Raw genomic sequence first — 56853 nt, 5'->3', positions numbered from 1 at the left:
GTAGTGCACGGGGGCGGATAGAGTTTCTTCTCTATGCACAGCCCTCATGATCCGTACGACCCCTACGTCCATGTACGCGGTGCCCGCGAGCACAACCTCAAGGGCGTCGACGTGGACATCCCGCGGGACGTACTGACCGTCTTCACCGGCGTGTCCGGCTCGGGGAAGTCGTCCCTGGCGTTCGGCACCGTGTACGCCGAGGCGCAGCGACGCTACTTCGAGTCGGTCGCGCCGTACGCGCGCAGGCTGATCCACCAGGTCGGGGCGCCCAAGGTCGGCGAGATCACCGGGCTGCCGCCGGCGGTCTCCCTCCAGCAGCGGCGTGCGGCGCCCACCTCGCGCTCCTCCGTCGGCACAGTCACCAACCTCTCGAACTCCCTGCGCATGCTGTTCTCGCGGGCCGGCGACTACCCGCCCGGCGCCGAGCGGCTCGATTCGGACGCGTTCTCCCCCAATACGGCGGCCGGTGCCTGCCCTGAGTGCCACGGCCTCGGCCAAGTGCACCGAACGACCGAGGAGTTGCTGGTCCCCGACCCCTCCCTGTCGATCCGCGAGGGCGCGATCGCCGCGTGGCCCGGCGCCTGGCAGGGCAAGAACCTGCGCGACATCCTCGACGCGCTCGGCCACGACGTGGACCGGCCCTGGCGCGAACTGCCCGCCGAGCAGCGGGAGTGGATCCTCTTCACGGACGAGCAGCCGGTCGTCACCGTCCACCCGGTCCGGGACGCCGACCGGATCCAACGGCCGTACCAGGGTACGTACATGAGTGCCCGCCGGTATGTGCTGAAGACGTTCTCCGACACCAAGTCCCCGTCCCTGCGGGCGAAGGCGGAGCGCTTTCTGACCAGTGCACCCTGCCCGGGGTGCGGGGGCAGCAGGCTGCGGCCCGAGGCGCTGGCGGTGACCTTCGGCGGCCGGACCATCGCCGAGCTGGCCGCGCTGCCGCTGACCGACCTGGCCGCCCTGCTGCACGGCACCGAGGAGACCGTCCGGGTCCTCACCGAGGACCTGAAGTCCCGGATCGCGCCGGTGGTCGAGCTGGGTCTCGGCTATCTCAGCCTGGACCGGGCGGCCCCCACCCTGTCGGCGGGCGAGCTGCAGCGGCTGCGGCTCGCCACCCAGTTGCGCTCCGGGCTGTTCGGCGTGGTGTACGTGCTGGACGAGCCGTCGGCCGGACTGCATCCCGCGGACACCGAGGCCCTGCTCGCCGTGCTGGAGCGGCTCAAGGCGGCCGGGAACACGGTGTTCGTGGTCGAGCACCACCTGGAGGTGGTGCGCGGCGCCGACTGGCTGGTGGACGTCGGCCCCGGCGCGGGCGAGCACGGCGGGCGGGTGCTGTACAGCGGCCCGGTGGCCGAGCTGGCCTCGGTCGAGGACTCGGCCACCGCCCGCTATCTCTTCGACGAGGCCCCGGGCCCGGCGCGTGAAGTCCGCACGCCGCGCGGCTGGTTGAAGGCGGGTCCGGTGACCCGGCACAACCTGCGCGGGGTGACGGCCGAGTTCCCGCTCGGCGCGTTCACCGCCGTCACGGGTGTCTCCGGCTCCGGGAAGTCCACGCTCATCGGCGAGTTGACCGAGGACCTGGCCGGGGTCGGCCGTCTGGTCCGGGTGGACCAGAGGCCGATCGGGCGCACCCCGCGCTCCAACCTGGCCACCTACACCGGCCTGTTCGACGTCGTACGCAAGGTGTTCGCCGCCACCGACGCGGCACGGGAACGCGGGTACGGCGTCGGGCGGTTCTCCTTCAACGTGGCGGGAGGGCGCTGCGAGACCTGTCAGGGCGAGGGGTTCGTCAGCGTCGAGCTGCTGTTCCTGCCCAGCACGTACGCGCCCTGCCCCGACTGCGCCGGCGCCCGCTACAACCCCGAGACGCTCCAGGTGGCGTACCGGGGGCGGACCATCGCGGAGGTCCTGGACCTCACCGTCGAAGAGGCGGCCGCCTTCTTCGCGGACACCCCGGCGGCAGCCCGCAGCCTGGGCACGCTTCTCGACGTGGGCCTCGGCTATCTGCGCCTGGGCCAGCCCGCCACCGAGCTGTCCGGCGGGGAGGCCCAGCGGATCAAGCTGGCGAGCGAGCTGCAGCGCGGCCGCCGCGCCCACACCCTCTACCTGCTGGACGAGCCGACGACCGGCCTGCACCCGGCCGACGTCGAGGTGCTGATGGACCGGCTGCAGGGCCTCGTCGACGCGGGGCACACGGTCGTCGTGGTCGAGCACGACATGACCGTGGTCGCGGAGGCCGACTGGGTGATCGACCTGGGGCCCGGCGGCGGCGACCGGGGCGGCCGCATCGTGGCGGCCGGGCCGCCGCAGCGGGTGGCACGGGCGGAAGGCAGCGTGACGGCGCCCTATCTGGCGCGGGTCATGCCCTGACGCGATCTGGCCCGGATCATGCCGTGACGCCGTCGGGCGCGGGTCATGCCGTGACGCGGTCGGGCTGCGGCTCCAGCAGGACCGCGTGGGTCCAGCCGGGCTCGGAGGGGACCGGCTGGGCGGCGCGGGCGAGGGCTCGGCGGTCGGGATGGGCACCGGGCGGTATCACCGGGCGGATGTCCACCTCGGCCACCAGCTTGCGCGCGCGGGCGACCCGCCACAGGGAGGCCAGCAGGGTGTCCTCGCCGACGAACGCGGCCGCGGTGCTCGCAGCGCCTCCCCCGTCCTGCAGATAGCGCAGCCGGACCGGCTGCACCGGTACGCCCGCGTCCAGCGCGGCCTGGAAGACGGCCCGGTGGAAGCGGCCGTGCGCCCGCCCGCACCACGTGCTGCCCTCGGGAAAGGCGACCACGGCCGCGCCCTGCGCCATGGCGTCGGCGATCCGGGCGACCGTGTCGGGCAGGGCGCGCAGCCGGTCGCGCTCGATGAACAGCGCCCCGCCGCGTGCGACGAGCGCCCCCGCCACGGGCCACTGACGGATCTCGGTCTTGGCGAGCATCCGGGCGGGGCGTACGGCGGCCAGCAGCGGGATGTCCAGCCACGAGACGTGGTTGGCGACCAGCAGCAGCCCGCCGGCCGGTGCGGCGGTGCCGGTGAAGCGGACCTGGACCCCCATGGCCCGCACGATCATCCGGCTCCACCGCCTGACCCACTCGGCGGGTATCCGCCCGCCGAGCGGGGCCAGCACGATCCCGGCCAGCATCAGCACCACGACCGCGGTGATCCGCAGCACGGCACGGGGTACGGCCGCGGCGGGCGCGGCCGGCTCCACACAGGCGCCCGGGGTGCAGGGCGCGGTGGGCAGCCAGACGCTCATCAGGCCGGCACGAGGGAGAGGAAGTGCTTCAGATAGCGCGGGTTGACCCGGCGCATCGAGAGCAGCACGTACAGGTCGGCGACCCCGAAGTCCGGGTCGTGGGCGGGCTCGCCGCACACCCAGGCGCCGAGCCGGAGGTAGCCGCGCAGCAGGGCCGGCAGGTCGGTGTGACCGGTCGGGACCTCGGCGTTCGGGATCCACGGCAGCAGGGGCCGTACCCGGTACTCCTCGGGCGCCAGGTGCTTGGCGCGCACCCGCTCCCAGGTGCCGGTGGCCAGCGTGCCGCCGTCGGCCAGCGGCACGGAGCAGCAGCCGGCCAGCCATTCGTGGCCCCGGTCGACCATGTAGCGGGCTATGCCGGCCCAGATCAGGCCGATGACCGCGCCGTCCCGGTGGTCGGGGTGCACGCAGGAGCGGCCGACCTCGACCAGCCCGGGCCGGATCCCGTCGAGCCGGGCCAGGTCGAACTCGCCCTCCGAGTAGAGCCGGCCGGCGACCGCGGCGCGCTCCGGCGGCAGCAGCCGGTAGGTGCCGACGACCTGCCCGGTCACGGTGTCGTTCACCAGCAGGTGGTCGCAGTACGCGTCGAACGGGTCGACGTCGAGTCCCGGCTGCGAGGTGGTCAGCAGGGCGCCCATCTCCCCCGCGAAGACGTCGTGCCGCAGCCGCTGCGCGGCACGGACGTCGGCCTCGTCGCGGGCGAGGGTGACGGTGTAGCGGGTGGGTGCCTCTGGCTGCGGAGGACGGTCTAGCGTGGTGACGCCGGTCATGGCTCTCTCCATGGTCACGGGCCGGGGTCGGCGGGGACGGCAGACCGTCGGTCCGGGCTGCCTGTCCTGTTCTTCCGACGCCGGTTGGCCTACGCGTGACGGAGGACCGGAGAGTGGGTGTGGGCTTGTTGAACGGCGTGGGTGAGATCGCCGCCGGAAAGGCCGCCGGAAAGCCAGACGGGGCCGGAAGGAGCACCTCTCCCGGCCCCGCCCGTCCGCCCCTTTTACGGCGAACGTCTCTCCCTGCGGCTAACGCTTGGCCGCCTTCCGGGTGGCCCGCAGCCACTCCTTGTTCATGCTCGTGATCGACACCAGCGGAATCCCCTTCGGGCAGGCGGTGGCGCACTCACCGGTCAGCGTGCACCCGCCGAACCCCTCCGCGTCCATCTGCGCCACCATGTCCAGCACCCGCGTCTCCCGCTCGGGCGCACCCTGGGGCAGCACGTTCAGGTGGTTGACCTTGGCGGAGGTGAAGAGCATCGCGGCACCGTTCGGGCAGGCGGCCACGCACGCCCCGCAGCCGATGCACTCGGCGTGCTCGAAGGCGAAGTCCGCGTCCGGCTTCGGTACGGGCGTGGCGTGGGCTTCGGGCGCGGATCCCGTCGGCGCGGTGATGTATCCGCCGGCCTGGATGATCCGGTCGAACGCCGACCGGTCCACCACCAGGTCCTTGATCACCGGGAAGGCGGACGCCCGCCAGGGCTCGATGTCGATCGTGTCGCCGTCCGTGAAGGACCGCATGTGCAGCTGGCAGGTGGTGGTGCGCTCCGGCCCGTGCGCATCGCCGTTGATCACGAGAGAACACGCGCCGCAGATGCCCTCGCGGCAGTCGTGGTCGAAGGCGACCGGGTCCTCGCCCTTGAGGATCAGCTCTTCGTTGAGCGTGTCGAGCATCTCCAGGAAGGACATGTCGGAGGAGATGCCGTCCACCTCGTACGTGGACATGGCGCCCTCGGTGCCGGCGTTCTTCTGGCGCCAGACGCGCAGGGTGAGCTTCATGCGTAGCTCCGCTGGGTGGGGTGGACGTACTCGAAGACCAGGTCTTCCTTGTGCAGGACGGGCGCCTCGCCGGTGCCGGTGAACTCCCAGGCGGCGGCGTACGAGAACGCGTCGTCCTTGCGGGCCGCCTCGCCGTCCGGCGTCTGGGACTCCTCGCGGAAGTGGCCGCCGCACGACTCGCTGCGGTGCAGCGCGTCGAGGCACATGAGCTCGGCGAGCTCCAGGTAGTCGACGATGCGGTTGGCCTTCTCCAGCGACTGGTTGAACTCCTCGCCGGTGCCGGGCACCTTGATCCGTCGCCAGAACTCCTCGCGGATCTGCGGGATCCGCTCCAGCGCCTTGCGCAGCCCGGAGTCCGTGCGGGCCATGCCGCAGAACTCCCACATCAGTTCCCCGAGTTCGCGGTGGAAGGAGTCGGGGGTGCGGTCACCGTCGACGGCGAGGAGCAGGTTGAGGCGGTCCTCGGTCTCGGCCACCACCTCCTGGACCACCGGGTGTTCGGCGGTCACCGCGTCCTGGTGCGGGTTGCGCGCCAGGTAGTCGTTGATGGTGGCCGGCAGCACGAAGTAGCCGTCGGCCAGGCCCTGCATGAGCGCGGACGCGCCGAGCCGGTTGGCTCCGTGGTCGGAGAAGTTGGCCTCGCCGATGGCGAACAGGCCCGGGACGGTGGTCTGGAGGTCGTAGTCGACCCACAGGCCGCCCATCGTGTAGTGCACGGCCGGGTAGATCCGCATCGGCACCTCGTACGGATCCTCGTCGGTGATCCGCTGGTACATGTCGAAGAGGTTGCCGTACTTCGCCTCGACGGCCCCCCGGCCCATCCGCCGGATCGCGTCGGCGAAGTCCAGGTAGACGCCCTGCCCTGCGGGACCGACTCCCCTGCCCTCGTCGCAGACGTTCTTCGCGGCGCGGGAGGCGATGTCGCGCGGGACCAGGTTGCCGAAGGACGGGTAGATGCGCTCCAGGTAGTAGTCGCGCTCGTCCTCGGGGATCCTGTTCGGCGGGCGGTCGTCGCCCTTGGCCTTCGGCACCCAGATCCGGCCGTCGTTGCGCAGCGACTCGCTCATCAGGGTGAGCTTGGACTGGTGGTCGCCGGTGCGCGGGATGCAGGTCGGGTGGATCTGGGTGAAGCAGGGGTTGGCGAAGTGGGCGCCGCGCCGGTGCGCCCGCCACACGGCGGTCGCGTTGGAGTTCATGGCGTTCGTGGACAGGTAGAAGACGTTGCCGTAGCCGCCGCTCGCCAGGACGACCGCGTCCGCGAAGTACGCGGAGATCTTCCCGGTGATCAGGTCGCGGGCCACGATCCCGCGGGCCCGGCCGTCGACGACGATCAGGTCGAGCATCTCCGTGCGCGGGTGCATCTCCACGTTCCCCGCGGCGATCTGCCGGGACAGCGCCTGGTAGGCGCCGAGGAGGAGCTGCTGGCCCGTCTGGCCGCGGGCGTAGAACGTGCGGGAGACCTGGACGCCGCCGAAGGAGCGGGTGTCGAGCAGGCCGCCGTACTCGCGGGCGAAGGGCACGCCCTGCGCCACGCACTGGTCGATGATCTCGACGGAGATCTGCGCGAGCCGGTGCACGTTGGACTCGCGGGCGCGGAAGTCGCCGCCCTTGACGGTGTCGTAGAACAGCCGGTGGATCGAGTCGCCGTCGTTGCGGTAGTTCTTCGCCGCGTTGATGCCGCCCTGCGCGGCGATCGAGTGGGCGCGGCGCGGGGAGTCCTGATAGCAGAACTGGACGACGTGGTAGCCCTGTTCGGCGAGGGTGGCGCCCGCGGAGCCGCCCGCGAGGCCGGTGCCGACGACGATGATCGTGTGCTTGCGCCGGTTGGCGGGGTTGACCAGTTTGGCCTCGAAGCGGCGCTTGTCCCAGCGCTCGTGGACCGGGCCGGACGGGGCCTTGGTGTCGACGACCGGATCCCCGGTCGTGTAGTCGGTGTACTCCGAAGAAGCAGTCATGGTCAGCTCACCACTCCGGTCATGACGCCCACGGGTACGGCGATGAAGCCGGCCGTGAGCAGCAGCGCGAGGACGTTGGCGATGGTCTTCAGGGCGCGGTCGCGGGTGCGGCTGCCGACGCCGAAGGTCTGGGCGGCGCTCCAGAAGCCGTGCCGGATGTGCAGGCCGAGCGCGAGCATCGCGACGATGTAGATGACGTTGCCGTACCAGGTGGAGAAGGTGTCCACCACGTTCTGGTACGGGTGGCCCTCCTGGAAGCCGCCGCTGTGCACGGTGCCGGTGGTCAGGTCCAGGACGTGCCAGACGATGAACAGGCCGAGGATGATCCCGCCCCAGCGCATGGTGCGCGTGGCGTAGCTCGCCCGCGGCTTCTTGTGCACGTACGTGCTGGGGCGCGCCCTGATGTCGCGGCGGCTGAGCTGGTACGCGGAGGTGGCGTGGGCGACCACGGCGGCGACGAGGACGATCCGGATCAGCCAGAGTGTCCACTCGTAGTGCATGAAGGGTTCGCCGACGGTGCGCAGCCAGTGCCCGTAGTGGTTGAACTCCCCGGCACCGAAGAAGATCTTCAGGTTGCCGATCACATGGGCGACCAGGTACAGCAGCATGATCACACCGCTGACGGCCATCACCGTCTTCTTGCCGACGGAGCTGTCCCACACGGTGCGCGCCATGGACGGCCGTCGGTCCGTCCGCGTTGCCAGAGCCATGTCACAGCACGCTAGGGCCGAAGAGGCCGATCGGTCCAAGACATGGTCCGGCTTGTTTCCATAGGCCAGGACTATGGTGGCGCCATGCAGTTCCAGCAGCTTCAGTACTTCGTCGCCGTCGCCGAGACCCGGCACTTCACCCGGGCCGCCGAGCTGGTCCATGTCGCACAGCCGTCCCTGTCGCAGCAGATCAAGGCGCTGGAGCGGGAGCTGGGCGCGGATCTGTTCCTGCGCGCCCGGGGCAACATCACGCTCACCGACGCGGGCGAGGCGCTGCTGCCTCTGGCCCGGCGGATCCTCGCGGACGCGGACACCGCCCGGCACGAGGTGCAGGAGCTGGTGCAGCTGCGGCGGGGCCGGGTGCGGCTGGGCGCCACGCCGAGCCTGTGCACCGGCCTGCTGCCGGACGTCCTGCGCGCCTTCCACGACCGCTATCCGGGCGTCCAGCTGCTCATCGAGGAGGGCGGCTCGCACGACCTGGTGCGGGGGCTGGCCCGGGGCGCCCTGGACCTCGCCCTGGTCGTACTGCCGCTGCCGACGCCCGCGCCCGCGCTGACCACGGTGGAGCTGCTGCGGGAGGATCTCGTGGTGGTGTCCTCACCGGAGGCGCCGGCACCCGGCCGGGGCAGCCGGGTCGTGCGCATCGCGGATCTGGAGGGCGAGCGTCTGGTGATGTTCCGGCACGGCTACGACCTGAGGGAGCTGACCGTCGCGGCGTGTCGCTCCGCCGGGTTCGAGCCGGACTTCGCGGTGGAGGGGGGTGAGATGGACGCGGTCCTCGGATTTGTCCGCGCCGGGCTGGGTGTCGCGGTCGTCCCGCGCATGGTCGCTGCGCGGACCGGGCGTGGTCTGCGGGTGACTCCGTTGGCTCGGCCGGGGTTGCATCGGACCATTGCGTTGGCTCACCGGAGTGATGTGGCTCCGCCTCGGGCTGCGCGGGAGTTGCAGCGGATGTTGCTTGAGCGGTGAGCGGTGGTTTTCGCCCGGATGCGTCTGCCTCGTAAGCGCCGTTCGGGAGTGCGGGTGCGCGGGGGCCGGTCGCGCAGTTCCCCGCGCCCCTTGTGGGGGGCTGCCCCCCCCACACACCCCCAGCGTCAACCCGTCGCGTCCACCAACGCCAAGTCGTGCAGCCTCTCCGGTGGGCCCGGCCTCGCGTAGTACCAGCCCTGGGCCGTGTCGCAGCCCAGTATGCGGAGTTGTTCGGCTTGGGCGCCGGTTTCCACCCCCTCGACGGTGACCGCGAGGTCGAGGCTGTGGGCCAGGGTGACGATGCCCTCGACGATCTTCAGGTCGACGGGGTCGGCCGGGAACTGCTGCATGCCCTGGGTGAAGGAGCGGTCCAGTTTGAGGATGCTCACCGGGAGGCGGCGCAGGTTGGCGAGGTTGGAGTAGCCGGTGCCGAAGTCGTCCAGGGCGATGTCGACGCCCATCTCGGCGAGCCGGTGCAGGGGTTTGAGGAGGTCGTCGTCGGCGCCGATCAGTGCCGACTCGGTGACTTCCAGGCACAGGGCGCTCGGGGCGACGCCCGTACGTTCGAGGATGTCCACGGTGTCCTGGACCAGGCCGGGATGGCTGAGCTGGCAGGGTGACAGGTTGACGTTGATGCGCAGGGGTCCGGCGGTCGTCTCTTCGCCGTAGCGTTCTCGCCATTCGCGCGCCTGCCGGATGGACTCCTCCAGGACCCAGCGGCCGAGCGGGACGATCAGGCCTGTGTGCTCGGCGAGCGGGATGAAGCGGTCGGGGCCGAGGACGCCGTGCTGCGGGTGCAGCCAGCGGACGAGTGCCTCGGCACCGCGCACGCTGCCGTCGCCGAGGTGGACCAGGGGCTGGTACTCGATGAAGAACTCGCCGCGTTCCAGTGCCGTGGGGAGGGCCGTGGTGAGGCCGTGGCGGGTGATGGCGCGGGCGTCGGCCTCCGGGTCGGCGAGTTCGGAGCGGTTGCCGCCCGCCGACTTGGCCCGGTACATGGTGATGTCCGCGCTGCGCAGGACCTCCGCGGCGGTGCGCTCGCCGGCCGGGCCCTCGACGATGCCGAGGCTGCCGCGCACCAGCAGGTCGCGGCCGTCGATGCTGATGGGCGTGACGAGCGCGTTCATGATGCGCTCGGCGAGTTCGTCGACCTCGCGCTCGGTGCCGGGGCCGGTGGTCAGCGCCACGAACTCGTCGCCGCCGAGCCGGGCGACCATCTCGCCGGGCGCGGTCGCGCAGGACTGCAGCCGGTCGGCGACCTCCACCAGCAGCCGGTCGCCGGCCGCATGGCCGAGGCTGTCGTTGACGGTCTTGAAGCCGTCCAGGTCGAGGTAGCACAGGCCGAAGCGCTGGCCCTCGCCGGCGCCCAGGGCCTTCTCCAGGCGCTCGAAGAACAGGGTGCGGTTGGGCAGGCCGGTGAGTGCGTCGTGCGTGGCCTCGTAGCGCAGCCGGAGGTTGAGCAGGCGGCGCTCGGTGGTGTCCTCCATGAGGGCCAGCTGGTACTGGGGGTTGCCGTCGGCGTCGCGCAGCAGGGAGACGGTCAGGTTGGTCCACAGGACCGTGCCGTCGGGGCGGTTGAAGGCCTTCTCCACGTGGTAGTGCTCGCGCTCGCCGCGCACCAGCTCGTCGTAGAGCCGCCAGGTCTGGGGCGCGTCCTCGGGGTGGGTCCACTCCATGACGTTGCGGCCGCGCACGGTCTGCTCGGAGCCGCCGAACATGCGCAGCAGCGCCTCGTTGACCTGGAGCACGTGCCCGTCCAGGTCGGCGATGCCGATACCTATGGCTGCGCCCTCGAAGACCGCCCGGAAGCGGGCCTCACTGGCGTGCAGGGCCTGCGCCACCACGCCCTGGGCCTGCAACGCGGCCTGGGCGATGGCCTCCTGCTCCGCGAGGGTGCGCTGGCGCAGGGCCTGCGCGTACCCGGCGGCCATCGCGTGCTGCAACCGCGAGGAGCGCATGCGCAGTTCGTCCTGCGGGCCGTCCCCGCCGCAGTAGAGGACGAGGTAGGCGTCGATGCAGTCCAGGGTGCGGGTGAGCGCTTCGGGGTCGGTGCAGTGCGCCTCGACCAGCGCCGCGCCGATCGCCTTGGCCTCCTCGGCCTCGAAGCTGCGGGCCCGCAGGAGGTTGCTCAACCGGCGTGCGAGCGGACGGAGTTGTTCCTCGAACTCCACCCGGGTCAACGACGTGGAGGTGACCGGGAAGACCGCCCGGCCCCAGATCGTCGTCAGCCGGCGCAGTCTGTCCTCCGGCCCGTCCGGCTCGGCGCTCACGCCGTACGCCCCACGCCGGCGAACCCGGAGAAGGCATAGGGATCCTCGTCCTCCGGCGCTGACTCGGGGCGCCAGTGCGGCATCTGCACCAGTCCGGGTTCCACCATGTCGTACCCCTCGAAGAACCGCGCGATCTCCTCGCGCGAGCGCATGATCAGCGGGTTGCGAATGTCCTTGTATACGTCCACCGCACCCTCGGCCCGCTCCGCGGGCAACGGGATTCCCTCGTACGAGGCATGGGTGAGGATCAGCAGGCTGCCGGGCGCGAGTGCCTCGCGCAGCTCGGCCACCGCACCGTAGGGGTCGTCCGCGTCTTCCACGAAGTGCAGTATGGCAACGAGGAGCAGGGCCACTGGCCGATTCGGGTCGATGAGGCGCTCCAGTTGGGGGCTGGAGAGGATCTCCTGGGGCTTGCGCAGGTCGGCCGCGACCACATCCGCGTCCTCGTTCCCCTCCAGCACCGCCTGGCTGTGCGCGACCGCCACCGGATCGTGGTCGACGTAGACGACGCGGGCGCCCGGTACGGCGGCCTGGGCGACCTCGTGGACGTTGCCGAAGGTCGGGATGCCGGAGCCGATGTCGAGGAACTGGGTGATGCCCTCCTCGGCCGCGAAGCGCACGGCGCGGCGCATGAACGCCCGGTTGGCCTGCATGATCTTCGGCAGGCCCGGCATGAACTCCATCGCCTTGCGGGCCGCCTCTCGGTCGACCTCGAAATTGTGCGAACCGCCCAGGTAGAAGTCGTAGATACGCGAAACGCTCGGCACCGAGATGTCGATGCTTCGGGGGGCCCAGGCGGGACGCTCCATGTATCTCTCCAAGGCGTAGACGGCAGGCACAAGCGATCCGGTGTTCGAGCAGAGGCTACTGATCGCCCGCCAAAGGAGCGACCCGAACCGGAAATTGACGGTCCGTTCCCGGTCACTGCCTGCGGCAAGTGCCCAACCGACCCCGCTGCGTGACGGCTCCTGGGCAGAACAGCGGCCCGCGGAACACAACGATCCGCCCCCTCCGTGCGGTGCGGAGGGGGCGGATCTTCGGTCACGCGCCGGTGGGCGGGGCGATCGACCCTGGGGAGGTGATCTCTTACTTGCCCGGCGCGCCGACCGGCTTGCCGTCGGGCGAGACGGCGTACCAGGTGCCGCCCACGCCCTGACCGTTGGTGTCCCCGGGCGCCTTGTCCCCGGAGAAGGTGTAGATGGGCCAGCAGTTGACGGTCATCTGCTTCGCCCCGTCGGGCCGGGTGAAGCCCATCAGGCCCTTCTTCTTCACGCCCTCGGTGTTCTCGGCCTTGACCGGGGCGACCGCGGGCCACTTCTCCAGGCAGGCACCGGTGCAGTTCGAGACGGGCTTCGGCCAGGCCTCGTCCTTCATGAAGCGGTAGACCGTCATGCCGTTCTTGTCGACGACGATGTCGCCCAGCTTCGGGTCCTTGCGCACGGACAGCCCGGGCAGGGAGGACAGCGAAGCCTTCTTGCCGTTGGGGGCGAGCGCGAACCACTTGCCGCCCACGCCCTGGCCGTTGACGTCACCGGAGTTGACGTCCTTGGCGTAGCGGTAGGCGGGCCAGCCGCCGATGGTCAGCTGCTTGGTGCCGTCGGGCCGGGTGACCTCGCCGAGGAGCGCCTTGTCGATGCCGGCGCCGGCGGTGGCGTCGTCGGCGGGCACCGGCGGCCAGGTGGTGGCGCAGTCGCCCTCGCAGTTCGACTTGGGCGGATTGGCCGTGTCCTTGTCGAACCGGTACAGGGTGAGGCCGGAGCCGTCCGTCAGCACATTGCCCAGGTCGGGGTTGCCGGCCACGGTCAGCTTGCCCGCGGGGGCGGCCGGGGTCGGGGAGCCGGAGGCCTGGTTGCCGTCGGCGCCGTATCCGTTGCCCGCGCCGGTGCCGGTTCCGGCGCCCGGGTTGCCGTAGTCACCCGCCGCGGCGGTGGCTCCCACGTTCTGGGCCGCCGAGGCCGGGGTGGTGCTGTTGTCCTGACCGCACGCCGTCGTCAGCGCCAGCACCGAGGCTGCCGTAGCCACCAGTGAGGCGGTCCGCCAGGAGGTCTTCATCCTCAACTCCCAAAAATCGCCTGGATATTGCAGCGCCTGCTGCGCCGCCGCACGGCCATGGGTACGCAGCGAAGGGGCGGGAGCGTTCAACCGGGGCGAGAAATTCTTTCCGGAACCTGTGACGGGTCCCGTGTCCGGGGAGTCGCACGGACGCACATATCGGCCAGTCATGCATTTTCCCCCTGTCAAACAATTGATCGCCTTTTATCACCCCTTCGGACCAATCCCGGCGCACACCGGAGTGAGACCGCGCTGCGGGCCTCATGATCTCCGTCGTGCATGGACCCGAAGTGACCCGATGTGCGCCTGCCACACGGGTGTTGGCCCTGTTTGCCCTGACCTGGACCCTGGTGGGCTGCCCGGCCGGGAGCGCGTCGGCCGATGCCTGCGCGTCCGCCTCGACGGGCCCGGACGGCACGGTGGCGGTGGCCGTGGCGGGAGGCGGCGACCGCTGGCCGACTCCCCCGCCGTGCCCGAAGCCCACCCCGCCACCGTGCCCGCCCACACCGACCCCGACGCCCACGCCGACACCCACCCCCACCCCCACGCCGAAGCCGACGCCGACACCCGAGCCGACGCCCAAGCCGCGGCCGGCACACACGCCGAAGGCCCCGCCGAGACCGACACCGCGGCCGCCCGCCCGGCCCGCCCCGGCACCGCCCGCGCCTCCGCCGGCCCCGGCACCGAAGCCCACCCCGTCGCCCAGGTCCCACCCGCGGGCCTCCGTGACCCCGGTGAGCTACCCGGCGTACCACCCCAGGCCCACCGGCCGCCCCGCTCCCGAGCACACCTCGCCGGTCGTCTACGTCCTGCTCATCACCGTTCCCGCGATCGTCGCGGTCGCGGCGCTGCGCCCGCGCTGACCCGTCGCCGCTCACTTCTGGAGGTACCTGTTGTCGGATTGGCTTGTTCTCGTCCTCGCGATGCTGGGGGCCTGTGCCGTGGTGGTGGTCATCACCGTCGTACGGCACAAGCGGGCTCCCGACGACGAGGATCCCAGCGAGACCCCGGACGTCATCGAGTACATGACGATGTGGATCGGCGTCGTGTACGCCATCGTCCTGGGCCTGGCCATCGCGGGCGTGTGGGAGGCGCGCAGTGCCGCCCAGGATCATGTGCAGGCCGAGGCCCAGGCGCTGCACGAGATCTCCGAGCGGGTGCGGGTCTATCCGCCGGACGTCCGTGACCGCATTCGGGACGATGTCAACGCCTATGTCGGACACGTCGTGACCATCGAGTGGAAGACGATGAAGGACCATGAGAAGGTCACCGACCGCGGCACCGAACTGCTGGCCAAGCTCCGCCGCGATGTGACGGACTATCAGCCGAAGAACGACTTCGAGGCGCAGGCCTACCAGCCGCTGCTGGACCAGATGGCCGCCGCCGACCAGGCACGCAACGCGCGCGCCGACTCCACCGGGGCGACGATGCCGCCCGTGGTGTGGTGGGGGCTGCTCGCCGGGGCGGTCGTCACCGTCTGCATGGTCTTCGCGCTGCAGATCCGGCGCACCCGGCGCGAGCTGGTCCTCGCGGGCCTGTTCTCCGCGACCATCGCCTTCATGCTCTTCCTCATCTGGGACTTCGACGCCCCCTACAGCCGGGGCATCACGGCGACCGCCGGACCGTTCCTCAATCTGTTCCCGAACATCAAGGGATAGCCGCACGCGGGCCGCAGAACTTCGCCCCGGCTCCCGCAAGGGGGCCGGGGCGAAGGCCTGTCCAGGTGCGAGGCGGTCCGGCGGGGATCCGGGGCCCCGGTCAGACCCGCTTCTCGTACCGGCGGCGCAGCCAGGCCACACCACCCCCGACCACCGCCGAGGCCACCAGACCGCTGCCGATGGCCATGTCGGCCCGGGTGGCACCGCTGGCGATGCTGCCGCCGAATCCACCCTGGACGGCGCCGAGCACGGTGAAGGCCGCCGGGCGGGTCAGGGTGCGGCCGTTGCAGTTGACCGTGATGTCGTAGCGGCCGGGACGGGCGTCGGGGTCGACCGTGGCGATGCCTCGCGAGGTGTCGTTGCCGACCGGAAACAGCTGGGTGGAGCGGAAGGCACGCGAGGACGCGAAGCCGCCGCGGCAGCCGTCCACGGTGATGGCGAGCCGGCCACCGGCGGCGATCACGGTCGGACTGACGGCGATGCTGCGCGGGTTTCCCTCGCGACGGCCTTCGAAGTCGTCGCCCCGGCCGAAGTCGTCGTCCCGGTCGCCCCGTCCGTTGTCGTGGCCCCGTCCGTTGTTGTCGCCCCGTCCATTGTTGTTGCCCCGACCGTTGTTGCCCTGATTTCCCGGGCCGAAGTTGTTGCCCCGACCGAAGTTGTCGCACCGGCCGTTGTCGTTCCGGCCGAAGTTGTCGCCCCGTCCGTTGTTGTTGCCCTGGCAGAAGTTGCCGTTGCCGTTGCCGAACCCGTTTCCGAGGCCGTTTCCGAAGCCGGGCCCGATGTTGCCGGTACCCGGGACTGTGATGACGGTCTCCGATCCGCCTCCGCTGCCCATGCCGTCCGCGACGGCCACAGGGGCGGCCGGCCCGAGCGCGGCGACCGCTGCGCACGCGGCCGCCAGGGCACGTTGGTTTCGCATGTGAACCTCCGCGGGAGGCACCCCGGGTTCCGTACCCGGTCTATCGGCGAGAAAGCACCTCCCGACTGCACCCTCGGACGCGCGGAACACGCCCGCATGTCGAGAATGGTCCGTCCTGGTGAGCGGACGCGCCGCCGAAAAACCTGACAATCGTATATTGCTGCAGGTCACGGACCGTCAGAAAAATCCTCTCGGTGGCAACTCGTATGGCGCACCGACAGGGTGACGGACCACCCGTTCGCCCGCCGACCCCACCGCCGATCGAATTCAGGGGATTTATCTTATTCTCATGAGAATGTCTGCGTCCGAGCTGGCCGAGTTGGCCGAAGAGGAGGAGCTGCGGAGGAAGCGCGCCCCTTGGGGCGTGGTGGCGCTCGTTCTGCTGACCGGCCTGGCGCTCATTCGGAACGGGTCGGGCGAGTTCGACGTCGGACCGCCGCAGCCCGCGTCGGCGGCGGCAGCGGACAGCGTCGCCACCCCGAGCACGTTCGCGGGCGTCCCCGCCGCACTGCCGTTCTCCGCGGCCGACCGGGTCCGGATCCCCGCGATCCAGGTCGATGCGCCCGTCATTCCCGTCGGCCTGGACACGCAGGGCTGGGTCGGCGCTCCGCCGCCGGAAGACCCCAACCTGGCGGGCTGGTTCACCGGTACGGTCTCCCCCGGGGAGAAGGGCACCGCGATCATCGTCGGCCATGTCGACACCAAGAAGGGTCCCGCCGTGTTCTACGGCCTCGGCTCCCTGCAGAAGGGCGCCCGCGTCGACGTCCTGCGCAAGGACGGCAGGACCGCGGTGTTCGAGATCTACGGCGTCGAGGTCTTCGCCAAGAACAGCTTCCCGAGCGACCGTGTGTACGGCTCGAAGGGCACACCGGAACTCCGCGTGATCACCTGCGGCGGCGGCTTCTCGAAGCAGAACGGCTACGACGGGAACGTCGTCGTCTTCGCCCGCCTGGTCGCGGTCAGCTGAGCTGCCGTCACCGGGCGGGCGAGCGCCCTCACACGAGGCGGCGCGGCGGCACGGTGAGGTGGTAGCCGGAGTCGATCAGATACGGCAGGTACTCGCGGATCGCGCGGACGCTCTGCGAGCGGTCGCCCCCGGCGTCGTGGGAGAGCACCACGACGCCGGGGGCGGCGCCGGCCTCCACCCGGTCGACGATGGTGCGCGTGCCGGGCTCGTCCCAGTCGGTGGTGTCGAGGGTCCAGGCCATCGGCTCCATGCCCATCTTGGCGCCCAGTTGGAAGGCCGCGCGGTTCCAGGCGCCGTAGGGTGCGCGGAACCACTGGGGGCGCAGCCCGTAGGTGTCCTCGATGACGTCGCTGGTCCGCTCCATCTCGGACCGGATCTCCCCGCGGTCGAGGGTGGTCAGCAGCGGGTGCGTCCAGGTGTGGTTGCCGACGACATGCCCCTCGTCGGCCATCCGCGCGAGCAGTTCCCTGTTCTGGACCACGCACTCCCCGCAGACGAAGAACATCGCCCGTACGCCGTACTTGGCGAGGGTGTCCAGGATGTGCGGGGTGTAGGCCGGGTGGGGGCCGTCGTCGAACGTCAGCATCATCTGCCGGCCGCGTGCGGAGATCCGCAGGATGGGTTCGTGACGCACCTTCAGTCTGCGCGGTGCGGCGCGTGGCGGGCCGTACCCGGTGAGCGGCTGGAGCCGATAGGAGGAGGGCTTGAGCGCCTCGCGCGCCTGCGGGCCGGCCAGGGAAGCCCCGCTGCGCGCCGGGTCGTCGCCCTCCGCCATGACGACTCCCGCGGTGCCCGCGGCCCCCAGGGCGACGGCCGAGGCGAGCAGCAGCCGGCGCCGCGTGAACAACTGATCCTTCTGCATGACTCATCAGTCGCCCGCCCGGCCTCCGGCGCCCCACACCGACACCGGTGCGGCGGCACGAATGCACTCGGTCGGCTCAGCACCGGGCACATGTGTGAACAGCCGACCGGGATCATCAACGGCGGCGGACCAGCGGAAACGGCAGGGTCTCCCGGATCGTCAGGCCCGTGAGGAACATGACGAGGCGGTCGACGCCGATGCCGAGCCCGCCGGTCGGGGGCATCGCGTATTCGAGGGCGTCGAGGAAGTCCTCGTCGAGTTCCATGGCCTCGGGGTCGCCGCCGGCGGCCAGCAGGGACTGTTCGGTGAGCCGGCGGCGCTGTTCGACAGGGTCGGTCAGCTCGGAGTAGGCGGTACCGAGTTCGGTGCCGAAGGCGACGAGGTCCCAGCGCTCGGCGAGCCGCGGGTCGGTGCGGTGCTGCCGGGTGAGCGGGGAGACGTCGGTCGGGAAGTCCTTGTAGAAGGTGGGGAGTCGGGTGTGTTCCTCCACCAGGCGCTCGTACATCTCCAGGACCACGTCACCGGGGCCGTCGTCGGCGGTGTACGGGACCCCGGCCCGGTCGCACAGCCGGTGCAGCCGCAGCAGCTCGGTGCCGGGGCCGATCTCCTCGTCCAGCGCTTCGGAGAGCGCCCCGTAGACGGTCTTGACCGGCCACTGCCCGGAGATGTCGTACGCGCGGCCGTCCTTGCGGGCGACCGGGGAGCCGAATGCGGCGGTCGCGGCGCCCTGGATCAGCTCGCGGGTCAGATCGAGCATCACGTCGTAGTCGGCGTACGCCTGGTAGGCCTCCAACATCGTGAACTCGGGGTTGTGCTTGTAGGAGATGCCTTCGTTGCGGAAGGTGCGGCCCAGCTCGAAGACCTTCTCCAGGCCGCCGACGCACAGCCGTTTCAGGTACAGCTCCGGGGCGATGCGCAGGTACAGGTCGAGGTCGTAGGCGTTGATGTGGGTGGTGAAGGGGCGGGCGTGGGCGCCGCCGTGGATCTGCTGGAGCATCGGGGTCTCGACCTCCAGGAAGCCGCGGTCCAGCAGGCCCTGGCGCAGGGCCTGTACGGCGGTGGAGCGGGCGCGGATCACCTGGCGGGCGTCGGGGCTGGTGACCAGGTCGAGGTAGCGGCGGCGGACCCTGGCCTCCGGGTCTGCGAGGCCGTGGCGCTTGTCGGGCAGCGGGCGCAGGCACTTGCCGGTCAGCTGCCAGGAGGTGACGAAGACGGTGGGCTCGCCCTTGTCGCTCAGGCCCGCGCGGCCGGTGGCGGTGATCTGGTCGCCGATGTCGGTGCCGGCCCGGAAGCGGTCGAGGGCGGGGCCGGAGCCGTCGCGGGTGAGGGCCAGTTGGTGGTCCCCCGACCAGTCGCGCAGGACGACGAAGACGATGCCGCCGAAGTCGCGGACCAGCATGATGCGGCCGGCCACGGTGACGTCCTGGCCCTGCGGGACGTCGGCGAGGGCGTGCGTGGGGGCGGGCACGCCGACCGGGTACGGGTCGGTGCCGGCGGCGCGCAGGCGGTCGAGGGTGCGGTGGCGGACGCGAACCTGGTCGGGCAGGCCCGCGTCCGGGGCGGCGGGCCCGGCCTCGCCCCCTCCGTCGAGGCCGAGCGCCGTCAGGGACGGCAGGCCCTCGGTGGTGGCGGGCCGCTGCCCCGTCTTCGGGTGCCCCTTTCCCCAGAGTGTGCGCAGGGAAGGTACGGAGACGAATCCCTCGGCGATGCCGGAGGCGAGGCCGATCCGGGCGAGGGAGGCGGTCTCGGCGTAGCAGATGAAGCGCGGGTACCACTCCGGCTGGTACTTGGCGTTGGAGCGGTAGAGGGCCTCCAGCTGCCACCAGCGGGAGAAGAACAGCAGCAGCCGGCGCCAGAGCCTGAGGACGGGGCCGGCGCCGATGCGGGCGCCCTCCTCGAAGACGGACCGGAAGACGGCGAAGTTCAGCGAGATCCTGTGCACGCCCAGTTTCGGCGCGACCGCGCACAGTTCGGCGACCATGAACTCCATGACCCCGTTGGGGGCGGCGCGGTCACGGCGCATCAGGTCAAGGGAGACGCCGTCGCGGCCCCAGGGGACGAAGGAGAGCAGGGCGAGCAGCTTGCCGTCCTCGCCGAGAGCCTCGACGAGGAGGCAGTCGCCGTCGGCCGGGTCGCCGAGGCGGTCCAGGGCCATGGAGAAGCCGCGTTCGGTCTCGGTGTCGCGCCAGGCGTCGGCCTTGTCGATCACCTCCTCCATCTCCGTGTCGGTGAGGGCGGAGTGGCGTCGGATGCGGCAGTGGGCGCCGGTGCGGCGGACGCGGTGCACGGCCTGGCGGGTGACGCGCATGTCGCGGCCGTTCAGATCGAAGCCTGGGACGTGCAGGATCGCCTCGTCGCCGAGCTGGAGGGCGCCGAGTCCGGCGCGGGCGTAGGCGCGGGCGCCGTCCTCGGAGGCGCCCATCACGGCGGGCGCCCAGGCGTGCCGGCGGGCCACGTCCAGCCAGGCGGCGATGGCGTGCGGCCAGGCCTCCAGGTCGCCGACGGGGTCGCCGCTGGCGAGGCACACACCGGCTTCGACGCGGTAGGTGACGGCGGCCTTGCCGCTGGAGGAGAAGACGACGGCCTTGTCGCGGCGGGTGGCGAAGTAGCCGAGCGAGTCCCGCTCGCCGTAGGCCGCCAGCAGGGCGCGGATGCGTGCCTCCTCGTCGTCGTGGAGGGCCGCCTCCAGGCGCTGCGAGCGGAACAGCGTGGCGGCCGCGTTCAGCAGGGCGAACGCGCCGAACAGGCCGAGCAGGAAGGTGACCCGGCGCGGGGGGCGGCCGTCGAAGGAGCTGTTGGCCACCAGTCCACCGCACACCCGGTCGGCCGCCCAGGCCAGGTGCTGGCTCTGCGGGAGGGTGCCCGGGAACAGCGAGACCAGGCCCCAGCCGGCCAGGATCGCCACGACGAGGCCGGCCGCCAGCACGCCCAGCGCGCGCCAGACGGCGCCACGGCGGGAGGCGGCGTAGAACTCCTTGCGAGCCACCACCAGCAGGAGCAGCAGCAGGCCGCACAGCACGAGGGACGGCAGCGACTCGGTGTACTGGCCGAGGGCCACGCCGAGGATGTCGCTGAGGACCACCAGGCTCAGATAGACGACGACCAGCCACCAGGCGACCTTCTTGCGGGCGCCGGTGGCGGCGGCCAGCAGGAACAGGAAGACGGCGTAGGCCAGGTTGGCGCTGATGGGGACCAGCAGCAGGTCGAGGGCATGGACCACCGGGCGCAGGACACGGCGCAGCGGGGCGATGAACGCGAGCAGGGCGCACAGCAGGCCCAGCGCGGCGAAGAAGGCCGCGAACGCCTCCGGCACCCAGCCGAGCCGTCCGCCGGCGCGCGGGCGTACCGGGCCCGCGGCATCCCTCCGTGCGGCCGGCCCGGCGGTGGCAGTCATGGTTCCGACTGTAGGAAGGGGGCGCGCGGCTCGCCCGTCGAGCGGGGCCGGGTCTCGGCTGGAAGCGCCGGTTCCGATAGCCTCGGGATGTGACGGAGCAGCACGAACAGCACGCGCACCAGTTCGAGCGGGGCACGGACGGACCCAAGGTCATCGTGGTCGGGGTGGACGGCTCCGACTCCTCGCTGCGGGCGGCCGCGTACGCGGGCGGTCTGGCCCGGCGGCAGCATGCGCTGCTGGCCGTGGTGTACGTGCAGCCGGTGCTCGCGGCCGGGGCCGCGCTCGGGGCACCGGTGGCGGAGACGACCGACGAGATCGCCGAGGACCTGGTCACCTACATCCGCGAGGCGGCCGAACGGGTCAAGGGGATGTTCGAGGTGCGCTGGGAGTTCCACACCTTCCGCGGCGACCCCTACAACGGCCTGGTGAAGGCGGCCGACGAACTCATGGCGGACGCGGTGGTCGTGGGCGCCTCGGAACAGGCCGGCCACCGGATCATCGGCTCGGTCGCCGTGCGTCTGGTGAAGGCGGGGCGCTGGCCGGTGACGGTCGTGCCGTAGCCTGGAACACCCCCGGACGACCGCCTTGCCTGACCGCCCCTGCCCCGCCATTACGGCCTGATCCGCCGGACAGGCCCTCCCGGGTCGGCGGGCCGCAGGCCTGCCGCGCCGGTGCGCTCGGGTCGCGGTTCGGTGCCGCCGACCGCGCGGATGCCCAGGGCTGAGTCCGGGACGCGGCCGGCGCCCACCCCGGCCTCGCCGCGCTGTGCGCCTGCCTGACCCACCGGCTGCCCGCCCGGCCCGCGGCCCGGATCCGGACACCGCCCTGGGCCGAGCCCCGCACACCCGTGCGTGGCGTCTTCCGTCGGTGACTCCGCTGAGCCATCATGATCCGCCGTCAGCCGTTTGCCGTCGGCGAAGAGGTGAGGCGCATGGCCAAGCTCCGTCTGGGTGAAGGAATTCTCCGCCGCAAACCCATCGAGCACATCGAGGACACCGAAATCAGCGAGGGCCCTCGGCTGGACAAGTCGCTCGGGCTGTGGCAGCTCACCGCGATCGGCGTGGGCGGCATCATCGGCGCGGGCATCTTCGCGCTGGCCGGGGCCGTGGCCAACCAGACGGCCGGGCCCGCGGTGCTGGTGTCGTTCCTCATCGCCGGTGTGGCGAGTGCCTGTGCGGCGCTGTCGTACGCCGAGTTCGCCGGGCTGATCCCGAAGGCGGGCTCGGCGTACACGTACGGCTACGCGGTGCTCGGCGAGTTCGCGGGCTGGTTCATCGGCTGGGACCTGCTGCTGGAGTACACGGCGATCGTCGCCGTGGTCGCCATCGGCATCTCCGGCTACTTCGGCTTCCTGGTCGAGGAGATGGGCGCGAACGTGCCCGCCTGGATGCTGGGCGCGCCCAGCACCGGGCACGGGCACAAGGTGGACCTGTTCGCGGCCGTGCTGTGCCTGCTGATCGCCTGGCTGCTCAACCTGGGCATCCGCAGCGCGGCGCGCTTCGAGACGCTCGTGGTCGTGCTGAAGGTGCTGGTGGTGCTGCTGGTGATCGGGGTGGGCGTGTTCCACATCAACAGCGCGAACTACCACCCGTTCTTCCCGTTCGGCATCAGCGGGGCGTTCACCGGTGCGGCGACCGTGTTCTTCGCCGTGTTCGGTTACGACGCCATGTCGACCGCGGCCGAGGAGTCCAAGGACGCGCAGCGGCACATGCCGAAGGCGATCATCTACTCGCTGGCGATCTCGATGGTGTTGTACGTGGCGGCCTGCCTGGTGCTGACCGGCATGCAGCACTACACGGAGATCGACCCGGAGAGCGGCTTCTCCTCGGCGTTCAAGTCGGTGGGGCTGAACAAGCTCGCGGACCTGATCGCGGTGGGCGCCATCATCGGCATCCTCACGGTGATGTTCACGTTCATGCTGGGCGTGACCCGGGTGTGGTTCTCGATGTCCCGGGACGGGCTGCTGCCCCCGTGGTTCGCCAAGACGCACCCGACCCGGCACGTGCCGACCCGTGTGACGTGGATCGTCGGGGTGGCCTCGGCCCTCATCGCCGGGTTCCTGCCGATCGGCGAGGCGGCCGAGCTGACCAACATCGGCATCCTGCTGGCGTTCGTCGTGGTGTGCACGGCGGTGATCGTGCTGCGCTACCGGCAGCCGGACCTGCCGCGCTCCTTCCGCACCCCGTGGCTGCCGTTCGTGCCCGCGGTGGGTGTGGTCTTCTCGATCTGGCTGATCACGTTCCTGCAATGGCAGACCTGGGTGCGGTTCGCCGTGTGGTTCGTGATCGGCTGCGTGATCTACTTCGGCTACTCCTACCGCCGTTCGGCGCTGGCCGAACAGACTCCCGCCGCGTGATCACTCCGCCATGACCAGCCCGTCGGCGGCGGCCCCGCGGCTGAGGACGACGTCCCTGATGCGGTCGCGCACCCCTTCCAGCTCGGCGCCGTCGGCGATCGCCTTGTTGAGGTCCAGGACCCGGCCTGCGTCGAGGTCGTACATCTGCGGGACGAACTCGGCCTTGGTGACCCGCCAGCGGTCGCCGGGCCGGGCGGGCCGGGCGAAGGTGAAGCGGCCGATCGTGGACTCGTTGCCACGCGAGTCCTGCACGCCCTTGTCGTTGTACATCGCGCCGGCGATCTGGTCGCCCAGGCCGTAGATCACCCAGGTGCCGTTGACCTTCTCGTACGCCTGCGGGACATGGGCGTGGCTGCCGAGGATCAGGTCGATGTCGGGGCGGCCGTTGGTCTGCGAGGCGGTGAGGCGCCTGGCGAGGCCGAGCTGGAACTGGTCGGGGGCGTCCTGCCACTCGGTGCCCCAGTGCACGGAGACGACGACCACGTCGGCGCCGGCCAGCCGGGCGGCGCGGGCGTCGGAGATCATCCGGTTCGCGTCGATCGGGTTGACCGCCCAGGGCTGACCGGCCGGCAGCGGCAGGCCCTTGGTGCCGTAGGTGTACGCCAGGTGCGCGACCCTGGCCGGGCCCGCCTGGAACATCGTGACCGAGCGGGCCTCGGCCTCGGTGCGGGCGGTTCCGGCGTGCCGGAGGCCGGCCCGGTCCATGGCGTCCAGGGTGCGCCGGATGCCGGCCGCGCCGTCGTCCAGGGCGTGGTCTGCGGCGGTGGAGCAGCCGTCGTAGCCGGTCGCGGCGAGGCCCAGGGCGATCTGCGGCGGGGACTTGAAGACCGGAGAGTCGGTGTAGTGGCCGTCGGCGCCGTAGACGGTGTCCAGGTGGCACAGCGCCAGATCCGCGCGGCGGACGGCGGGTTCGACGTCGGAGAGCATCGGGCGGAAGTCGTAGCCGTTGCCGCCGGCGTCGAAGCCCGCCCGCTCGACGACGGAGGTGTGCGGCAGCACGTCGCCGGTGGCGACGAGGGTGAAGTCGCGGGCGACGGCCGGCGCCGGGTGGCCAGGGGCGACGGCCTTCTGCCACTGCCACTGGTGGTTCTGGCAGGCGGCCCCGGCGGCGAGGAGGGCGGTCAGTGCCAGCGCCACCTGATGCCTGCGTGCGATCATCTGCTCACCCCAGGATCGTTTCTTCAGACGTGCTAGAGGCGGACGTCGTATTTACAGACAAAGTTGTTACGGGCATATGGGTATGAATCCGGCTCTTCGCGCAAACAATCCGGGCGCCCGAATTAGCCCATTCGGTACCTCCCAGCGCGGTCGCGAACCGCTCGTGCGACCGTTCGCCGACGCGATCGGACCGTCCGTCGCAGGGCCGTGTGCGCCCCCTGTCGCCCGGCGGCGCCCTGCGCTGGCATACGGCCATGACGGCCGGAACCTCATTTCCCCCCGGGACGACGACCGCCGAGCACGAGCTGGCCGAACTCCAGCGCGCACACGGCGGCACCCTCTTCGCGCTGCTGCTGCGGCTGAGCGACGGGGACCGGCAGCGCGCCGAGGACCTGGTGCAGGAGACCCTGGTGCGCGCCTGGCAGCACCCCGAGGCCCTGCACGCGGACGACTTCGACTCCGTGCGCCCCTGGCTGCTGACCGTCGCCCGGCGGCTCGCGATCGACGCGCGGCGGGCCCGCCAGGCGCGGCCGCCGGAGGTCGGCGACGAGGTGCCCGAGAACGCGCGGGTGACCGCCGACCACGCCGAGCGGGCCGCCGCGATGCTCGATGTCCGGGAGGCTGTGAAGACACTCACGCCGGAACACCGTGACGTCCTGGTACTCGTGTATTTCCGCGGGGCGAGTGTGGCGGAGGCGGCGCAAACCCTGGGGATTCCACCCGGTACCGTGAAGTCCCGCGCGTACTACGCGCTGCGCGCCCTGCGCCGGGTCCTTCCGGGTTACGCGGCCGACCTGCGGTGAAACCGAAGGCTGGGTCAAACCTCGGTAAAGCGCCTTGCTGTGACCCCCGTTCGGGCAATCAGCTGTCCTCATCCGTGTTCCGGACGGGGGCCCGGTCCGGGGAATGCGGGCGACACGCACGCACCGGAGGAAGGCAGGAAGGGATGCTGCACAGAGGTCACGAGAGCACGGACGGCAGCGGTGAACTCGCCGTCCCCATGGCCTGGTTGTACGCCGAGTACATCGCCGACGAGCTGCTGCGCACCGGCGATCTCATGCCGCCGACGTCCTTCGAGTTCCGGGCCGGCCGGGACGCGCTGGCGCTGACCGTCTTCCTCTCCGACACCGACGGCGAGCTGTCCGGCATCCGGGTGGTCTCGCAGCTGGAGACCTGGCTGTCGCTGACGGCGTACGACCAGCCGTGGCAGGAGTGGGTGCGCGCACGGATGGCCGAGCTGGCCCGCGAGGAGGCCGAGTCCGGCACGCCCTCGCCCGACCTGGCCCTGGCGGCCGAGGCCTGGCGCTGGCTGGAGGAGACCGAGCTGCTCGCCCCCGACCTGGACGCGGTGCCGGGCGGCGGTGCGGTGTACGGCGAGGACGACGGGCCGAAGGTGTGGACCCCGGCCTGGCGGCTCGGGCTGCCCCTCGGGCATCTGGCCATCCATCTTTTTTGAGCCGACCGGAAATCCGACCAATCCGCGGGCCGCGCGGCTCCGAATCTCTTGGTCACGATTCGGTGCGCGCCTTGAGTGATTCGGTGGTCCGCTGCGTACGGGTGGGAGCAAGGAGTAATCCCACCCACACCCATAGGCACGAGGATTCGGCATGAGGTCCCTGGAAAGGCATCGCGACGTCGGCGCGTACGCGCTCGGCGTGCTGGACGAGGCGGAGGCCTTCCGCTTCGAGGACCACCTCATGGAGTGCCCTCAGTGCGCGGCACAGGTGACCGAATTCGGCCCCGCGGCACGGCAGTTGATGCTGTACCGGCGGGCCACGCCGCGCTTCGTGCACCCCATGGCCCAGCCCGGTCCCCGCTTGCTGGACCGGCTCCTGGGCGAACTCTCCCACCGGCACCGGGCACGGCGCCGCCGCTTCCTGTACGGTCTGGCCGCCTCGGTGGTGCTGGCCGTGGCCGGACCGGGGATCATGGTGTACGCCACGCACGACAGGCCGTCCGCCCAGGTCACCGCGGCGACCGACCCCGGCACCGGGGTGTGGGCGCAGGTCACCGCCGAGGACGGGGACAACGGCAGCGTGATGCGCCTGGAGGTGAAGGACGGCTCCGGGCCCCACACCTGCCGGCTCGTCGTCGTCGGCCACGACGGCTCGGAGCAGATCGTCTCCGGCTGGACCGTGGGCGCCCACGACACCGGCATGACCACGACCATGGCGAGCTCCACGATGCACCCGGACCAGATCGACCGCTACGAGGTGCGCACCGCGGACGGACAGCGGCTGGTGTCGCTCGACGCCGGCTGACTATCTCGTTGAAGCGACAATCACCTTGCCCGGCAACGGATTTGCCACCCCGCAGCCGTGGGCTGAGACTGTAGACGAAGACGCGGAGCCGTCGACGGAACGCTCCGTGCCGCCCCTCAGAGCACGATCGAAGGGGCTGATCCGGTGGAAGACCAAGTGCTGATCCGCCTCTCCGAAGAGGGAGCGGAAGCCGAGCGCGTGGAGCAGTTGACCGGCTATCTGCGTGACGAGTTGCTCACACTCCGCGCGGTGGACGACGTCCGGGCGGTCCCCGCGGGAGCGACGCCACCCGGCGCGCGCGGCGTGGACGTCGCGCTGGTCGGCTCCCTGCTGGTGGACCTGAGCAAGTCCCTCACGGGGCTGGGGCAAGTGGTGAACGCGTTGCGTGACTGGCTGGGCCACTTCGGTGACCGCTGTCCGTCGCTGACCCTGACGATGGGCGGGGACACCCTGGAGATCTCGTCGGCGACGGACGAGCAGGTGTCCCAGGCGATAGGCATCTTCGTCGCGAAGCACTCCGCCGCGGGGATCTAGACATGGGCGAGTTCCGGCATGCGCTGATCATCGCCAACGACACGTACGAGGATCAGGGCCTGAAGAAGCTGAGAGCGCCCGGGCACGATGCCGACGCCCTCTCCAGAGTCCTGCACCATCCGCAGATCGGCGACTTCGAGGTGGATGTCCTGCGGAACGGGTCGGCGCAGGACATGCTGAGGCACATCGAGGGCTTCTTCAAGGACCGCCGCCGTGACGACATGCTGGTGCTGCACTTCTCCTGCCACGGGATCAAGAACGAATCGGGCGAACTGTACTTCGCCGCCAGGGACACCGAGCACCGCTTGCTCGAGGCCACGGGAGTCTCGGCCGAATTCGTCCGCCGGTGCATGCTCCGCACGCGGGCGGGCTGCACCGCGCTGTTCCTCGACTGCTGCTACGGAGGCGCCTTCTCCCGTGGGGCGTCCGTGAAGGCTTCACGGGACATGAACGTCCTCGAGCACTTCGCGGGCGAGAAGCCGAGCGGGGGGCGTGGCTGGGCCGTCATCACGGCATCGAACTCGATGGAGTACGCCTTCGAGGGCGACGAACTCACCGAGGGCAGCGGCGCGGGACCTTCGGTGTTCACCCATGCGGTGGTGGAGGGCCTGGAGACCGGTGACGCCGACCTCGACCACGACGGTGAGGTCTCCCTCGACGACCTGTACGACTACGTCCACGGGAAGGTGCTCGACCGGAACCCGCACCAGACCCCGAGCAAGACCGTCCAGATGCAGGGACGGATGCAGCTGGCCCACAGCCCGCACCACCGCATCATCCCGATCAGGCCCCCGGACCGGGTGATCGGCGCTCTGCACAGCAGCGACGAATTCGCCCGCCGTGGCGCCGTCCGGGACCTGCACGCCCGCATGCACAGCGAGAAGCTCTCCGTCGCCGAAGGAGCGCGCCAGGCCTTGGAGACCGTGGTCCGCGACGACACCGGGCAGGTCGCGGAGGAGGCGCTCGGCGCCGTGCACGACGCCCGCCTCAAGCCCTCCCCGACCCGCCTGGACTTCGGCCGGGTGCCCCGGGGCGCCTTGGTGCCACAGCAGTACGTGACCCTGCACGGCATCCCCTTGGCCCGCCACTTCGAGGCCCAGGCCACGGGCAGGTGGCTACGGGTCGAGAAGTCGGCGGACGGTCTGGCCGTCGGTGTCGACACGTCCGCCGAAGGGCGTCTGACGGGCGACATCAGGCTGAAGGGGGTCGCCGGCGAAGCCGTGGTGCACGTCGAGGCCGAGGTGGTGCCGCCGGGCCGGGACCGGACGTTCGCGGACGACGGCCGCAAGGGGACGGTCAGAACACCGGAGGCCAGCCCCGTGCGTGCGCCCGCCCTGGCGACAGCAGCCCTGGGGCTCGCCGTCACCTCGGTGATCACGGTGGTCCTGGCCGTCGTGGCGGCAGCGCAGGCCGTGAACGGCCGGCGTCTGGCCGGGACGCTGGGCAACTTCGAGGACTACGCCCACGCCTTCGGACTGCTCCCGCCCCTCGTCGTCTCCCTGATCACCTCAGTCGCCGCGCTCGTCCTGTGCGCCCTGGCCCGGCACGATCTGAGCGCGCGCCGCAGGCGCTACACGCAAGGGGTGAAGAGCGCCACGCGCGGCCTCCTCGCAACGGCGAAGGTCTGCGCGGTCCCGGTCGTCGTCCTGGCCGCGCTCATGAGCATCGCCTACCCCATCGTGAGCAACCAGTGGTGAGCGCGGGCCCGGCTATTTCAGCAGGCGCGACATCCGGCGATCGGCCAGCGGCTTGCCGCCCGTCTGGCAGGTGGGGCAGTACTGGAGCGAGGAGTCGCTGAAGGAGACCTCGCGGATGGTGTCGCCACAGACCGGGCAGGGCTCGCCGGTGCGGCCGTGGACGCGCAGACCGCTCTTCTTCTCCGCCTTCAGGCGTCCCGCGGCAAGCCCCCGGGAGCGCTCGACCGCCTCGGTGAGGGTGGTGCGCAGCGCCGCGTAGAGCCGCTCGGTCTCCTCGGCGGTCAGGGACGCGGCGAGTTTGAACGGGGACATCTTCGCGGCGTGCAGGATCTCGTCGCTGTAGGCGTTGCCGACGCCGGCGATCAGGCTCTGGTCGCGCAGGGCGCCCTTGATCTGGCGCCGCTCGTCCTGCAGCAGGGCGGCGAGGCGGTCCGCGTCGAAGTCCGCTGCGAGCGGGTCGGGGCCGAGGCGGGCCACGCCGGGCACGTCCTGCGGGTCGTGGACGATGTAGACGGCGAGCTTCTTCTGGGTGCCGGCCTCGGTGAGGTCGAAGCCCGCGCCGGTCTCCAGGGCCGCGCGCAGGGCGAGGGGGCCCTTTCCGGGGCGCGGCGGGCCGTCCGGGAGCCGGTCCTTCCACTGCAGCCAGCCCGCGCGGGCCAGGTGGGTGACGAGGTGCAGGCCGCTGTTCCCCACGATGTCGAGGAACTTGCCGTACCGGTGCACGGCGGTGACCTCGCTGCCCTCGAACGCGCCGACCGGAGGGTCGTACGTCTTCAGGACGCTGATGGCGACGGGCAGCACCCGCACGACCTCGTGGCCGACCAGGTTCTCGGTCAGGAAGTCCTTGAGGGCTTCCACCTCGGGGAGTTCCGGCATATGTCCAGAGTGCCATCCGGGGCTGACATCGCCCGGCAGCGGTTCAGGTCCGGGCCCGTGCCTCTTGGGCCCGTGCCTCTTCTGGCATCCGGAACTCGCACCACACGGCCTTTCCGCCGCCGCGCGCCTCCACTCCCCACACGTCGGCGAGCCGGTCGACCAGGAGCAGTCCGCGCCCGGAGACGCCGTCCACCCCGGCGTCGCGGCGGCGCGGCAGGGCGCTGGAGGAGTCCTCGACCTCGACCCGCAGCCTGCTGCCGCTGCCCTCGAGGACCCGCAGGGTGACGATCGCGGCGCCCTCGGTGTGGATCAGGGCGTTGGTGATGAGCTCGTCCGCGACCAGCTCGATGTCGTCGGCCCGGTCCCGGGCGCCCCAGGAGCGGACCGCGGCGCGGATCATGTGCCGGGACTGGGTGAGGGCCTCGGGGTCGCCGGGGGCCACGTGCTGCTGGAGCCGGCCGCCGGACCGTTGGGCCTCCGGGGCGCGGCGGCGCAGCAGGAGCAGCGCCACATCGTCGTCGCCGCCGCGCGCCTCGGCCACCTCGATCAGCTGATCGGCGAGGTCGCACACCTCGTCCGGGCCCTCGGCGATCAGGGTGGCCAGGGACCGCATTCCGTCGTCGAGGTCGGTGCCGGGCTGTTCGACCAGGCCGTCGGTGCACAGCAGCAGGGTGTGGCCGGGGTCGAGTTCGAGGGTGGCGACGGGGTACTCCAGCCGGGCGAACTCGGCGGAGAGGCCGAGTGGCAGCCCGCCCTCGACCGGGACCCGGACGCAGGTGCCGTCGGCGTGCCGGATCAGCGGGTCGATGTGTCCGGCCCGGACCACCTGGACGACGCCGGTGGACAGGTCGGCCTCCGCGTACAGGCAGGTGGCGAAGCGGTCGGTGTCGAGTTCGCGCAGGAACACGGAGGCGCGGGCCATCACGGTGGCCGGGGTGTGTCCCTCGGCGGCGTAGGCGCGCAGCACGATGCGCAGCTGGCCCATCACGGCCGCCGCGTGCGTGTCGTGGCCCTGTACGTCGCCGATGACCGCGCCGACCCGGCCGCCGGGCAGCGGGATCAGGTCGTACCAGTCGCCGCCGATGTCCCGGCCGAGGGCGCCCCCGGCGGTGGCGGCGCGGTAGCGGACGGCGACGTCGGCGCCGCGGACGCTCGGGATGGTGCGGGGCAGCATCGCCTGCTGGAGGCCCTGGGCGAGGTCCTTCTCCTGCTCGTAGAGCATGGCCCGCTGCAGGCTCTGCGCGATGCTGCTGCCGAGGGCGACGAGCACGTTGCGCTCCTCCGGCGTGAAGCCGCGCCGGTCGTTGTAGAGCAGGCCCATGGCGCCGATCGGGCGGGCCTGGGCGATCAGCGGCAGATAGGCGGCGGAGGTGATGTGCAGGTCCGTGATGTGCGGCCACAGGATGGGAAAGCGCTCGGCGAAGTCCTCCGGGGACTCGATGTAGCAGGGGCTGAGGGTGCGCACGGCCTCGCTCATCGGGTAGGGCTCGTCGATCCGGGTGATGCGGGTGCCGGGTACGAAGCTGCCTGCGGGGCCCTCGGCGACCAGCCGGATGCGGCCGGCCTCGAGCAGGCCCAGGACCAGGCTGGTGGAGCCGAGGAGGGTCAGGCCGTGGGTGTCGGTGACGACGTCGATGACGTCCTGGACGGTGCGGGCGTGGGCGAGAGCGGCCGTGGCGATCTGGACGACGTTGGTCTGCTCGCGCCGGGCGGCGTCCTGGGCGGCCGCATCCCGGCGCTCCGCGCGTTCGCCGAGTTCCTCGGTGGCGTCCCGGACGATCCCGATGATCCGGCGGGGACGGCCCGTCTCGTCGCGTCGTATGGAGCCCTGGGTGTGGGTCCAGCGCAGGGTGCCGTCGCGGCGGCGGACGCGGAAGTACGCGCCGTAGTTCTCCCGGCCGTCCTTGATGGCCTGGCTCACCAGGAGGTCGAGGCGGTGGCCCTCCGCAGGGGGCACGCGCAGGGACAGGCTCTCGGGGCGGCCGTCGTACTCGTCGGGGCGCAGGTCGAAGATCTCGTGCGCCTGGGCGTCCATGGTGAACAGACCGGTGTCCAGGTCCCAGTCGAAGCTGCCCATGCGGTTGAGCGCGAGGATCGGATCCGGGTGGGCGGGCCAGTCCTGCGGGAGTGACAGGGCACTCGCTCCCCGATCAGCCATGGGGCCACCTTGCCAGGATTTGTCCGATTCTTCGAGTGGGGCGAAGGGCGGCTCCAGGTCAGCCTCCCAGGGCGTCGACGGGGCTGTCGACCATGGTGGCGCCATCGGGCGGGTCGTCGATGAGGTCCGGTTGGTCGTCGGGGGTCAGACCGCCGCCGCCGGGCAGGTCGGGGATCTCCGGGACGGTGGGCGGGCCGATCCCGTCGGCGATGTCCGGCAGCGTCTGCGGATCGGTGACGAGGGACCATTCCGGAGGTGTCTGCGAATCGGCGACGAGGGCCTGCCGCGGCAGGCAGCCGGCGAGGCCGCCCGCCGACGGGGCCGCACAGCCCGTGCCGGTCCGGCCGGCGGCGGCCGGGTCGTCCCCGCTCGGCACCGGGCTGCGCCCTGCCGGGGAGCTGCCCGGCAGGGCACCGTCCGGGCTGAGCCGCCCGGTGGGCGCGGGTTCCGTGGCGGGCGGGGGAACGGTGCCGATGGGGGGCGGGGGCGGGGTGCCGGCCGGGAATGGAGGCACGGTGCCGAAGGGGGGTGGCGGTGCAGCACTGGCGGGAGGCAAGGTCGCGGTTCCGACGCCGAGCGGAGGCGCAGTACCGACGGCGGGCGCAGGCACGGTTCCGGCGGGAGACGAGGTCGCGGTACCGACGGAAAGCGGAGGCGCGGCACCGGCGGAGGACGGCGGCGCGCTGCCGGCGGAGGACGGAGGCGTGGTACCGCTGGGGGACGGGGTCGCCCACACGGGTGCCGGTACGACACGGTCGCGCCGGACGTCGCCACCGACACGGCGTTCGATCCAGGTCTGAGAGGCCGCGTCGACGATCGTGATGCCGGTGACGGCCCGGGGCGCCGGGGTCACCGTGATCACCTCGGCGGGCTGGTATCCGGACCATGGGGTGCCGCGGGTGCCGAGCGAACCGGGGAGCGGCTCGGGCGGCGAGAGCGGGTTGCCGCAGACGCAGCGGACGCGGGGCACGCCCCGGTTGTCGACGAGGACGGCGGTGCCGGCCTGGAGGACGGACTGGAAGCGGGCCGACTGCCGACCCTGGTAGGCGTGGCTCGTGACGCTGGTGTCGACGCGGAGCACGACCGGGGTCAGGCCGCGCAGATAGCCGGGGAGCGACGCGCTGGTGATGCCCGCCGCCCGGGCGAAGGCGTCCTCCCTGTCCGGGTCGGCGGCCAGGCGGCCGATCTGCCGCTCGACGTCGCAGACGGAGACGTGCACGGTGCCGCCGTACAGACCGGGGGTCGCGCCGGAGAGGGTGCGCAGCGACGTCGGCGGCGCGGGGGCCCGGGCGACGGGCTGTCCCGACGGCGTTGCCCGGGTGGCGGGCGCCGTGGTGGCCGTGGAGTCGGTGAACGGGGCGGGGCCCGGGGCCGCCATGGGCAGCAGGACGACGTGGGGTTGGGGACGGACCTCCCGCACCGTGTTGCCGACGCAGGCGGCGACGAGGAACGCCGCACAGAGCGCGCAGGCCATGACGATGGCACCGGCGGGTATCCGTCGGGGTCTTCGCACCGCGTTCTCCCGCATCATCTCGGCGCACGATTCATTCGCTATTGTCTGCTTCGTTCGCCGGGATCACGCAAACGGAACCGGGCAATACGCTCAGTGACAGGGCTTTCCGGCGCCGAGGGGGCACCATCGACACGGCGGCCACAATGGAGGCAGGAGCGCACAGCCGTGGACTGGTTCACCGCACCCGAGTACTGGCTGAGCCGGCTGGTCTTCCAGCGGGCTCTGGCCGCCGTGTACCTCGTCGCGTTCCTGACGGCCGCGCTGCAGTTCCGGGCGCTGCTGGGCGAGCGCGGGATACTGCCCATCCCCCACTTCACCGCCCGGGCGCCGTTCAAACGGACTCCCAGCCTGTTCCATCTGCACTACTCGGACCGCTTCTTCGCCGCCTGCGCCTGGGCGGGCTGCGCGGTGTCGGCGGCCCTGCTCGCCGGAGCGGACTCGCTGCTGCCGCTGTGGGCCGGCATCCTGCTGTGGCTGGTGCCGTGGGCGCTGTATCTGTCGATCGTCAACGTGGGCCAGACCTGGTACGCCTTCGGCTGGGAGTCCCTGCTGCTCGAGGTCGGCTTCCTGGCCGCCTTCGTGGGAAACGAGCGGGTCGCACCGCCCGTCGTGGTGCTGTTCCTGCTGCGCTGGATCCTGTTCCGGGTCGAGTTCGGCGCCGGCCTGATCAAGATCCGCGGGGACGCGTGCTGGCGGAAGCTGACGTGCCTGTACTACCACCACGAGACCCAGCCGATGCCGGGCCCGCTGAGCTGGTTCTTCCACCATCTGCCGAAGCCGCTGCACCGGGTGGAGGTCGCGGCGAACCACTTCACCCAACTGGTCGTGCCCGTCCTGCTGTTCACCCCGCACCCGATCGCCACGGCCGCCGCCGCGCTGATGATCGTCACCCAGCTGTGGCTGGTGCTGAGCGGCAACTTCTCCTGGCTGAACTGGATCACCATCGTGCTGGCCCTGTCCGTGCTCCGGGTGCCCGCCACGGCACCGTCCGTGCCCGCGGCGCCGCTCTGGTACGAGGTCCTGGTGCTCGCGGTCGCCGCGCTGCTGGTCTCCCTGAGTTACCACCCGGTGCGGAACATGATCTCCCGGCGCCAGATCATGAACCGCTCCTTCGACCCGCTGCACCTGGTGAACACCTACGGCGCGTTCGGCACCGTCAGCCGGACCCGCTACGAGGTGGTGGTCGAGGGCACGCTGGACGACATGCCGCGGGCGGACGCGGACTGGCGGGAGTACGAGTTCAAGGGCAAACCCGGCGATCCCCGGCACTGGCCGCGCCAGTTCGCGCCCTACCACCTGCGCCTGGACTGGCTGATGTGGTTCGCCGCACTGTCCCCCGCCTACGCCGGCGAGTGGTTCGGAGGCCTGATGGAGCGGCTGCTGGAGAACGACCGCGACACCTTGAAGCTGCTGCGCCGCTCCCCCTTCCCACCGGACACCCCGCCCCGCTACATCCGCGCCCGCCTCTTCCGCTACCGCTACACCACCTGGCGGGAGCTGCGGGAGACGGGGGCGTGCTGGGAGCGGGTGTACGTGCGGGAGTACCTGCCGCCCACACGGCTGGCGGTGGTGGCCGAGCGATCGTGACCGGCCGGTGTCGCGTTCGAGCGGCCCTCTCTCAGAGCCCGTAGACACGCGTGGCGGTCCGCTCGAACACCTCCGCGCGCTCCTCGTTGCTCAGGCCGCTCGTCAACTGACGTGCATTGTCTGCGACTTGCGGGTAGGAGGCCGCCAGCGTGCAGACCGGCCAGTCGGAGCCGAACATCAGGCGGTCGGGGCCGAAGGTCTCCAGGGCGAGGTCGGTGTAGGGGCGGAGGCCGGCGGTCGTCCAGGAGGCGGGGTCGGCTTCGGTGACCAGGCCGGATAGTTTGGCGACCGTGTTGGGGAGGGCGGCCAGGGCGCGCAGGGCCGTCGCCCACGGTTCGCGTTCTCCCGAGGCGATGGGCGGCTTGCCCAAGTGGTCGAGGACGAAGGTGAGGTGGGGCAGGTTCGCGGCCGCCTTGACACAGGCCGGGAGCTGGTGGGGCAGGACCACGAGGTCGTAGACCAGGCCGGCCTCGGCCACGGCGGCCAGGCCCCGCTGGACGTCGGCCCGCAGCAGCCACTCCGGGTCGGGCTCGCCCTGGACCTGGTGGCGGATGCCCTTGAGGAAGGAGCCGCCCGGGAGTGCGCGCAGGCGTGCCAGTTCGGCGGCGATGTCGGGCCGGGTGAGGTCGGTCCAGCCGACCACGCCCGCGACGAGGTCGTGGCCGGCGGCCAGGGCCAGGAACTCGGGCGTCTCCTCGGGGACGGTGACCGTCTGGACCAGAACGGTGCGGTCCACACCGGCCGCGCGGGCCTCGGGTTCGAGGTCGGTGAGGGTGAAGTTCCGCCGCAGTGGCCGGAGTTGGGGGCCGCGGATCCAGTCCTGGTCGCGCACCGACAGGTCCCATACGTGGTGGTGGGCGTCGACCGTCACGGCAGCTCCCAGACGACGGGCAGCCCGGCGTCCGCGCCGCTCTGCGCGTAGTCGTGCACGACATCGAGCAGCTCGGCCATCCGGGCCTGCCAGGAGACGTTGACCGGCAGCTGTTCGAGTACGGCGAGGAGGCGGCCGTAGTCCTCGCAGTCCAGGAGGTGGAACAGGTCGGTCCCTCCCCCACGCTCGGCTTCGCTCGCGCGGGGGGACCCCCACCGCCAGATGGTCCAAGAAGTGGCTCCGGCGGCGCGGATGGCGTCGGTGAGTTCCTTCGGGACCTCGCGGTGGGCCGCCTCGTAGTCGGCGATGCGGTCGGCACGGACCTTGGTGTGCAGGGCGACTCTCATGACGGCTCCTCGGGGGGCAGCAGACCGGTCTCGCGCAGCTCCTGCCAGCAGGCGGCAGGGACCGGGGTCTCGAACTGGTCGGCGCAGTCGTGCACTTCGGCTGCGGAGCGGGCCCCGGCCAGGACGCTCGCGACGGCCGGGTGCGCGGCACAGAAGGCCAGGGCGACCGCGCGGAGGGTGACGCCGTGCCGGTCGGCGACGGCCTTCAGCCGCAGGGCGCGCTCCAGCAAGCCCCGTGGTGCGCGAGTGTAGTTGTACGTCGACTGCGGCGTCGGGTCCGCCAGCAGGCCCGAGTTGAAGGCGCCGCCGATCACGGCCGACACGCCGCGCGCGGCGGCCTCGGGCAGCAGCTCGGCCGCCGCGCTCTGGTCGAGCAGGGTGTACCGGCCGGCGCAGAGCACCACGTCCACGTCCGTGTCGCGGACGAACCGGGTGAGCATCGCCGCCTGGTTCATGCCTGCGCCGATCGCGCCGACGAGCCCCTCCGAGCGGAGCTTCTCCAGGGCCGGGTAGCCCTCGCGGAAGGCCTGCTCGGCGTGGTCGTCGGGGTCGTGGAGGTAGACGACGTCGACGCGGTCGAGGCCGAGCCGTTCCAGGCTCGCCTCCAGGGTGCGACGGATGCCGTCGGCGCTGAAGTCCCAGACGCGGCGCAGGGTGGCGGGTACGGCGAAGCCGTTCGCCAGGTCGTCTCCGGTGCCGTCCGCGGGTTCCAGGCGGCGGCCGACCTTCGTGGAGACCGTGTAGGCGGCGCGGTCGTACGCGCGCAGGGCCGCGCCGAGGCGCCTCTCGGACAGGCCGAGGCCGTAGTGGGGCGCGGTGTCGAAGGAGCGGATGCCCCGCTGCCAGGCGGCCCGTACCGCGTCGTACGCCTGCTCGTCGTCCAGCGGGGTGTAGAGGTTGCCGATCCCGGCGGCGCCGAAGCCCAGCGGGCTGACCTGGACGCCGCTGCGGCCCAGGCGGTTCACCGGCCCGCCGGGCGCAGCCTGAGGCCCTGCATGCCGCCGTCGACGGCGAGGGCGGTGCCGGTGGTGGCGCCGGAGAGAGGGCTGGCCAGGTAGGCGATGGCGCCCGCGACTTCGGCCGCCGAGACGAGGCGGCCGGTGGGCTGGCGGCCTTCCAGGGCGGCGCGCTCGGCGGCGGGGTCGGGGGTCGCGTCCAGCAGCCGGCCGACCCACGGGGTGTCCGCCGTACCGGGGTTGACACAGTTGACGCGGATGCCCTCGCGGACGTGGTCGGCGGCCATGGCCAGGGTCAGGGAGTACACGGCACCCTTGGTGGCGCTGTACAGGGCGCGCTGCGGCAGGCCCGCGGTGGCGGCGATGGAGCAGGTGTTGACGATCGCCGCGTGTGCGGAGCGGCGCAGGTGCGGGAGGGCGGCGCGGGCGGTGCGGACCATGCCGAGGACGTTGACGTCGAAGACGCGCCGCCACTCCTCGTCGTCGTTGTCCTCGACGGTGCCCTGGGCGCCGATGCCGGCGTTGTTGATCAGTATGTCGAGACCGCCCAGGGCCTCGACGGCCCGCTCCACGGCCGTACGCACCGAGCTGTCGTCGCCGACGTCGGCCCGGAAGGCCAGGAGCGGCTCGTCCACCGAGGACGGGTCCAGGTCGAGCACGGCGACCTGGGCGCCGCGTTCGGCGAGGAGGCCGGCGGTGGCCCGGCCGATCCCGGAGGCGCCGCCGGTGACCAGGGCCCTGAGGCCCTCGAAGTCGGTCATGCCGCCTGTCCCTTCTGGGTGTCGGGGTCGGCGGCCCAGAAGGTGCCGCCGGGGAAGGTGTACCGCGCGATGGACTCCGGGCGCATGGCGGCCGAGAATCCGGGCGCCGTGGGGGCCGTGTAGTGGCCGTCGCGGATCACCACGGGGGTGAGGAAGTGCTCGTGGAGGTGGTCGACGTACTCGATGACGCGGTCCTCGGCGGTGCCGGAGACGGCCAGGTAGTCGAACATCGACAGGTGCTGGACGAGTTCGCACAGGCCGACCCCGCCGGCGTGCGGGCAGACGGGCACGCCGAACTTGGCGGCGAGCAGCAGGATGGCGAGGTTTTCGTTGACCCCGCCGACGCGGGCGGCGTCGATCTGCACGATGTCGAGGGCGCCCGCCTGGAGCATCTGCTTGAACACGATGCGGTTGTGGACGTGTTCGCCGGTGGCGACTTTGACAGGTGTGACCGCGCGGCGGATCGCCGCGTGGCCGAGGACGTCGTCGGGGCTGGTGGGCTCCTCGATCCAGTACGGGTCGAACTCGGCGAGCGCCTTGGTCCAGGCGATCGCCTCGTCCACGTCCCAGCGCTGGTTGGCGTCGACGGCGAGCCGGACGTCCGGTCCGACGACCGCGCGGGCGACCCGGCAGCGCCGTACGTCGTCCGCCAGGTCGGCACCCACCTTGAGCTTGATCTGGCGGAAGCCGTCCGCGACGGCCTCGGCGGCGAGCCGGCTGAGCTTCTCGTCGTCGTAGCCGAGCCAGCCCGGGGAGGTCGTGTAGGCGGGGTAACCGCGCTCCAGCAGCCGGGCCCGGCGGTCCTCGGCGCCCTCCCTGCCGTGTCTGAGCAGGTCGAGGGCCTCATCGGGGGTGAGCGCGTCGGTGATGTAGCGGAAGTCGATCTGCCGGACCAGCCAGTCCGGTTCGGCGTCGGCGAGCAGGTGCCACAGCGGCTTGCCGGCCCGCCGGGCGGCGAGGTCCCAGACCGCGTTGACGACGGCTCCGATCGCCATGTGCATCACGCCCTTCTCCGGGCCCAGCCAGCGCAGCTGGCTGTCGGCGATCAGGTCCCGGAAGAGCGAGCCGGGGTCGGCACAGACCTCCTCCACGTCGCGGCCGAGCACATGGTCCCGCAGCGCGTCGATCGCGGCGACCTGGACGTCGTTGCCCCGCCCGATGGTGAAGGTGAACCCGTGGCCCTCGTGCCCGTCGGCGGCGTCCGTGCGCAGGACGACGTAGGCCGCCGAGTAGTCGGGGTCCGGGTTCATCGCGTCGGAGCCGTCCAGCTCGCGCGAGGTGGGGAAACGGATGTCGTGGGTGTCGACCGCGGTGATGCGGGCGGGGACCTGGGACACTGAAGTCCTTTCCGTCATGGGGCGGTTGGAGGATCGGATCAGTCCTGGGCCCGGCCCGTGGTCACGCGGGCGATCATCAGGGCGACGAGGATGATCCCGCCGTAGATGGCCTGGATCCAGAAGGACGGCACCTGCGCGAGGGTCAGCAGGTTCTGTACGACGCCGAGCAGAAGGACGCCGGTGAGGGCGCCGGCCATGGTGCCCTTGCCGCCGTCCAGGCTGATGCCGCCGATCACGGCCGCCGCGAACACGGTGAAGATCATGTTGTTGCCCTGGTTGGCGCTGATCGCGCCGACGTATCCGGTCTGCAGGAGGCCGCCCGCAGAAGCCAGCACGCCAGCCACCACGAACACGCCGAGCATCACGCGGTCGACGCGGATACCTGCCGCGCGGGCCGCGTCCGCGTTGCCGCCGATGGCGTACAGGGCGCGGCCGACGCGGTGGTAGCGCAGGACGAGACCGGTGACCGCGAAGGCGAGGGCGGCCAGCCACACGGACATCGGGACGCGCAGGAACGTCGTGGTGGCCAGGGTGAAGAACGCGTCGGGCATCCCGAACAGCGTCTTGCCCTTGGTGGCGCCGACCAGCAGCCCGCGCAGGACGATCAGCATCGCCAGGGTGACGATGAAGGCGTTGAGCTTGAACTTCACCACGAGGATGCCGTTGAAGGCACCGATCGCCGCGCCGACGACGAGGATCGCGATCAAGGCGAGCGCGGTGGGCCACTCGGTGCCCCAGCCGGACTGGGCGGCGGGCAGGACGAGCAGGGCGCCCACGGCGGGCGCGATGCCGACCACCGATTCGAGCGACAGGTCGAACTTCCCGGTGATCAGCACGAGCGACTCCGCGAGCACCACCATCGCCAGGGCCGCGGAGGCGCCCAGGATCGAGATGATGTTGCGCTCGGTGAGGAAGGAGTCGTTGACGAAGGCGCCGAGCACCATCAGCAGCAACAGGGCCGGAACCAGGGCGAGTTCGCGGGCCCGGCGGAGCAGGACCGCCTTGGCCGAGCGGGTGTCGGGGACCTTGACGGGCGTGAGCGGCGGGGCGGACTTGGTGTCAGCCATGGTCGATCCGTCAGCCATGGTCGATCCGTCAGCCATGGTCCACTCCTTCGATGGAGGCGATCAGCTCGTGGTCGTGCCAGCCCGCCGGGTGCTCGGCGACGATCCGGCCGTGGAAGAGGACGAGGACGCGGTCGCAGCGCCGCAGGTCGTCGAGGTCGTCGGAGACGACGAGCACTGCGGTGCCGTCCTCGCGGGCGCTGTCCATGCGGGCCAGCAGCGACTCCTTGGACTTCACGTCGACGCCCGCGGTGGGGTTGATCAGGACGAGCAGCCGCGGATCGGAGGCCAGGGCGCGGGCCATGACGACCTTCTGCGCGTTGCCGCCGGAGAGGTCGGAGACGGGCTGGTCGGGGCCCTCGGCGTGGATGTCCAGGCGTTCGATGAGGCCGGCGGCGACGGTGCGTCTGCGCCGGGTGCCGACGAAGCCGTACCGGCCCAGGCGGCCGAGGACGCTGAGGGTGGCGTTGTCGCCGACGGTCATCCCGGTCACGAGGCCCTGTTCGTGCCGGTCGCGGGGTACGCAGCCGACACCGGCCCCGAGAGCTGCCTGGACGTCCCCGAACGGGAGTCGGCGGCCGTCGAGCCGGGCCGTGCCGCTCGTCGGGGTGTGCAGTCCGGCGAGGGACTCGGCCAGCTCGATCTTCCCGCTGCCGCTGGAGCCGGCGAGTCCGACGACCTCGCCGTGGCGGACGGTGAGGTCGATGTCCTGGTACGACGGTGACGACAGCCCGTGGGCTTCGAGGGCGACCGGCGCGTCGTCGTCCACCGCGTCCCGCGCTGTCACCGCCTGCTCGGCGACGGTCTCCCCGGCCATGGCCTCCACCAGGGCCGCGCGCGGCAGTTCGGCGACGGGGGCCGTGGTGATCCAGCGGGCGTCGCGCAGTACGGTCACGGTCTGGCAGACCTCGTACACCTCCTGGAGGTGGTGCGAGATGAACAGGAAGGTGACCCCGGAGTCCTGCAGGGCACGCATCCGGCCGAACAGCCGCTCGATCTCCCGGTTGTCGAGCTGGGCGGTCGGCTCGTCGAGGACGATGAACCGCGCCCCGAAGCTCAACGCCCGGGCGATCTCCACCATTTGACGGTCCTCGACCCGGAGGTCGGCGGTGCGGGCCTCGGGGTCGACGTGCACGTCCCAGGTGGCGAGCAGCTCGGCGGCCTCGCTGCGCAGCCGGCGCCAGCTGATGAACCCCCGCTGGAGCTGCTGTCGGTTGATGAACAGGTTCTCGGCGACCGTCAACTCCGATACGACCGTGGGCTTCTGGTACACGCAGGCGACTTTGCGGCGCCAGGCGTCCCGGTCGGCGAGCGGGGGCGCGGGCTCGCCGTCGAGGCGAACCAGGCCCTCGTCGGGCGCCTGGAGTCCGGTCAGGACGTTGACCAGGGTCGACTTGCCGGCGCCGTTGCGGCCGACGAGCGCGTGAGACTCACCGGGCCGCACGGTGAGTCGGCCGTCGGCGAGGGCGACGGTGGGGCCGTACCGCTTGACGATGCCCTCTGCTTGGACCAGTGGCGTTGTCATTTGACCGTGTTGCCCCAGAGCTTCGGGTCGTCGACGTTCTCCTTGGTGACCAGGGGCGCGGGCAGCTGGTCCTCGAGGATGCCGCTGGGCAGCTTGACGATGGTCGAGCCGTGGTCGGTCGGCCCGGGCTTGAACGTCTTGCCCGCCATCGCCGCCTTGATGTAGTACATGCCGTACTTCGCGTAGGCGTCGGCCGGCTGGGAGACCGTGGCGTCGATCTCGCCCTTGCGGATGGCGTCGAACTCCTGCGGGATGCCGTCGTTGGAGACGATGGCGATGTGGCCCTGCTGCCCCGCCGCCTTCAGCATGTTCTTCGACTTCAGGGTCTGCAGCGTCGGCGCGAGGTACACGCCGCCCGCCTGCATATAGATGCCCTTGATGTCGGGGTTGGCGCCCAGCAGCGTGTCCAGCTTGGCGGCCGCGGTGTCGGACTCCCACTTGGCGGGGATCTCCAGCACCTTGAGCTTCGGGTACTTCTTCTTCACACAGGCCCGGAAGGCCTGGGAGCGGTCGCGGCCGTTGACCGAGGCGAGGTCGCCCATGATCTGTACGACCTTGCCGCTGGTGACGTGCTGCCCGAGGTAGTCGCAGGCCTTCTCGCCGTAGGCGACGTTGTCGGCGCGCACCACCATGGCGACCTCGCCCTTGTCGGGCGCGACGTCCACGGCGACGACGGGTACGCCCTTGCGTTCGGCCTGGTCGAGTCCCGCCTGGATGGCAGCGCTGTCGAGAGGAGCGACCACCAGCCCCTTCACGCCCTGGTTGAGTTCGTTGTTGATGTCGGTGATCTGCTGCGAGGGGTCGCTGTTGGAGTTGACCGTCTTCAGCGCGTCGACACCCTCGGACTTGGCCATCTTGGGCACGTAGTCGTTGTACGACTGCCAGAACGGCGAGGTCAGCAGGGGCAGGATCACCCCGACCCGGCCGGAGCCGCCTCCGCCTCCCGCGCCGGAGGCGCCGGTGTCCTTGGTGCTGCCGCATGCGGTGAGCAGCAGCGAGGCGCAGGCGGCCAGGGCCGCCACGCCGGTGATCCGTGACCTGTTCTGCTTCCTCGCTGTTCTGGCGGGCATCTCGCGGCTCCTCGTCGAGGGTGTTCGAGCAGATGCCGAGATACTTATCAGACCACTCCGACGCCAGAACACCCTCCGACACCAATTTTTCCGCCTTCCAATGCGTAGTGGTCCGACCACTCCCGTGGATAAACTGCGACGCACCCAGCGACGGGAGGAGTGGCGTGGACGAGGAAGCCCCGCAGAAGGGCACGGTGACCCAGCGCGCCATCGAGCGGATCAAGGCGATGATCGCCGAGGGGGCGCTGGAGCCGGGCCAGCGCCTGCCCACCGAGCGCGACCTGGCCGCCCAACTGGGCATCTCCCGCAGCTCGATGCGCGAGGCGATCCGCGCGCTGACGGTCCTGGGCGTCCTGGAGGCCCGGCACGGCTCCGGCATCTACGTCACCGCGCTGGAGGCCGGCGACCTGCTGGAGACCTTCGGCGTGGTCGCCGACCTGTCCCGAGGCCCCCGGCTGGTGGAGCTGCTGGAGGTGCGCCGCATCCTCGAGTCGACCGCCACTGCTCTCGCCGCGGCCCGCATCACCGACGATCAACTCGCCGAAGTGGAGAAGCACTTGACGGCGATGAACGCCACCGACGACCCCGAGGAGATCCTCGCCCACGACCTGGCGTTCCACCGCGAGATCGCGGCCGCCGCGGGCAACGAGACGATGGCTGCCATCCTCGAGGGCCTGTCCTCCCGCACCTTCCGGGCCCGCGTCTGGCGCGGCTACCAGGAGGAGGGAGCCTTCACCCGCACCCGCCGCGAACACGCGGCCATCCACCGGGCGCTGGCGGCCCGCGACCCGGAGGCGGCCCGGGCTGCGGCGGCCGCGCATGTGGGCGAGGTGGAGGAGTGGTTGCGGGCGCAGGTCGGGGGTGTCGGCGAGTGACGACAACGCCGCAGACGGGCGTGCCGAACCCCGCGTCCGCGGCATGATCCGTGGAGGGATGTGGTGCCCTCGCTGTCGCCCCGCCCCGGGTCGGCCCCCGACCGCAGGACCGTCTTCACGCGGGCGGCATCACCCATCAGGGTTGCCGCGAACAGCTGCCGGGAGGGCTTCTTGCGTCGCCGCTGGTTCGTGGGTGCCGAGGTCGGCGATCGGCTCGACCGGCTGACCAAGGCGGAGCCGCACCGTTCCCCGGCCGACCACCGCCACGCCGGCGATCGTCAGCAGTCCCCCCAACACCTCCACCGGTTGCGGTCGTTCGCCCAGCCAGACGTAGGCGACGGCCAGGGTGGCGGCCGGGACCAGGTACAGGGCCGCGGTGGCCGCCGTGACCGTGAGCCGGGCCACGGCGTAGCCCCAGACGACGAAACCGGCAGCGGAGGGCAGGGCGCCGAGGTAGACGGCGGCCAGGAGGGGGCCGGACGGGGCGTGCAGAGCTGCCCGGAGTGCGGTGGGGGCGAGCGGGAGCAGGAGGGCCGTGCCTGCCCACATCGCGTGGGCGGCGACCTCCAGACCGGTGTACGTGCGCAGCAGCGGCTTGATGCCCAGGTGGTAGGCGGCCTGGACGAACGCTGCGGCCACCACCGCCCAGGCCGCCGTGCTGTAGCCGGTGTCGCCGCCGGCGACGGCGATGAGGGCCGCTCCGCCCAGTGCGACACCGGAACCGGCGATCTGGGTGAGGGTGAGCCGTTCCCGCAGGAAGGCGCCGGCGAGCAGCGCGCTGATCGCCGGGGCGACGGCCACGATCATGCTCGCGGTGCCGGCGGGGACGTGCAGCTCGCCCCAGTTCAGGAGCAGCTGGTAGGCGCTCATGCCGGACGCCCCGACGAGCACGATCCGGGGCAGGTCCCGGCGCGCGGGGCGCCGTACCCGCATCACGGGGGCCACCGCCGCCAGCGCGAGGGAGGCGACAGCGAGGCGCAGGAAGGACAGCTCGGCGGCGCCGTAACCCCGCAGGGCCACACGGATCGCGGGGAACGCGGACGCCCACAGCAGCACAGTCATGGCCAGGGCGAGGAGGGTCTTGTCGGGCTTCACGCCTTCGACTGTGCTCCGTAGAATCGAAAAGGTCTATTTACTCTTTCTTCTGCGATTCGGTAGGTGAGCTTATGTTGGAGGTGCGCAGGCTCCGGGTGCTCGCCGAATTCGCCGCGCGGGGCACGGTCGCGGCGGCCGCCGAGGCACTGCATCTGACCGGCCCGGCGGTCTCCCAGCAGCTCGCGGCGCTGGAGCGGGAGACCGGGCTCGTTCTGCTGGAGAAGCAGGGCCGCACCCTGCGGCTGACCGGCGCCGGGCAGCGGCTGGTCGACCATGCGCAGGTGGTACTGGGGCATCTCGCCGCCGCCGAGTCGGACCTGGCCGCGCTGCGCCGGGGCGAACGCGGTCGGGTGCGCATCGCCGCGTTCCCGTCGGTGGCGCGGGCCGTGCTGCCGGGGCTGTGGCCGGACCCGGCCGGTCCCGCCGATCCCGAGGCCCCGCTGATCGAGCTGGTCGAGCACGAGCCCGACCAGGCCGAGGCCGCGCTCGGCCGGCGCGAGGTGGACCTCGCGGTCACCCACTCCTACAGCCTGCTGCCCCGCCCGCTCCCTGCGGGCTGTGAGCGCCGGGACCTGTTCGAGGAGCCGGTGTTCCTGGTCCTGCACCCGGCCGAGGCAGCCGACCGCGGCCTGGCACCCGGTGCGACCGCCGACCTCTCCGCCTTCGCGGACGCGCCCTGGCTGCTGCCCGGCGCCGACACCGCCTGCCACGAGATGGCCGGGCGGGCCTGCGGGGCCGCCGGGTTCGTACCCCGCCCGGTCGCGGTCGCCGGCGACTTCGCCGTGCTGTGCGCGCTGGCGGCCCGCCGTGCCGGTGTCGCGCTGGTCCCCCGGCTCGCCCTGCCCGACCCCGGCGCGCCGGGCCTGAGCGTGCATCCGCTGCGGGTGCCGGTACGGCGCAGCGTCCACGCCGTCCACCGGACCGGGACGGGCGGGCACCCGGGCACCCGCCACGTCCTGGCCCGCCTCGCCGAACTGGCGCCGCCCAGCGCCTGATCAGCGCCTTCGCAGCCGCAGGGTCATCAGCTCGAACGGCCGCAGCCGTACGGTGATCCGCTCGCCGTCCCGCACCGGCGGCTCCCCGTCGCCGCCCGGCCGCTCCAGCAGGTCCGTCACGGTGACGTCCGCGACGGTGAAACCGGCCGTCAGGGTCGCCCGGGCCCGGGCGCCGTGGGCCTCGTGGAAGCGGATCACCACATCCCCGCTGCCGTCGTCGGCGAGCTTCACGGCCGTGACCACGACCGCCTCGTTGTCGACCGTCACCAGCGGGGCGACCTCACCGGCACCGGTCGTGCGCCGCTCGGGCAGGTTGATCCGCCAGCCCTCGCGGACGGCATCCGCGATCCGGGCGCCGGGGACCAGCGCGTGCCGGAAACGGTGGACGCCCTGGTCGGTCTCCGGGTCGGGGAAGCGCGGGGCGCGCAGCAGGGACACCCGGACCGTGGTGGTCGTACCGCGGTCGCCGTCGGTGCGGACCGTGCGGGTCACGTCGTGGCCGTACGTCGAGTCGTTGACGACGGCGACGCCCCAGTCGGGTTCCGCCAGATGCACGAAACGGTGGTTGCAGGCCTCGAACTTGGCCGCCTCCCAAGAGGTGTTGGTGTGTGTGGGCCGGTGGAAGTGACCGAACTGGGTTTCCGAGGCGCACCGTTCGGCGTGCAGGTCGAGCGGGAAGGCCAGCTTCAGGAACTTCTCCGTCTCGTGCCAGTCGACCTCGGTGTCCAGCACCAGGCGCCGCTCCCCCGGCGGCAGCGTCAGCACCTGGGTGACGCGGGAGGCGCCGAAGGACCGTACGATCCGCACCGAGGCGCCGTCCTCGCCCGCCGTCACCGCGTCGGCATCCGTGAGGTCGGTGACCGTGTTCCGGTAGAACTTGTCCACGTCCCAGGCGTCCCACATGTTCGGGAAGTCGGGGTGGAGCTGGAGGAGGTTCGCGGCGGTTCCGGAGGCGATCGTCTCGCGGTCGGCCTCGATGTCGTGGGCGGAGACGACCAGGCCCCGGGCGTCGATCCCGATCCGCAGCAGGCCGTTGTCCAGGAGGTACCCGCCGTCCGGGCGGTCGGTGAGCGTGGTCGCGCCGTCCGTCCGCGGCGTCGCCGCGCCTCCGGCCGGAACACCGGCGTGCGGGTGCGGGGCGGCGTTGAACACGAGGGGCGTCTCCCCCTCGCCCGCGAGCGCGCGCTGCGCGGCCTCGATGATCCCGTTCAGCTCGGTGGCGATCCGCTCGTACGTCGCCCGCGCCTCCTGGTGCACCCAGGCGATGGACGAGCCGGGCAGGATGTCGTGGAACTGGTGCAGCAGGACCGTCTTCCAGATCCGGTCCAACTCCTCGTAGGGATAAGGGAATCCGGTGCGCACGGCTGCCGTGGCTGCCCAGAGTTCGGCCTCGCGCAGCAGGTGTTCGCTGCGGCGGTTGCCCTGCTTGGTCCTGGCCTGGCTGGTGAGGGTGGCCCGGTGCAGCTCCAGGTACAACTCGCCGACCCAGACCGGCGGTTCGGGGTACTCGGCCTCGGCCTTCTCGAAGAACGCCCGGGGCGTCTCCCAGACGACGGTCGCCGATCCTTCGAGGTCGCGCAGCCGGGCTGCCTTGGCGACCATCTCGCGGGTCGTGCCGCCGCCGCCGTCGCCCCAGCCACTGGGCGCGAGGGAATGCCGGGCCCTGCCCTTGTCCTTGAAGTTCCGTGCCGCGTGGGCGATCTCGCTGCCCTTCATCGAGCAGTTGTAGGTGTCGACGGGGGGGAAGTGCGTGAAGATCCGCGTGCCGTCGATGCCCTCCCACTGGAAGGTGTGGTGCGGGAACTTGTTCGTCTGCGACCACGAGATCTTCTGCGTCAGCAGCCACCGGGAACCGGCCGCCTTGATGATCTGCGGCAGCCCGGCGGCGAAGCCGAAGGTGTCCGGCAGCCACGCCTCCTCGTTCTCGATGCCGAACTCGTCCAGGAAGAACCGCTTGCCGTGCACGAACTGACGGGCCATCGCCTCCGACCCCGGCATGTTGGTGTCCGACTCCACCCACATCCCGCCGGCGGGCACGAACCGCCCCTCCGCCACCGCCTTCTTCACCCGCGCCCACACCTCGGGCCGGTGCTCCTTGACCCACGCCCACTGCTGCGCCTGCGACATGGCGAAGACGAACTCCGGCTCGTCCTCGATGAGCGCGGTCATGTTGGACGTCGTACGGGCCACCTTGCGCACCGTCTCGCGCAGCGGCCACAGCCAGGCGGAGTCGATGTGCGCGTGCCCGACGGCGCTGATCCGGTGCGCGGACGGCACGGCCGGGGCGGCCAGTACGTCGGTGAGCTGCGAACGGGCCCGGTCCGCCGTGCCGCCCACGTCCTGCAGGTCGACGGCGTCGAGGGCCCGGTCGACGGCGCGCAGGATGTCCCAGCGGCGCGCGGAGTCCGCGGGCAGCTCGGCCATCAGCTCGCCGAGGACCTCCAGGTCCAGCACCAGCTGCCACACGGACTCGTCGAACACGGCGAGGTCCATGCGGGTGAGCGTGTACTGCGGCTCGTGCCCGGCGGTGTCCTTGTCGCCGAGATGGGTGGGCCGGAAGGGGTGGTAGTCGAGGATGACCGGGTTGGAGGCGGCCTCGATGTGCAGGCGCACCTCCTCCCCACCCTCGACGGGCGCGCCGATGCGCACCCACTGGTTGCGCGGGTTGAGGCCCTTCACCGGGGTGCCGTCGGGCCGGTAGACCAGGCCCTCGCACTGGAAGCCGGGCATGTTCTCGTCAAAACCAAGGTCGAGCAGGGCCTCGACGGTCCGGCCCGCCCAGGCTTCCGGCACGGTCCCGGTCACCCGGAACCAGCTGGTGCCCCACGGAGCACCCCACCGGGCGCCCACCTCGATCGGCACGGGCTCGGCCGCCAGTCCCTCCGCGACCGGCACCGGCTCCCCCGGCGCGTGCCAGACCGCGACCTGCAGCGGCACGGACTCGGGGTACACGGCGGGACGGATGCGTTCGTCGAGGACGCGCCGGAGGCGGGCTTCGACCAGCTTGCGGTCGTCATGCATGCGGGGTGCTCCCTGCTGGGGTTCCGGGTGACTACCAGGTGTGGGTGACGGTCACGGGAGGCGAGGCGTTGTACAGCTCCCCCACCGAGCGCAGTTCGAATCGTGCGGCGGTCTCTCCCTGCGCGGGTTGCAGGCCGGCCACGTAGAAGGCGCGCTGGCAGGTGCCGCCGAGGAAGCGGCGGGTGCCGTCGGGCAGGAGGCGGTGCAGCTCGTAGTGGCGCACGGGGCCGGCAGCGGCGCTCCAGGCGAAGCGCAGGTCGCCCCCGGAGGCGGCGGTGATCCGCAGGTCGGCGGGTGCGGCGGGGGTCGGGGCGGTGTCGCGTACGGCGAGGCCGCCCAGCCGCCAGCGCACCGGGCCGCCGCCGGGCACGGTGAGGCGGACGCCGAGGGCGTGGACCGTGCCGGACAGCCCGGTGAGCCGTACGGTCGACGTCTGCCAGCTGTTGTCCGAGTCCACAGCCGGACCTCTCTCGGTGCGGACCGAGTTCACCGGCAGATACCTGTACGGCGGTGTCGCACCGGCACCGCCCGGCTCGGCGGTGGCCACGGCCAGCTCGACGTTCACGCTGCCGGCGTCCGTCCGGTGGGTCAGCTCGACGACCGTGTCCACGGCGATCGGCAGCCGGGTCGCATACAGGTCCACCACGGCTGGTTGATCCAGTTCACCGGCGGCCAGCACGCTGCTGCCGCCCCGCCACGCGTCCGCGAAGTCGAAGGAGACCGCCGGCCGCTGCCCCGCCGTCCGGACGACCCACCGCCGGGACGGCAGCCGGTCTTGCAGCCCGAGGTGGTTCCAGGCCGCGTCCGAGGTGACGACCCCGTCCTCGTACCAGCGCAGCCCGTGACCGGTGTTGAACACGCTCGCGAACGGCACGGAGGAAACCGTCGACCGGTCCCCCACCGACACCGCCGGCGCCCGCCACGGATCGGTCCCGTCCGGCCGCGCCGGATCGAGCGACCGCCCGGTCCAGAACCGGTCGTCCGCCGCGTGGAAGTCTCCCGGGGTTCGCCGGCCGGAGGGCAGGTGGTTGCGGGTCCACTCGGGCCGGTAGAAGCCGATCGAGGTGACGTGTGGCTTCCCCGTCGGCACCATCGCGTCCCAGTTCACCGACGAGTCGGACCCGTTCGACTCGACGTCGACGCCCGCCCACAACTCGTAGCGATTGCGGCCCAGTTGCCCGGCCTTGGTCCCCGAGGACGCGAGCGTGGCCGCACTCCACCGGAAGTCGACGAACATGTCGTCGGCGTTCTGGAAGAAGGCCTGGTTCTGGCTGTTCAGCGCGCCCTGCCAGCTGACCGTCCCGTTCACGGTCATCGCGTCGTACCAGGTCACCCGCTGCCCCTTGGCCGCGGCGAGCGCCTTCAGTTCCTTCATGAACCCGAGCATCGCGGTGCCGAGCGCGCTGTTCCCGCCGCCCGTCTCGGCGTTCACGAACCAGCCGTCGAAGCCGTAGGCCGCCGCCACCGCGACGAGTTGCGCGGCGAGCGGACAGTGCCCGGAGGAATCCTTCTGCACGAGGTCGCGGGTCCACTGGAGCCGGCCGCCGTAGGCGGTGGGCGGCAGGAAGATGTTTCCGAGGACGGGGACGCCGTGCCGGTGGGCCGCGTCCACGACCGGCGCGTTCGGCGCCAGGATCAGCCCCTCGCCCGCCGAGCCGCCCCAGAACACCAGCTCGTCCAGGTAGGCCCAGTGGGTGAGGGCGTAGTAGTCGGCGGTCGCCGATCCCTGGGACGGGTTGCTGGAGGTCGGTCCGAACGAGACCAGGGACTGGATGCGGGCCTGGCCCGAGCGTGCGGTGGTGTTGGCCGGCGTCGGGGTGAAGCGGGCGGCGAGCGGCACGGACGCGGCGTTGAAGGCGAGGTCGGGGTCGTCGGCCGCGCGCCAGGCCTTCAGACTGCGCCAGGTGATGCCGGGGCCCGGGCTGCCGGAGGGGAAGGAGTCCGGGTACCAGTACGAGGCGTACGGCGGGGTGGCGGCGGCCTTGGGACGGGTGACAGCAAGGGCGGGCGTGGGCAACAGGGCCGCGGCCGCGCCGGCGATGAGGACGGTGCGTCTGGTGGGGTTCACGAGCAAGTGCCTCCTTGTGGGGTGGGGAGAACCTGGTCGGGAGTGACGACTTCGGTGATGCCGCGCGCGGCGAGGTGTTCCTTGTCGTCCGCGCGGGTGTCCAGGACGGTGGTGGGGCGGGCCCCGTCGGCGACGAGCCGGAAGAAGGCGTCGAAGACGGGTCCGCCGGGGGCGCAGCGGGAGCGGAGGGCCGGGTCGGCGGGCACGACGAGGGCGGTACTGCGTACGGCGGGGGCCGCAGGGTGTGCACGGGCCGCCTCGGCCAGGACACGAGCGATGTCCTTGGGCTGCCGGTCATGGGTGAACAGGCCGAGCCCGTACTCGAGTTCGGGGAAATCGGCCAGATCGCGGGAGACATCGTACGAGCACCACCAGGTGATGCCCCACAGATCCGGGCAGTCCAGAACGTTGCCGACGGTCGCCTCGGCGAAGGCGGCCGCGTGCTCTGCGGGCACGAGAGGCGCGGGTGCCCCGACCTCCTGGAGCCACACCGGCCGGTGCGGTTCCTCGGCCCAGGCCTTGCCCAGCTCGACCAGGTAGGCGGCGTGGTGCTCGGCCGGTACGGAGGTGCGGCCATGGCGCTGGGCGGTGCCGTTGAACACCCAGGAGTGCACCGCGGTGACGTCGCCCAGGCGGGCCGAGTGGCCGGGCGTGAAGGGCTGGTCGTCCTGGTACCAGGCGGCGTCGTACGAGGCGTGCAGATGCAGCCGGTCCGGGGCGCCCTCGGTACAGGCTGCGAGCATCCGGGTCAGCCAGCGCTCGGCGTCGTCGGCCGTGATCCGGTCGGGGTCGGGGTGGGGTCCGGCGGCGAACTGGTTGACCTCGTTGCCGATGGTCATGCCGATGAAGCCCGGCCGGTCGGCGAGGGCTGCGGCCAGGGTGCGCAGGTAGGCGGCCTGGCCGTCGACCACGTCCGGGTCGGTGAAGAGGTTGCGCCGGTGCCAGGTGCGGGTCCAGGCGGGCAGGAAGTCGAAGCTGCTCAAGTGGCCCTGCAAGCCGTCGACGTTGACGTCCAGGCCGCGTTCGGCGGCCGCGTCGACCAGTCGTACCAGGTCCTCCACGGCGCGCGGGCGGATCAGGGTGCGGTTCGGCTGGAAGTAGGGCCACAGCGGGAAGACACGGATGTGGTCCAGGCCGAGGGCGGCGATCGCGTCGAGGTCGGCGCGTACGGAGTCGAGGTCGAAGTCGAGCCAGTGGTGGAACCACCCTTCGCTGGGCGTGTAGTTGACGCCGAAGCGCACGGCAGGAGGCATGCGGTGTGTCCTTGCGGGGGTACGGGACTCAGCGGGGGTACGGGACTCAGCGGGGGTACGGGACTCGGCCGGGGGGACTCAGCCCTTGACGGCGCCCTCGCCGACCCCGCGGAAGAAGTACCGCTGCAGGCAGGCGAAGAGGGCGATGAGCGGGGCCACGGCGATGACCGTGCCGGCGGCGACCAGGCGTTCGTCGTTCGCGAAGGTGCCGTGCAGATAGTTGAGGCCGATGGTCAGGGTGAACTTGTCCGGGTCGCTGAGCACGATCAGCGGCCACAGGAAGTCGTCCCAGGCGCCCATGAAGGCGAAGATCGCGACGACGGCGAGGGTGCCCTTCACGGACGGCACCGCGATGAGCAGGAACCGCTGCCAGACGTTGGCGCCGTCGACGTAGGCGGCCTCCTCGATCTCGTACGGCAGGTTCCGGAAGGCGTTGCGCATCAGCAGCACGTTCATCGCGCCGATCGAGCCGGGCAGCACGACCCCGATGAGCGTGTTGTTCAGGCCGAGTTCCCGCATGGTCGTGAACTGGGCGATGATGATGCCCTCCACGGGCACGAGCATCGCCAGCACGAAGACCAGCGTGGCCACGCGCCGGCCGCGGTAGCGCAGCCGAGCCAGGGCGTACCCGGCGAGTGCCGAGCCCACGCAGTTGGTCACCACACTCGCCCCGGCGACCTTCAGGGAGTTCAGGGCGTAGTCCCACACGGGGATGGTGTCCGCGACCCGCTCGTAGTTGTGCAGGGTGGGATGGCTGGGCAGGAACTTCGGCGGCGAGCTGAAGATGTCCTCGGTGGAGCCCTTGAGGGACGTGGACAGCTGCCAGAGGAAGGGGCCGACGGTGAGGGCCAGTACGGCGAGCAGCAGCACATAGCGCAGGACCAGTTCCCACACCCGGATGCGGCGGCCGTGCTCGTCGGTGACCCGCAGCTCACGCACCGCGGCCTCCTGGCGAGGCCGTACCTTCTCCGCCTCCAGGACGCTCATGACTCCTCCCTCCGGTCGGCGCGCAGGACGAGCAGCATCAGGGCGACGGTGACGACGAACACGACGACGGAGAGGGCGGAGGCGTAGCCGACGCGGCCGGTCAGGCCGGTGCCGGTGCGCTGGACGAGCATGACGAGCGTGGTGTCCTCACCGGCCGGGCCGCCGCTCGGGCCCGCCATCAGGTACACCTCGGAGAACACCTTGAACGCGGCGACCGAGGAGAGCGCGGCGACCAGCACCATGGTGGAGCGCACGGCGGGCACGGTGACGTCAAGAAAGCGGCGCACCGGTCCGGCGCCGTCCACGGCGGCGGCCTCGTGCAGCTCGCGGGGTACGTTCGCCAGCGCGGCCAGGTAAATGATCATGTAGTAGCCGAGGCCCTTCCACACCGTCACGGCCATGGCGCTCAGCAGGAGCAGCCACTGGTCGCTGAGGAACCCGACGCGTCCGATCCCGACCGTCTCCAGAAGGGAGTTGACCAGGCCGCGTTCGTCCAGCAGCCACACCCAGATCAGCCCGACGACCACGATGGAGGCGACGACCGGGGTGTAGAAGGCGGACCGGAAGAGGGTGATCCCGGGGATGTTCTTCTGCACCAGCAGCGCGAGCAGCAGCGGCAGGACCACCAGGGCCGGTACGACACCGACGATGTACAGCGTGCTGTTGCGCAGGCCGGTCCAGAACATGTCGTCGTGGAGCAGCTCGCGGAAGTTGGCGAGTCCGACGAAACGGCCCTGGATCAGGGTGCGGCGGTCGGTGAAGGAGTTCACCACGGTCGACACGAACGGGTACAGCACGAAGGCACCGATGACCAGCAGCCCGGGAGCTGCGAACAGCCAGGGGCTGGTGGGCAGTTGGCGTCGCACACGCATCACGCCGGCCATCCGCGTCAGCCCTGCTGCTTGAGCAGCTGGTCACAGGCCTTGACAGCGTTGTCGAGAGCCGTCTTGGGGCTCTCCTTGCCCTGGAGGGCCTTGGCGACCTCGTTGCGCAGCGCGGTCTTCATCTGCTCGCTGAACAGCACCGGCGTGTAGTTGACGGCGTTCTTCAGGGACTTGGCTGCGGCGATGCGGACGCGCGTCTCGTCGGTGCCGTCCTCCTTGGTGAAGTACGGGTCGTCGAGGGAGCCGGCGGTGCTCGGGAAGATGGCGACCTTCTTGGCGAAGGACATCTGGTTCTGCGCGTCGGTGACGAAGTGCGCGAAGGCGACCGCGGCCGGGGTGTGCTTGGTGCGGGAGTTGACCATGACGCCCATCACGTACATGTTGACGTGGCCGGTGCTGGTGATCTGGTCGGTGATGCCGATGTTCTTGTACAGGCCCGGCGCCTGCTTCTTGAAGTTGCCGAGGTCGAGCGCGCTGCCGGGGTTCATGGCGACGGCCTCGGTGAGGAACTTCTTCCCGGAGGACTCGGGGGTGGCGGTCAGCGCCTGCGGGTCGAGCGCCTTGGCGTCGTACAACTCCTTGTATTTGGTGAGCAGTTCGACTCCCTTGGCGTCGTTGAAGGCGAACCCGGTCCCTTCCTTGTTCATCAGCTGGACGCCGTAGCGCCCGAAGTCCTCGATGGTGGGCACATTGGCGAGCGTGGCGACCTTGCCGTCGCTCTTCTTCGCCATCTGCAGCGCGTCGGCGAAGAGTTCGTCGTACGTCCTCGGCGGTGTGCTGGGATCGAGTCCGGCCTTCTGGAACAGGGACTTGTTGTAGAAGAGCGGCCCGGTGTTCAGGTACCACGGGAAGGCGTACGTGCCGCTCAGTCCCGGCACCTGATGGCCGGCCCAGGCGCCGCCCAGGTACTCGGACTTGTACGTGCTCGCGGCCTTGTCGAGGTCGAGGGCGAGGCCGGCCTTGGCGAGCGGGGCGACCAGGTCCGGGGAGACGTTGACGACGTCGGGCAGGGTGCCGCCCGCCGCGTCGGCGCTGATCTTGTCGGGGTAGCCCTCGGCGGGCTGGTCGATCCACTTCACCTTGGTGCCGGGGTACTTGTGCTCGAAGTCCGCGATCAGGCCCTCGAAATACGGCTTGAAGTTGGCGCGCAGGTTCCAGGTCTGGAAGGTGATGTCGCCCTCGACCTTGCCCGAGGCGTCGGTCGAACCGCCGCCGTCCCCGCCCGAGCCGCAGGCGCTCAGCGGCAGGACGAGGGCGACGGCAGCGGCGGAGAAGGTTCTGCGGGAGATGCGCACGGCGGCTGGGCTCCTTTGCAGGGGGATGTGGCCGAAGGTGCCGGGCCAGACTGTGCACACCGTTTCCGGGACGCGTCAATGGATTCGGCTCAGCTAAAGTCATTAGTGACTCAAAACCCCTGCTCACAGCGGCGTGTTCGCCCTATTGCCGTCGATCACTAATGCGCTTTAGAGTCAGCGACTCAAGCGCATTAGCAGTTGGCCGGGACTGGACCGTACGGAATGGGGGGCCCAGCGTTGCCGGAGAAGCGATCACCCGCGCGCCGACCGACGATGAAGGACATCGCCCGGCGGGCCGGTGTCTCCGAGAGCGCGGTCTCCTTCGCCCTAAACGGCCGCCCCGGGGTCTCGGAGGCGACCCGCGCCCGGGTCCGCCGGGTCGCCGAGCAGCTCGGCTGGCGCCCCAGCACGGCGGCCCGCGCCCTGTCCGGCGAGGGAGCGGCCACGGTCGGCTTCGTCCTGGCCCGCCCCGCGGACACGCTGGGCGTCGACTCCTTCTTCCTGCAACTCGTCTCCGGCATCCAGGAAGTGCTCGCCGAGCGCCATCTGGGCCTCCTCTTCCAGGTGGCCGAGGACGTGGCCGACGAGTGCGCGGTCTACCGCCGCTGGTGGGCGGAGCACCGGGTGGACGGCGTCCTGGTGGTCGACCCGCGCGCCGAGGACCCGCGCCCCGACCTGCTGGACGAACTCGGCCTGCCGGCCGTGGTCATCGGCGGCGCCCCGGACGTACGTCACCCGGGCCTGTCCACGGTCTGGGCGGACGACGCGGGCGCGATGGCGTCCGTGGTGGAGGAACTGGCGACCCTCGGCCACCGCCGGATCGTGCACATCGCCGGACTTCCCGGCCTGGCGCACACTCAGCGCCGTATCGCCACCCTGCGCGCGGAGGCGGAGCGCCGCGGCCTCACCGAGGTCCGGTCGGTGACCACCGACTACTCCGACACGGAGGGCGCCGCGGTGACCCGCCGGGTGCTCGGCGGCCCCCCGCCGCCCACCGCGCTGATCTACGACAACGACGTGATGGCCGTGGCGGGCCTCGCGGCCGCGGCCGAACTCGGCTTCCGCGTCCCGCAGGACGTGTCGGTCGTGTCCTGGGAGGACTCGGCGCTGTGCCGCATGGTCACGCCCCGGCTGTCGGCGCTGTCCCGCGACAGCGCCGAGTTCGGCCGGACAGCGGCACGCGAGCTGATGGCCCTGCTGGACGGGGCCGCGGCACGGGCGGTGGGGGTGCCGGTACCGCGGCTGACGGGGCGCGGGAGTACGGGAGCGGTGTCCTCTCCCAGGGCCGACTGACCAGAACGACAGCGGACCTAGCTGTATTGATCACGAGCGTTGTTGACATTCGCGGGGCTTGATCATGGCGAAGACCTCCGGTGTGGTGGAGCTGTCTAGGACTGCACCGCACGGAGGTCTTCGTGTCCCACCGTAATGCCCGGCTGCCGTTCACGGCAGGCGGCTGCTGGTTGAGCGTGTCCGCGCCGGGCGCCCCGTCGCTCATGTGGCCGCCGAAATGGGCATCTCCCGTGCCACGGCC

46 protein-coding genes and 2 pseudogenes (1 of these 48 only partly in view) are annotated in these 56853 nt (G+C 71.5%); 18 read left to right on the top strand and 30 right to left on the bottom strand.

All coding sequences use genetic code 11. The features are described from left to right. Positions 1 to 4, top strand: partial view of an antitoxin gene (locus ACZ5DS_RS37580; RefSeq protein WP_468247708.1) — the end only. 191 nt of this gene lie to the left of the window's left edge; 4 of the gene's 195 nt are visible here — the last part of the coding sequence; its start codon lies beyond the left edge, outside the window; the stop codon is at positions 2 to 4. A gap of 29 nt (positions 5 to 33) precedes the next feature. After that, entirely contained in the window at positions 34 to 2373 is a 2340-nt protein-coding gene (locus tag ACZ5DS_RS37575) for an ATP-binding cassette domain-containing protein (RefSeq protein WP_468247706.1), read from the top strand. Between the two features lie 43 nt (positions 2374 to 2416). On the opposite strand, the gene ACZ5DS_RS37570 is transcribed toward ACZ5DS_RS37575, so the two are convergent. The 5 genes from ACZ5DS_RS37570 to ACZ5DS_RS37550 all read right to left on the bottom strand — a co-directional run bounded on the left by ACZ5DS_RS37570 (position 2417) and on the right by ACZ5DS_RS37550 (position 7648). Beyond that, on the bottom strand, positions 2417 to 3250 hold the full coding sequence (locus tag ACZ5DS_RS37570) for a lysophospholipid acyltransferase family protein (protein ID WP_468247703.1): 834 nt from the start codon (positions 3248 to 3250) through the stop codon (positions 2417 to 2419). Continuing rightward, positions 3250 to 4020, bottom strand: a complete 771-nt coding sequence (locus ACZ5DS_RS37565) for a GNAT family N-acetyltransferase (protein WP_468247701.1) — start codon at positions 4018 to 4020, stop codon at positions 3250 to 3252. Before ACZ5DS_RS37565 ends, ACZ5DS_RS37570 begins: the two co-directional genes overlap by 1 nt. Positions 4021 to 4269: 249 nt before the next feature. Further along, the gene (locus tag ACZ5DS_RS37560) at positions 4270 to 5019 is read right to left on the bottom strand and encodes a succinate dehydrogenase/fumarate reductase iron-sulfur subunit (protein ID WP_468247699.1); all 750 of its coding nucleotides are present in this window, start codon (positions 5017 to 5019) and stop codon (positions 4270 to 4272) included. Further along, positions 5016 to 6974: a fumarate reductase/succinate dehydrogenase flavoprotein subunit gene (locus ACZ5DS_RS37555; RefSeq protein WP_468247697.1), complete on the bottom strand. Its 1959-nt coding sequence runs from the start codon at positions 6972 to 6974 to the stop codon at positions 5016 to 5018. Before ACZ5DS_RS37555 ends, ACZ5DS_RS37560 begins: the two co-directional genes overlap by 4 nt. Before the next feature lie 2 nt (positions 6975 to 6976). Further along, positions 6977 to 7648, bottom strand: coding sequence for a succinate dehydrogenase (locus tag ACZ5DS_RS37550; protein WP_468247973.1), 672 nt, complete (start codon positions 7646 to 7648; stop codon positions 6977 to 6979). Between the two features lie 120 nt (positions 7649 to 7768). Here ACZ5DS_RS37550 and ACZ5DS_RS37545 point away from each other — a divergent pair, with 120 nt between their 5' ends. Continuing rightward, positions 7769 to 8653 carry a LysR family transcriptional regulator gene (locus tag ACZ5DS_RS37545; protein ID WP_468247694.1) on the top strand — a complete coding sequence of 295 codons (885 nt, stop codon included), beginning with the start codon at positions 7769 to 7771 and terminating at the stop codon, positions 8651 to 8653. Between the two features lie 125 nt (positions 8654 to 8778). Here ACZ5DS_RS37545 and ACZ5DS_RS37540 read toward each other — a convergent pair whose 3' ends face one another. The 3 genes from ACZ5DS_RS37540 to ACZ5DS_RS37530 all read right to left on the bottom strand — a co-directional run bounded on the left by ACZ5DS_RS37540 (position 8779) and on the right by ACZ5DS_RS37530 (position 12975). Then, positions 8779 to 10923: a putative bifunctional diguanylate cyclase/phosphodiesterase gene (locus tag ACZ5DS_RS37540; protein ID WP_468247691.1), complete on the bottom strand. Its 2145-nt coding sequence runs from the start codon at positions 10921 to 10923 to the stop codon at positions 8779 to 8781. Next, positions 10920 to 11732 (bottom strand): SAM-dependent methyltransferase, encoded by an 813-nt coding sequence (locus tag ACZ5DS_RS37535; RefSeq protein WP_468247689.1) that lies wholly within the window; start codon positions 11730 to 11732, stop codon positions 10920 to 10922. The genes ACZ5DS_RS37540 and ACZ5DS_RS37535 overlap by 4 nt, the downstream gene beginning before the upstream one ends. 277 nt (positions 11733 to 12009) lie before the next feature. Continuing rightward, positions 12010 to 12975 carry an SCO0930 family lipoprotein gene (locus ACZ5DS_RS37530; RefSeq protein WP_468247687.1) on the bottom strand — a complete coding sequence of 322 codons (966 nt, stop codon included), beginning with the start codon at positions 12973 to 12975 and terminating at the stop codon, positions 12010 to 12012. Between the two features lie 734 nt (positions 12976 to 13709). Between ACZ5DS_RS37530 and ACZ5DS_RS37525 the strand changes: the two genes are divergently transcribed. Together ACZ5DS_RS37525 and ACZ5DS_RS37520 are read left to right on the top strand one after the other, a co-directional pair. Then, positions 13710 to 13838 carry a hypothetical protein gene (locus ACZ5DS_RS37525; protein ID WP_468247684.1) on the top strand — a complete coding sequence of 43 codons (129 nt, stop codon included), beginning with the start codon at positions 13710 to 13712 and terminating at the stop codon, positions 13836 to 13838. A gap of 30 nt (positions 13839 to 13868) precedes the next feature. Further along, a complete protein-coding gene (locus tag ACZ5DS_RS37520; protein ID WP_468247681.1) occupies positions 13869 to 14633 on the top strand; it encodes a bestrophin-like domain in 765 nt (254 codons plus the stop codon). A 100-nt stretch (positions 14634 to 14733) separates the two neighbouring features. Here ACZ5DS_RS37520 and ACZ5DS_RS37515 read toward each other — a convergent pair. Next, positions 14734 to 15105, bottom strand: a pseudogene (locus ACZ5DS_RS37515) (hypothetical protein); the annotation flags it as partial. A gap of 742 nt (positions 15106 to 15847) precedes the next feature. Between ACZ5DS_RS37515 and ACZ5DS_RS37510 the strand changes: the two are divergent. Beyond that, the gene (locus tag ACZ5DS_RS37510; RefSeq protein WP_468247970.1) at positions 15848 to 16519 is read left to right on the top strand and encodes a class F sortase; all 672 of its coding nucleotides are present in this window, start codon (positions 15848 to 15850) and stop codon (positions 16517 to 16519) included. A gap of 28 nt (positions 16520 to 16547) precedes the next feature. On the opposite strand, the gene ACZ5DS_RS37505 is transcribed toward ACZ5DS_RS37510, so the two are convergent. Together ACZ5DS_RS37505 and lysX are read right to left on the bottom strand one after the other, a co-directional pair. Then, entirely contained in the window at positions 16548 to 17381 is an 834-nt protein-coding gene (locus ACZ5DS_RS37505; protein WP_468247679.1) for a polysaccharide deacetylase family protein, read from the bottom strand. A gap of 115 nt (positions 17382 to 17496) precedes the next feature. Beyond that, on the bottom strand, positions 17497 to 20775 hold the full coding sequence (gene lysX, locus ACZ5DS_RS37500) for a bifunctional lysylphosphatidylglycerol synthetase/lysine--tRNA ligase LysX (protein WP_468247677.1): 3279 nt from the start codon (positions 20773 to 20775) through the stop codon (positions 17497 to 17499). An 89-nt stretch (positions 20776 to 20864) separates the two neighbouring features. Here lysX and ACZ5DS_RS37495 point away from each other — a divergent pair, with 89 nt between their 5' ends. Further along, positions 20865 to 21335 (top strand): universal stress protein, encoded by a 471-nt coding sequence (locus ACZ5DS_RS37495; protein ID WP_468247674.1) that lies wholly within the window; start codon positions 20865 to 20867, stop codon positions 21333 to 21335. 371 nt (positions 21336 to 21706) lie between these two features. Next, the gene (locus ACZ5DS_RS37490) at positions 21707 to 23131 is read left to right on the top strand and encodes an APC family permease (RefSeq protein ID WP_468247672.1); all 1425 of its coding nucleotides are present in this window, start codon (positions 21707 to 21709) and stop codon (positions 23129 to 23131) included. Here ACZ5DS_RS37490 and ACZ5DS_RS37485 read toward each other — a convergent pair whose 3' ends face one another. Beyond that, entirely contained in the window at positions 23132 to 24289 is a 1158-nt protein-coding gene (locus ACZ5DS_RS37485) for a CapA family protein (RefSeq protein ID WP_468247670.1), read from the bottom strand. It lies immediately after the preceding gene. A gap of 254 nt (positions 24290 to 24543) precedes the next feature. Between ACZ5DS_RS37485 and ACZ5DS_RS37480 the strand changes: the two genes are divergently transcribed. The 5 genes from ACZ5DS_RS37480 (at position 24544) to ACZ5DS_RS37460 (ending at position 28781) form a co-directional block, all read left to right on the top strand. Continuing rightward, the gene (locus ACZ5DS_RS37480; RefSeq protein WP_468247667.1) at positions 24544 to 25092 is read left to right on the top strand and encodes a sigma-70 family RNA polymerase sigma factor; all 549 of its coding nucleotides are present in this window, start codon (positions 24544 to 24546) and stop codon (positions 25090 to 25092) included. 143 nt (positions 25093 to 25235) lie between these two features. After that, entirely contained in the window at positions 25236 to 25745 is a 510-nt protein-coding gene (locus tag ACZ5DS_RS37475) for a hypothetical protein (RefSeq protein WP_468247665.1), read from the top strand. A 151-nt stretch (positions 25746 to 25896) separates the two neighbouring features. Continuing rightward, the gene (locus tag ACZ5DS_RS37470; RefSeq protein ID WP_468247662.1) at positions 25897 to 26550 is read left to right on the top strand and encodes a zf-HC2 domain-containing protein; all 654 of its coding nucleotides are present in this window, start codon (positions 25897 to 25899) and stop codon (positions 26548 to 26550) included. A gap of 144 nt (positions 26551 to 26694) precedes the next feature. Then, positions 26695 to 27084, top strand: a complete 390-nt coding sequence (locus tag ACZ5DS_RS37465) for a hypothetical protein (protein ID WP_468247661.1) — start codon at positions 26695 to 26697, stop codon at positions 27082 to 27084. A 2-nt stretch (positions 27085 to 27086) separates the two neighbouring features. Further along, the gene (locus ACZ5DS_RS37460) at positions 27087 to 28781 is read left to right on the top strand and encodes a caspase family protein (RefSeq protein ID WP_468247658.1); all 1695 of its coding nucleotides are present in this window, start codon (positions 27087 to 27089) and stop codon (positions 28779 to 28781) included. Positions 28782 to 28793: 12 nt separating this feature from the next. Here ACZ5DS_RS37460 and ACZ5DS_RS37455 read toward each other — a convergent pair whose 3' ends face one another. Genes ACZ5DS_RS37455 through ACZ5DS_RS37445 form a run of 3 tightly spaced genes read right to left on the bottom strand, consistent with a single transcriptional unit; the run spans position 28794 to position 33328 of the window. Beyond that, positions 28794 to 29657 carry an Fpg/Nei family DNA glycosylase gene (locus tag ACZ5DS_RS37455; RefSeq protein WP_468247657.1) on the bottom strand — a complete coding sequence of 288 codons (864 nt, stop codon included), beginning with the start codon at positions 29655 to 29657 and terminating at the stop codon, positions 28794 to 28796. Between the two features lie 43 nt (positions 29658 to 29700). Beyond that, positions 29701 to 31815 carry a SpoIIE family protein phosphatase gene (locus tag ACZ5DS_RS37450; protein ID WP_468247656.1) on the bottom strand — a complete coding sequence of 705 codons (2115 nt, stop codon included), beginning with the start codon at positions 31813 to 31815 and terminating at the stop codon, positions 29701 to 29703. Between the two features lie 58 nt (positions 31816 to 31873). Then, the gene (locus tag ACZ5DS_RS37445) at positions 31874 to 33328 is read right to left on the bottom strand and encodes a DUF6777 domain-containing protein (RefSeq protein ID WP_468247653.1); all 1455 of its coding nucleotides are present in this window, start codon (positions 33326 to 33328) and stop codon (positions 31874 to 31876) included. A gap of 165 nt (positions 33329 to 33493) precedes the next feature. Here ACZ5DS_RS37445 and ACZ5DS_RS37440 point away from each other — a divergent pair, with 165 nt between their 5' ends. Then, on the top strand, positions 33494 to 34915 hold the full coding sequence (locus tag ACZ5DS_RS37440) for a lipase maturation factor family protein (RefSeq protein ID WP_468247651.1): 1422 nt from the start codon (positions 33494 to 33496) through the stop codon (positions 34913 to 34915). 31 nt (positions 34916 to 34946) lie between these two features. Here ACZ5DS_RS37440 and ACZ5DS_RS37435 read toward each other — a convergent pair whose 3' ends face one another. Genes ACZ5DS_RS37435 through ACZ5DS_RS37400 form a run of 8 tightly spaced genes read right to left on the bottom strand, consistent with a single transcriptional unit; the run spans position 34947 to position 42846 of the window. Further along, complete coding sequence (locus ACZ5DS_RS37435) at positions 34947 to 35786, bottom strand: amidohydrolase family protein (RefSeq protein ID WP_468247649.1); 840 nt, start codon at positions 35784 to 35786, stop codon at positions 34947 to 34949. Further along, positions 35783 to 36133, bottom strand: coding sequence for an L-rhamnose mutarotase (locus tag ACZ5DS_RS37430; RefSeq protein WP_468247647.1), 351 nt, complete (start codon positions 36131 to 36133; stop codon positions 35783 to 35785). Before ACZ5DS_RS37430 ends, ACZ5DS_RS37435 begins: the two co-directional genes overlap by 4 nt. Then, on the bottom strand, positions 36130 to 37098 hold the full coding sequence (locus tag ACZ5DS_RS37425) for an aldo/keto reductase (protein WP_468247644.1): 969 nt from the start codon (positions 37096 to 37098) through the stop codon (positions 36130 to 36132). Before ACZ5DS_RS37425 ends, ACZ5DS_RS37430 begins: the two co-directional genes overlap by 4 nt. Further along, positions 37095 to 37850 (bottom strand): SDR family NAD(P)-dependent oxidoreductase, encoded by a 756-nt coding sequence (locus ACZ5DS_RS37420; protein WP_468247642.1) that lies wholly within the window; start codon positions 37848 to 37850, stop codon positions 37095 to 37097. Before ACZ5DS_RS37420 ends, ACZ5DS_RS37425 begins: the two co-directional genes overlap by 4 nt. Next, the gene (locus tag ACZ5DS_RS37415; RefSeq protein ID WP_468247639.1) at positions 37847 to 39187 is read right to left on the bottom strand and encodes an L-fuconate dehydratase; all 1341 of its coding nucleotides are present in this window, start codon (positions 39185 to 39187) and stop codon (positions 37847 to 37849) included. The genes ACZ5DS_RS37420 and ACZ5DS_RS37415 overlap by 4 nt, the downstream gene beginning before the upstream one ends. Before the next feature lie 38 nt (positions 39188 to 39225). Further along, positions 39226 to 40254, bottom strand: a complete 1029-nt coding sequence (locus ACZ5DS_RS37410; RefSeq protein ID WP_468247637.1) for an ABC transporter permease — start codon at positions 40252 to 40254, stop codon at positions 39226 to 39228. A 28-nt stretch (positions 40255 to 40282) separates the two neighbouring features. Further along, entirely contained in the window at positions 40283 to 41776 is a 1494-nt protein-coding gene (locus tag ACZ5DS_RS37405; RefSeq protein ID WP_468247635.1) for a sugar ABC transporter ATP-binding protein, read from the bottom strand. Next, positions 41773 to 42846, bottom strand: a complete 1074-nt coding sequence (locus ACZ5DS_RS37400; protein ID WP_468247632.1) for a sugar ABC transporter substrate-binding protein — start codon at positions 42844 to 42846, stop codon at positions 41773 to 41775. Before ACZ5DS_RS37400 ends, ACZ5DS_RS37405 begins: the two co-directional genes overlap by 4 nt. A gap of 164 nt (positions 42847 to 43010) precedes the next feature. Here ACZ5DS_RS37400 and ACZ5DS_RS37395 point away from each other — a divergent pair, with 164 nt between their 5' ends. Beyond that, on the top strand, positions 43011 to 43721 hold the full coding sequence (locus ACZ5DS_RS37395; RefSeq protein ID WP_468247631.1) for a FadR/GntR family transcriptional regulator: 711 nt from the start codon (positions 43011 to 43013) through the stop codon (positions 43719 to 43721). 129 nt (positions 43722 to 43850) lie between these two features. Here the strand turns inward: ACZ5DS_RS37395 and ACZ5DS_RS37390 are convergent, their stop codons facing one another. After that, positions 43851 to 44816: a DMT family transporter gene (locus tag ACZ5DS_RS37390; protein ID WP_468247629.1), complete on the bottom strand. Its 966-nt coding sequence runs from the start codon at positions 44814 to 44816 to the stop codon at positions 43851 to 43853. 71 nt (positions 44817 to 44887) lie between these two features. On the opposite strand from ACZ5DS_RS37390, the gene ACZ5DS_RS37385 reads away from it, so the two are divergent. Further along, positions 44888 to 45811 (top strand): LysR substrate-binding domain-containing protein, encoded by a 924-nt coding sequence (locus ACZ5DS_RS37385; RefSeq protein ID WP_468247627.1) that lies wholly within the window; start codon positions 44888 to 44890, stop codon positions 45809 to 45811. Here the strand turns inward: ACZ5DS_RS37385 and ACZ5DS_RS37380 are convergent, their stop codons facing one another. The 6 genes from ACZ5DS_RS37380 to ACZ5DS_RS37355 form a co-directional block, all read right to left on the bottom strand. Next, positions 45812 to 48832 (bottom strand): alpha-mannosidase, encoded by a 3021-nt coding sequence (locus ACZ5DS_RS37380; protein ID WP_468247625.1) that lies wholly within the window; start codon positions 48830 to 48832, stop codon positions 45812 to 45814. A gap of 31 nt (positions 48833 to 48863) precedes the next feature. Then, positions 48864 to 50900, bottom strand: coding sequence for an endo-beta-N-acetylglucosaminidase (locus tag ACZ5DS_RS37375; RefSeq protein ID WP_468247622.1), 2037 nt, complete (start codon positions 50898 to 50900; stop codon positions 48864 to 48866). Further along, the gene (locus tag ACZ5DS_RS37370; protein ID WP_468247620.1) at positions 50897 to 52153 is read right to left on the bottom strand and encodes a glycoside hydrolase 5 family protein; all 1257 of its coding nucleotides are present in this window, start codon (positions 52151 to 52153) and stop codon (positions 50897 to 50899) included. Before ACZ5DS_RS37370 ends, ACZ5DS_RS37375 begins: the two co-directional genes overlap by 4 nt. Positions 52154 to 52231: 78 nt before the next feature. Then, positions 52232 to 53140, bottom strand: a complete 909-nt coding sequence (locus ACZ5DS_RS37365; RefSeq protein WP_468247618.1) for a carbohydrate ABC transporter permease — start codon at positions 53138 to 53140, stop codon at positions 52232 to 52234. Next, positions 53137 to 54024, bottom strand: a complete 888-nt coding sequence (locus ACZ5DS_RS37360; protein WP_468247615.1) for a carbohydrate ABC transporter permease — start codon at positions 54022 to 54024, stop codon at positions 53137 to 53139. The genes ACZ5DS_RS37365 and ACZ5DS_RS37360 overlap by 4 nt, the downstream gene beginning before the upstream one ends. A 5-nt stretch (positions 54025 to 54029) precedes the next feature. Then, entirely contained in the window at positions 54030 to 55319 is a 1290-nt protein-coding gene (locus tag ACZ5DS_RS37355; RefSeq protein ID WP_468247613.1) for an ABC transporter substrate-binding protein, read from the bottom strand. Positions 55320 to 55556: 237 nt separating this feature from the next. Here ACZ5DS_RS37355 and ACZ5DS_RS37350 point away from each other — a divergent pair, with 237 nt between their 5' ends. Further along, positions 55557 to 56612, top strand: coding sequence for a LacI family DNA-binding transcriptional regulator (locus tag ACZ5DS_RS37350; protein ID WP_468247610.1), 1056 nt, complete (start codon positions 55557 to 55559; stop codon positions 56610 to 56612). Positions 56613 to 56734: 122 nt separating this feature from the next. Further along, positions 56735 to 56853, top strand: a pseudogene (locus ACZ5DS_RS37345) (IS481 family transposase); the annotation flags it as partial.

This window comes from Streptomyces sp. NPDC031100, from assembly GCF_055570785.1.
This window is presented reverse-complemented; position numbering and strand designations above follow the sequence as displayed.

Bases quoted from the DNA above. Each gene is read 5' to 3' on its own strand.
- ACZ5DS_RS37575 (WP_468247706.1), top strand. From the start codon at position 34: ATGCACAGCCCTCATGATCCGTACGACCCCTACGTCCATGTACGCGGT.
- ACZ5DS_RS37570 (WP_468247703.1), bottom strand. From the start codon at position 3,250: ATGAGCGTCTGGCTGCCCACCGCGCCCTGCACCCCGGGCGCCTGTGTG.
- ACZ5DS_RS37565 (WP_468247701.1), bottom strand. From the start codon at position 4,020: ATGACCGGCGTCACCACGCTAGACCGTCCTCCGCAGCCAGAGGCACCC.
- ACZ5DS_RS37560 (WP_468247699.1), bottom strand. From the start codon at position 5,019: ATGAAGCTCACCCTGCGCGTCTGGCGCCAGAAGAACGCCGGCACCGAG.
- ACZ5DS_RS37555 (WP_468247697.1), bottom strand. From the start codon at position 6,974: ATGACTGCTTCTTCGGAGTACACCGACTACACGACCGGGGATCCGGTC.
- ACZ5DS_RS37550 (WP_468247973.1), bottom strand. From the start codon at position 7,648: ATGGCGCGCACCGTGTGGGACAGCTCCGTCGGCAAGAAGACGGTGATG.
- ACZ5DS_RS37545 (WP_468247694.1), top strand. From the start codon at position 7,769: ATGCAGTTCCAGCAGCTTCAGTACTTCGTCGCCGTCGCCGAGACCCGG.
- ACZ5DS_RS37535 (WP_468247689.1), bottom strand. From the start codon at position 11,732: ATGGAGCGTCCCGCCTGGGCCCCCCGAAGCATCGACATCTCGGTGCCG.
- ACZ5DS_RS37530 (WP_468247687.1), bottom strand. From the start codon at position 12,975: ATGAAGACCTCCTGGCGGACCGCCTCACTGGTGGCTACGGCAGCCTCG.
- ACZ5DS_RS37510 (WP_468247970.1), top strand. From the start codon at position 15,848: ATGTCTGCGTCCGAGCTGGCCGAGTTGGCCGAAGAGGAGGAGCTGCGG.
- ACZ5DS_RS37505 (WP_468247679.1), bottom strand. From the start codon at position 17,381: ATGCAGAAGGATCAGTTGTTCACGCGGCGCCGGCTGCTGCTCGCCTCG.
- lysX (WP_468247677.1), bottom strand. From the start codon at position 20,775: ATGACTGCCACCGCCGGGCCGGCCGCACGGAGGGATGCCGCGGGCCCG.
- ACZ5DS_RS37490 (WP_468247672.1), top strand. From the start codon at position 21,707: ATGGCCAAGCTCCGTCTGGGTGAAGGAATTCTCCGCCGCAAACCCATC.
- ACZ5DS_RS37485 (WP_468247670.1), bottom strand. From the start codon at position 24,289: ATGATCGCACGCAGGCATCAGGTGGCGCTGGCACTGACCGCCCTCCTC.
- ACZ5DS_RS37480 (WP_468247667.1), top strand. From the start codon at position 24,544: ATGACGGCCGGAACCTCATTTCCCCCCGGGACGACGACCGCCGAGCAC.
- ACZ5DS_RS37475 (WP_468247665.1), top strand. From the start codon at position 25,236: ATGCTGCACAGAGGTCACGAGAGCACGGACGGCAGCGGTGAACTCGCC.
- ACZ5DS_RS37470 (WP_468247662.1), top strand. From the start codon at position 25,897: ATGAGGTCCCTGGAAAGGCATCGCGACGTCGGCGCGTACGCGCTCGGC.
- ACZ5DS_RS37460 (WP_468247658.1), top strand. From the start codon at position 27,087: ATGGGCGAGTTCCGGCATGCGCTGATCATCGCCAACGACACGTACGAG.
- ACZ5DS_RS37455 (WP_468247657.1), bottom strand. From the start codon at position 29,657: ATGCCGGAACTCCCCGAGGTGGAAGCCCTCAAGGACTTCCTGACCGAG.
- ACZ5DS_RS37450 (WP_468247656.1), bottom strand. From the start codon at position 31,815: ATGGCTGATCGGGGAGCGAGTGCCCTGTCACTCCCGCAGGACTGGCCC.
- ACZ5DS_RS37430 (WP_468247647.1), bottom strand. From the start codon at position 36,133: ATGAGAGTCGCCCTGCACACCAAGGTCCGTGCCGACCGCATCGCCGAC.
- ACZ5DS_RS37420 (WP_468247642.1), bottom strand. From the start codon at position 37,850: ATGACCGACTTCGAGGGCCTCAGGGCCCTGGTCACCGGCGGCGCCTCC.
- ACZ5DS_RS37410 (WP_468247637.1), bottom strand. From the start codon at position 40,254: ATGGCTGACACCAAGTCCGCCCCGCCGCTCACGCCCGTCAAGGTCCCC.
- ACZ5DS_RS37405 (WP_468247635.1), bottom strand. From the start codon at position 41,776: ATGACAACGCCACTGGTCCAAGCAGAGGGCATCGTCAAGCGGTACGGC.
- ACZ5DS_RS37400 (WP_468247632.1), bottom strand. From the start codon at position 42,846: ATGCCCGCCAGAACAGCGAGGAAGCAGAACAGGTCACGGATCACCGGC.
- ACZ5DS_RS37385 (WP_468247627.1), top strand. From the start codon at position 44,888: ATGTTGGAGGTGCGCAGGCTCCGGGTGCTCGCCGAATTCGCCGCGCGG.
- ACZ5DS_RS37380 (WP_468247625.1), bottom strand. From the start codon at position 48,832: ATGCATGACGACCGCAAGCTGGTCGAAGCCCGCCTCCGGCGCGTCCTC.
- ACZ5DS_RS37370 (WP_468247620.1), bottom strand. From the start codon at position 52,153: ATGCCTCCTGCCGTGCGCTTCGGCGTCAACTACACGCCCAGCGAAGGG.
- ACZ5DS_RS37365 (WP_468247618.1), bottom strand. From the start codon at position 53,140: ATGAGCGTCCTGGAGGCGGAGAAGGTACGGCCTCGCCAGGAGGCCGCG.
- ACZ5DS_RS37360 (WP_468247615.1), bottom strand. From the start codon at position 54,024: ATGGCCGGCGTGATGCGTGTGCGACGCCAACTGCCCACCAGCCCCTGG.